Source organism: Photobacterium swingsii, assembly GCF_024346715.1.
Lineage (GTDB): Bacteria > Pseudomonadota > Gammaproteobacteria > Enterobacterales > Vibrionaceae > Photobacterium > Photobacterium swingsii.
Genome location: NZ_AP024852.1, coordinates 461372 through 518925, shown reverse-complemented (window position 1 = coordinate 518925; position 57554 = coordinate 461372). Strand labels below are relative to the sequence as shown.

The window sequence follows — 57554 nt, the reverse complement described above, 5'->3', positions numbered from 1 at the left end:
TCGCATCTTTAATCGCGGCTAAGCGAGCCTGTTGCTTAATTTCAGCTTCTTTGCTGCTTTTCAGCTCGATATTCTGAATTCGGTTAATACCATCAACCAAAGACCCATCAAGGTAGGTGTTCAGCTTCGCTAACTCATTCACCGTTACCGTCACTTGACGATTTGCACGGTAACCGATCAATTTAGGCTCTTTGTTTTTCGGGTAAGTGTATTCAGGGTGTAATGAAATGTTCGCACTCTTAATGTTTTCACGTTTCACGCCTTGTTTCTCTAGACGTGCCATGAAAGCCACCACCGCTTTATCAACCGCTTGCTTAGCCTCTTTGGCTGTTTCACGCTTCTCTGCAACTTCAACATGCAAGATAGCCATATCCGCCGTGACGGTCACTTCACCATTACCTTGAGTGACCAGGTGTGGAAATTCCACATCAGCCGCAAACGCATGGGTAGAAAGTAGTGCTGTCGCACCAAGTACAGTGGCAAGTAACGTTTTTTTCATTGAATTTCTCCTACAAGCATGAATATATCTTGGACAACAAATGTCAGGGATCCTCCTAACAAGAACGTACTCTAGCAAAGCAAATTCAATTTGCACAGTGTTTTATTGTGAAGTTACGTCAATACAAACTGACAATTAAATCACTTATTGCGGTAGAACCTGCTGAGCATGCTGAACCAAGCGTTCAGATAATTCTGTCAACACCCCACTTTCTAGCGCCCAGTGATGCCAGTATAAACGACGTATTAACGTAATATCTGGGGTCAGGTTCACAAGCTCCCCCGCTGCCAGTTCATCCATAATTTGTATCCGAGGGATCAGGCAATAAGCGAGCCCTTCAGTCGCCATTTTGACGAAAGCTTCCGAGGATCGCACTGTGTGTTTCATCAAGCTACCAACCGGTAAATTAAAGTGCTGCTGGATAAATTGCTCATGCATATCATCATGATGGTCAAACGCCACTGCAGGCGCGGCAAATAGGTTGTCGCGGGTGGTGCCATCGGAAAAATAACGCGCCTGAAACTCAGGGCTGGCCACACATAGAAAATCCACCCGTCCTAAATAATCCGCCACACAACCAGGCATCGGGGTCGCATCCATACTGATCGCCCCCACCACCTCTCCACTTCTAAGTCGATCGAGTGTTCGCGCCTCATCTTCAATCAGCAAGGTTAACTCAATCCGACGTGCTTTCAGCAGCGGGCTTAAGGCAGGGAGTAACCAAGTCGCTAAGCTATCGGCATTGGTCGCTAACGAGACAGATAAAGGCTGACTAATATCGTCTGGTGTAAGCTCAGGCAGCAGCTCTTGCTCCAGTAAACGCACACGACGATATAACCCTAATAGCTTTTGTCCTGCGGCTGTCGGCCGTGGGGGTTGCTCACGCACTAATAAGGGTTGCGCCATGAGTTTTTCGAGTTGCTTAATCCGCTGAGAGACCGCAGATTGTGTAATGCACAGGTGTTCAGCTGCGCGTTCAAAACCTCGCTGGGCAATCACGGCATCCAATGCAGCAACCCAACGGTAGTCTAACCCTCTCATTTCTTTCCCTCACCTTGGCTTTCGATCATTAGAGGAACTTATGATGTATAAGTTTTATTAGTTGTACTTAATCCCATCGCTAAGTGTACGCTGGCGCCATTCATTTTGGTAGCCAGTAAGCCGTTCTGGTGCCATATCAAAACAGAACAATAAGGTAAGTAAAAACATGAGCATTTGGGCGTTATTACAAGGGTTTGGTTTAGGGGCAAGTTTAATCATCCCAATAGGTGCACAAAATGCTTACGTTTTGAATCAAGGAATAAAGCGTAACCATCACCTCGCGACCGCCACCATTTGTAGCGTATGTGATGTGATCTTTATTAGCCTAGGCATTTTTGGCGGCGGTGCACTGCTATCCAGTAATGAAACCTTACTAACCACAGTGACTGTAGGCGGTATCTTGTTCCTATTGTTTTACGGTAGCCTGTCTTTGCGTAGCGCTCTGAAGCCACAAAATGACGAAGAGCAAGCGCAGCAAGTCACAGCCCGTGGTCGTCGAGCCGTCATCCTAGGTGCACTGGCTGTCACTGTATTGAACCCACATTTATATTTAGATACTGTGGTGATTCTAGGCTCGATTGGCGGTCAGTTTGAAGGCAGTGACCGCATCGCATTTGCGATTGGTACTATCTTTGCCTCTTTTGCTTGGTTCTACACCCTATCAATTGGTGCTGCCAAGCTAGGCCCAACATTATCAAAACCTAAAGTAAAACGCGGTATCGATCTGGCCGTTGCCGCTATGATGTTATTTATTGCTACCCATTTAGCAAACGGACTGTGGATACAATATGGCGCTTAATACCTTAGAACAGATTTACCAAACCAATATCGACTTATTCAGTCGTGCGAATGTTCCTTATCAAGCATGGCAGCATGAACCGATATTAGATTTCGACACAGACGCTCGCATTGCCAATGAGCTTGGCTGGACAGCATCACCAAGTAAAAGCCTATTTATGAAGATAAAAGGTGGGGGGTACTGTCTACTCTTAACCCACCGTGATAGCCGTCTTGATAGCAAGTTGGTCAAGCAAGTCATAGGTAAACGCGTATCTGTGTGCAGTAATGAAGAAATGATCGCAGCTATTGCATGTGTACCTGGCGCGGTTTGCCCCTTTGCACTACCTGATGAGGTGATTCTTTTAGTCGACCCTGTGGTCTATTTACATCAAGAGCTGATGTATACCCCAGGTAAACCAGACCATACCTTTGCGTTTGAAACCAAGCACCTGGATGATCTTTTGGCTATGTTACCCAATAAGGTGATTCGCTTACCCACCGATATTCCAGCGTAACCCTCCCAATATAAAAAATGGCGCTCATCGAGCGCCATTTTTAATGTTATCTATATAAGCGAAAGTAACTTTAGCCTTCTAACTTATTAAGGTGCACATCCATTTGTGGGAATGGAATACCGATATTTTCTTTATCCAGTTCTTCTTTAATTGCTTGCAGCAAATCAAAGTACACGCCCCAGTAATCTTCTGTTTTCACCCATGGGCGAACCACAAAGTTTACAGATGAATCAGCCAGAGCAACCACACCCACCGTTGTTTCAGGATCTTTCAACACACGAGGTTCAGCGGCAACAACACGCGATAACACTTCTTTGGTCTTCTTAAGATCCGCATCATAAGACACACCAATCACGTAATCGATTCGACGAGTTGCATGACGAGAATAGTTAGTAATTGGGCTACCAATAACAGAACCGTTTGGCACCACTACCATTTTGTTATCCGGTGTTTTAAGTACCGTTGAGAAAATCTGAATTGATTCAACAGAACCGGCTACGCCACCAATCTCCACGTAATCGCCAGATTTGAATGGACGGAAGCTAACAATCAATACACCCGCAGCAAAGTTAGACAGTGAGCCTTGCAGTGCAAGACCAATGGCTAAACCCGCGGCACCGATCACAGCAACCACAGAGGCGGTTTGCACGCCCAAACGGCCTAGAGCTGCAATCAATACAATAACAAATAATAGGTAACGCACTAGTGAGTGAAGGAACTCAACAACCGCATCATCCATGTTCTTCTTACGCAGCACTTTGGCTACGCCATTCGCGATGCCTTTAACGATTAAGTTACCAATGAACAAAATCAGCAAAGCAGAAACAAGGTTAACCGCATATTGAATCAGTAGGTCTTGGTTATCTGCAACCCAAGTGCCAGCATTCAATACGCCTGACGTTAGCTCGTTTTCAGTAATAGTATCGACTACCTTGTCGGCTACACTCTCGGTCATATTTACTCTCTCTCTATTAACTCGCCTATATTGGCCTATATATCCAATAGAATAATCATCAGTGACTATAACAGCGATTTTATGATTTGCGGGGCATTATCAGCCATTCTTCCCTGACAATAAAATAATTAATCTTATCGTGACAATAAACATAGCTTATCAAGCAGCAAATTTTAAACAAAAAAAAGCCCGCAAAATGCGGGCTTTTCATCAACTTAAATGCTTAAAGCAAGGCGTGACTATAAATTATAGTACGTCGATTGCGTTAAGGTCTGAGAATGCTTTCTCAAGACGAGTAACCATAGAAGATTGACCAGCACGTAGCCATACACGTGGATCGTAGAACTTCTTGTTTGGCGCAGCTTCGCCAGTTGGGTTACCGATTTGACCTTGTAGGTAATCACGGTTTGCAGCTTCGTAAGTACGGATACCGTCCCATGTAGCCCACTGTGTATCAGTATCGATGTTCATTTTGATAACACCGTAGCCGATAGACTCTTGGATTTCTGCTTCAGAAGAACCAGAACCACCGTGGAATACGAAGTTTAGTGCGTTCGGTGCGATACCGAATTTCTCAGCACAGTATGCTTGAGAATCACGTAGGATAGTTGGAGTAAGTACAACGTTACCAGCTTGGTAAACACCGTGTACGTTACCGAAAGATGCAGCGATAGTGAAACGTGGGCTGATAGCAACTAGTTTCTCGTATGCGTAAGCAACATCTTCAGGAGAAGTGTAAAGCTCAGATGCGTCCATATCAGAGTTATCAACGCCGTCTTCTTCACCACCAGTACAACCTAGTTCGATTTCTAGTGTCATACCCATCTTAGCCATACGCTCTAGGTACTTACCAGAAATTTCGATGTTCTCTTCTAGTGACTCTTCAGAAAGGTCGATCATGTGAGAAGAGAAAAGAGGCTTACCAGTTTCTGCGAAGAATGCTTCACCAGCGTCTAGTAGACCGTCGATCCATGGAAGTAGTTTCTTAGCAGCGTGGTCAGTGTGAAGAATAACTGGAACACCGTAAGCTTCAGCTACAGCGTGTACGTATTTCGCACCCGCTACAGCACCAAGAATTTGTGCACCTTGACCTTCAAGTTTAACGCCTTTACCAGCGAAGAAACCAGCACCGCCGTTAGAGAACTGAACAACAACTGGCGCTTTAACTTTAGCAGCAGCTTCAAGAACACCGTTGATTGAATCAGTGTTAACAACGTTTACTGCTGGAAGAGCAAATTTATTTTCTTTTGCTACTTCAAAAACTTTCTGTACGTCGTCGCCAGAAATAACACCAGGTTTTACAAAATCGAAGATCTTAGACATAACAATAGTCCTATTAACTTGTTGTCTTTGTGAATTTTAAATCTTTGCAAACGTTTGCTACTGGGGCAGTATTCTATAAAAACCTGACCTAATTCACAAACATTTAAATATGGGAGCACTAGGCTCCCACATTAATAATTACGCTTTAGCACGCTCTTCAAGCATAGCTACTGCAGGAAGTACTTTACCTTCAACGAATTCAAGGAACGCACCACCACCAGTAGAGATGTAAGAAACATCTGCTTTGATACCGAATTTATCGATAGCTGCTAGGGTGTCACCACCGCCTGCAACAGAGAAACCTTCTGAATCTGCGATTGCTTTAGAAATACCTGCTGTACCTGCTTCAAAGTTTTTGAATTCAAATACGCCAACAGGGCCATTCCAAAGAATTGTTTTCGCGTTGCCGATGATTTCAGCAAGAGCAGCCGTTGAGTCAGGACCAAGGTCGAAGATCATGTCGTCGTCTTGAACGTCAGCAACGTTTTTGATTTCTGCTTCTGCATTTTCATCAAATGCTTTCGCACATGCAACGTCTGTCGCTACAGGGATTGAACACTCTTTCATTAGTTTTTGAGCAGTTTCCACTAGGTCTGCTTCGTACAGTGATTTACCAACGTTGTGGCCTTCAGCTGCAATGAATGTGTTTGCGATACCGCCACCAACAACAAGTTGGTCAGCAATTTTAGATAGAGACTCAAGAACAGTCAGCTTAGTAGAAACTTTAGAACCACCAACGATAGCAACCAATGGACGCTCTGGGTTGTCCATTGCTTTGCCTAGTGCTTCAAGTTCAGCAGCTAGTAGAGGGCCTGCACATGCAACAGGAGCGTGAGTACCTACACCGTGAGTAGATGCTTGTGCACGGTGAGCAGTACCAAATGCGTCCATCACGAAGATGTCACATAGTGCTGCGTATTTTTTAGATAGCTCTTCTTCGTTCTTCTTTTCGCCTTTGTTAAAACGAACGTTTTCAAGAACAACTAGCTCACCTGTGTTTAGCTCTAGGCCATCTAGGTAATCTTTTGCTAGTTTAACGTCGCAATCTAGTGCGTCGTTTAGGTAGTTAACTACAGGCGCTAGCGAAAACTCTTCAGCGTATTCGCCTTCAGTAGGACGACCAAGGTGAGAAGTAACCATTACTTTAGCGCCAGCTTCTAGGCAACGCTTAATAGTAGGTAGAGATGCAAGAATACGAGCATCTGAAGTTACTTTACCGTCTTTTACTGGCACGTTTAGGTCAGCACGGATAAATACGCGTTTACCTGCAAGTTCCAGGTCAGTCATCTTGATTACAGACATTCTTTGTCCCTTTTCAAAGTTAGCTAAAATCTTTCAAGCTCGGCACTGTGCCCAACTCACGAATTCTTTACTTTATCTGTCTACTTTAGCCGTTAGTGCAGGCTAAAAGGCTACTCTCCCGTTGGGAGACCATCGTAGCTTTGATGCATCGCCAATGCGGTATCTAACATCCGATTGGCAAATCCCCATTCATTATCACACCACACCAGCATTTTAATTAGGTGCTGATTACTGACTCGGGTTTGTGTTCCGTCGACTATCGCGCTATGAGGATCGTGATTAAAGTCGATCGAGACCAGTGGTGCTTCGGTGTAATCTACAATATTTGCTAATGTACAACGAGTCGCGTCCAACAGTGATTGATTTACGTCATTAACTTTCACATTTGTTTTAACTGTGACGCTTAAATCCATCGCGGTCACATTTATTGTCGGTACTCGGACCGAAATAGCTTCAAATTTGTCAGAAAGTTTCGGAAATATGCGACCAATACCCAAGTGCAGTTTAGTATCAACCGGAATAATTGACTGGCTAGCTGCGCGAGTACGGCGTAAATCTGTGTGGTATGCATCAATGACCTGTTGGTCATTCATGGAGGAGTGAATCGTTGTGATCGTGCCCGACTCGATCCCGAAGGCTTCGTCCAGCACTTTAATAACAGGGACAATACAGTTAGTGGTACACGAACCATTTGACACAATACGGTCATCTGGCTTCAGCGTTTCATGGTTCACACCATAAATAATGGTATTGTCGATATCAGTTGCAGCAGGGTGTGAGAATAACACTTTCTTCGCGCCAGCTTGAAGGTGGGCTAGCCCATCTTCACGAGAGCCAAAAATCCCCGTACAGTCGAGCACAATGTCAACATCGAGGTCACGCCAAGGCAGTAAGTTAATATCACTTTGATGAAGGATACGGATAGAGTCTTGTTCGCCATTTTGATGGGCAATAAACAAGTGCTCCTGATCATGAGAGACAGGCTTAAAGAAACGACCATGGCTAGTATCATATTGTAACAAGTGGGCCATAGCTTCAGGCTCAGCCAACTCGTTAACTGCCACGATGTCTATTTGCTGGTGTTTACCGCTCTCGTACAAGGCGCGTAACACACTGCGGCCAATTCGGCCAAATCCGTTAATTGCGACTTTTAGTGTCATATCCGTGCTACATAAGAATTAAGCCGCGTAAGTGTATAACAAGCTCTGCCCAGAATCATCATAAATGTGACTCTTCTCACCATTTAGCTTTTATATGCTTAGCTCACATAAATACTGTTCGAATTGCACTCGACTTCATAACCATCAATAAAAAAGGCTTCCCGAAGGAAGCCTTTCATTAGCATAAGAGCCCTGCAATTATGCAAGTAATTCTTTCGCTGTGTTCACAACGTTTTCAGTCGTGAAACCGAACATTTTGAATAGCTCGCCTGCTGGTGCAGACTCACCAAATGTTGTCATACCGATGATCTTGCCACCGAAACCAACGTACTTGTACCAGAAGTCAGCAATACCTGCTTCTACAGCAATACGTGCAGTTACATCAGATGGCAGTACAGACTCACGGTATTCTGCATCTTGCTTGTCAAACGCGTCCGTTGCAGGCATAGATACTACGCGTACCTTCTTGCCTTCAGCGGTTAGTTCAGCCGCAGCGTTAACCGCTAGCTCAACTTCAGAACCTGTCGCAATAAGAATTAGCTCAGGCTTGCCTTCACAATCTTTCAGGATGTAGCCACCCTTCGCGATGTTCGCTACTTGCTCAGCGTCACGCTCTTGCTGTGCAAGGTTTTGACGCGAGAAGATTAGCGAAGTCGGGCCATCTTTACGCTCGATGGCTAGTTTCCAAGCCACGGCTGATTCAACTTGGTCACATGGACGCCATGTGCTCATATTTGGCGTTAGACGTAAAGAAGCGATCTGCTCAACCGGTTGGTGAGTAGGACCATCTTCGCCTAGGCCAATTGAATCATGAGTGTAAACTTGGATGTTTTGCACTTTCATTAGTGCAGCCATACGCATTGCGTTACGCGCGTATTCCATGAACATTAGGAAAGTTGCACCGTATGGTACAAAGCCACCGTGTAGCGCAATACCGTTCATGATCGCTGTCATACCGAATTCACGTACACCGTAGTGGATGTAGTTACCCGCGAAATCGTCAGCCGTTAGCGACTTAGAGCCCGACCACATAGTCAGGTTAGAAGGCGCAAGGTCAGCCGAGCCGCCCATGAATTCTGGTAGCATCGCACCAAACGCTTCTAGTGCGTTTTGTGAGGCTTTACGTGAAGCGATGTTCGCTGGGTTCGCTTGAAGATCGGCAATGATTGCTGATGCTTTTTCTTCCCACTGTGCAGGTAGCTCACCGTTTACACGACGTTTGTATTCTGCTGCTAGCTCAGGGTAAGCCGCTTCGTACGCTGCGAACTTCTCGTTCCAGCTTGCTTCTTTTGCTGCGCCTGCTTCTTTCGCATCCCACTCAGCTGCAATGTCAGCTGGGATTTCGAAAGGACCGTGGTTCCAACCAAGGAATTCACGTGCTGCTGCGATTTCTTCAGCGCCTAGTGGTGCACCGTGACAATCGTGTGAACCCGCTTTGTTTGGCGAACCAAAACCGATGATGGTTTTAGTACAGATAAGCGTTGGACGACCTGTTTCTGCTTTAGCCGCTTCAATCGCAGCGTTGATTGCGTCAGCATCGTGACCATCAACCGCAGGAATAACATGCCAGCCGTACGCTTCGAAACGCTTAGGCGTATCGTCAGAGAACCAACCTTCCACTTCACCGTCGATAGAGATGCCGTTGTCATCCCAGAACGCAATCAGCTTGCCCAGACCTAGCGTACCCGCCAGTGAACATGCTTCGTGAGAGATACCTTCCATTAGACAGCCATCGCCCATGAACACGTACGTGTTGTGGTCAACGATGTCGTGGCCTTCACGGTTGAATTGTGCAGCTAGGGCTTTCTCAGCCATTGCCATACCAACACCGTTTGTAATGCCTTGGCCTAGAGGACCAGTCGTTGTTTCAACACCCGGTGCATAACCGTATTCAGGGTGACCCGGTGTTTTAGAATGCAGTTGACGGAAGTTCTTCAGATCATCAATTGATAGATCGTAACCCGTCAGGTGAAGCAGAGAGTAAATTAGCATTGAACCGTGGCCGTTCGACAAAATGAAACGGTCGCGATCAGCCCACTCAGGGTTTTGTGGGTTGTGGTTCATGTGGCCACGCCACAGTACTTCAGCGATATCAGCCATACCCATAGGTGCGCCTGGGTGGCCTGAGTTAGCTTGTTGAACACCATCCATGCTTAGGGCACGAATTGCATTAGCTAGATCTTTACGAGAAGACATGTCTGCTCCAGAGGTTCGTAGACTGTTGTATTATGGTTATTTACCTTTCTAAGTGCCCTTTCACAGGCGCGGTAAATTAACCAGGAATCGGCGGGCGGGTATTGTCGCAAAGTATTTGCCCTCACTGCAAACGATTTCCTGAACAAAATAAGTCTGTTTTCAATAAGCTGCTACCTTGATGTCACAAAAACGCAGAGATTTCGCACAGTTAAAGTAATCGTTTGCGTCAGCAATATAAAAAAACCACAAAATAAGTATTGTTGATTTTCACTCTCGTTTGAGTATTATAGACGTCTAGACGGAAGTAGCTCTATACATACGAACGTGTATACGTATGAATAGAACGGCACCTAGCCCGCATAAAAGTGCTACTTATATTACAACTACGAATACCTACAAGTGAGAATTCTCATGGCAAAACACCTGTTTACTTCTGAGTCAGTATCTGAAGGTCATCCAGATAAAATTGCAGACCAAATTTCTGATGCAGTATTGGATGCAATTCTAGAGCAAGACCCAAAAGCACGTGTTGCTTGTGAGACTTACGTAAAAACCGGCATGGTAATGGTTGGCGGTGAAATCACGACATCAGCTTGGGTTGATATCGAAGAGATCACTCGTGAAACGGTACGTGAAATTGGCTACGTTCACTCAGACATGGGCTTTGATGCCAATTCTTGTGCTGTTCTAAACACCATCGGTAAGCAATCACCAGATATCAACCAAGGTGTTGATAAAGCAGACCCTAAAGAACAGGGCGCAGGTGACCAAGGTATTATGTTCGGTTACGCAACCAACGAAACTGACATTCTAATGCCAGCGCCAATTACTTACTCTCACCTTCTGGTTAAGAAGCAAGCTGAAGTACGTAAGAGCGGTAAACTAGACTTCCTTCGCCCAGATGCGAAATCTCAAGTTACTTTCCAATACGACCAAGGCAAAATTGTTGGTATTGATGCCGTTGTTCTTTCTACGCAGCACTGTGATTCAGTAACAACGCCAGATCTACGTGAAGCAGTAATGGAAGAAATCATCAAGCCAGTACTGCCACAAGAGTGGATCACCAAAGACACTAACTTCTTCATCAACCCAACCGGCCGCTTTGTTATCGGTGGTCCTATGGGTGACTGTGGTCTAACGGGCCGTAAAATCATCGTTGATACCTACGGCGGCGCAGCTCGTCACGGCGGTGGTGCATTCTCTGGTAAAGATCCATCAAAAGTCGACCGTAGTGCAGCATACGCAGCACGTTACGTAGCGAAAAACATCGTTGCAGCAGGCCTAGCCGATCGTTGTGAAATCCAACTTTCTTACGCTATCGGTGTTGCAGATCCAACGTCTATCATGGTTGAAACCTTCGGTACTGAAAAAGTGTCTCACGACATCATCATCGAAGCAGTTCGTCAGAACTTCGACCTACGCCCTTACGGTCTACAAGAAATGCTGAACCTACTTCAGCCTATCTACCAAAAGACAGCGGCATACGGCCACTTTGGTCGTGACGAATTCCCTTGGGAAGCAACAGATAAAGCCGCAATCCTTCGCGATTTCGCTAACATCAAATAAGTTTGCCTTGGCATTAAGCCAACCAAATCTTGATAGAAAAAAGGAAGCCTCGGCTTCCTTTTTTATTACCAACTCGAAGCAACTTTCTCCACACTCGCTCGCAGCCAACAAGAAAATACCCAGAGGTCGCCGTTATTGTCGCGTTTCCCAAAACTATTTATACTGCCCACTCCCCCAGCAATTTTAAGCACGCATGTCCTCACTTCAATCTCAAGTCATTGCTAAAGTCGAATCCTGTATTTCGCATGCTAATCAACGTTTGCAAAAGCGATTTGCAATGCCAACCGTTAGCTTTCGTCAAGGGGGAAAGATAGCAGGTAGTGCACGGTTACAGGGATGGGAAGTACGCTTTAATCCCGTATTGCTAAAAGAAAACCCGCAAGCTTTTCTCGATGAAGTGGTACCACACGAAGTCGCGCATTTGATCACCTTTAAGCTTTTTGGCCGTGTTCGGCCACATGGTAAAGAGTGGCAAACTATCATGACTCAAGTCTTCGGTATCCCAGCACGTACTACCCACAGTTTTGATGTTAGCTCGGTACAAGGAAAAACCTTTTCTTATCAGTGCCAATGTAGCCAACATCAGCTCACCGTTCGTCGCCATAATAAGGTTGCACGTGGCCAAGTCAGCTACCATTGCCGCCAGTGCCGCCAGCCTCTTACACTGTGTGCTTAAACACATCCTTCTCTAGCCTTCTCCTTCATCACACTTAGCCTGCACGCTGACTCTACCAATATTGGCTTTTCATCGTTCCTTTTGTGTAACTGGGTAAGTTATAGGTACAGCTTACTGTGATATGGTTCTAAAATAGTAAGATATTGATAAGCCTATCAAACCTATTGTGAGCCAAAACGACCCATGAAACGCGCATACTTAGCCCTACTCGGCCTACTGCTATTACCAACCACAAGCCATGCAGAAGGCAAACACCCTACTTCATTTTCTAATGCTAAAAAACAAGCCGTAAAAATCTATAAAGATCATCCTGTTAGTTTTTATTGCGGCTGTGATATCGAATGGAAAGGCAAAAAAGGGATCCCAGATCTTGATAATTGCGGCTACCAAGTGCGTAAACAACTTAAACGCGCCAGTCGTATTGAGTGGGAGCATGTCGTACCTGCGTGGCAATTTGGTCATCAACTCCAATGCTGGCAAGATGGCGGCCGAAAAAACTGCCGTAAAGACAAACGCTTTAAAGTAATGGAGTCCGATTTACATAACCTCACACCAGCGATTGGTGAAGTTAACGGTGACCGCTCCAATTACCAATTTCTACCGTGGAACGGCAATCAAGGGGCCTTCTATGGCCAATGTGATATGAAGGTCGACTTCAAAAATAAACGCGTTGATCCACCTGTCGCTGCTCGCGGGGCGATTTCACGTATCTATTTATACATGGCTCAAGAATACCGAGAATTGAACCTGTCACGCCAGCAGCGTCAATTAATGGAAGCATGGAACCGCCAATACCCAGTCGATCAATGGGAGTGTGAACGCGACCGCCGCATCAAAAAAGCACAAGGCACCAACAATCCATTTGTTTTAGAAGCCTGTAACAAGGCTAAGCTATAATTTTTCCCGCAGTAAACCGGATACCTCGCAGCGTTATCCTGAATAAAAAGGGCGATAAACACGATCGCCCTCTTGTAATTCACCTTACGCGTATCCATGTTAGTATTCTGCTTGCCAATTTATTTACTACTGAGTTATCGACCTAACCATGAGAATTCCACGTATTTACCACCCAGAGTCACTGCCATCTCAGGGAAAAGTGATGCTTTGTGATGATGCAGCCAACCACGTCGGCCGCGTAATGCGTATGCAGCCGGGTCAAGAAGTGCTGATGTTTGACGGCAGCGATGCCGAGTTCCCAGCCGTGATCACCGCCGCTAACAAAAAGAATGTTGAGGTTGAAATTCAAGCTCGTAATGAAAATAGCGTTGAATCACCGCTCGATATTCATCTTGGCCAAGTGATCTCTCGTGGTGAAAAAATGGAATTCACCATTCAAAAGTCGGTAGAACTGGGGGTTAAAACCATTACCCCACTAATTTCAGAGCGCTGTGGCGTTAAGCTAAACGCTGAGCGTTTTGAGAAGAAACTCGCTCAATGGCAAAAGATTGCAATTGCTGCCTGCGAACAATGCGGCCGTAATGTCGTCCCTGAAATTCGTCCAGTAATGAAACTCGAAGACTGGTGTGCCGAAGCGTATGACGGGTTAAAACTGAACCTGCACCCTCGTGCCACTTATTCGATCAACACCCTGCCAGAGCCTGTCACCAAAGTGAAACTACTGATTGGTCCTGAGGGCGGCTTATCGGCTGACGAAATTTCAATGACCGAGCAATACACCTTTGATGAAGTCTTGTTGGGCCCTCGCGTACTGCGTACCGAGACAACAGCAATGACAGCTATTACTGCTTTACAAGTTCGCTTCGGCGATCTGGGCTAACAAGAGGAAAACAGCAATGATCAAACTGGGTATCGTGATGGACCCTATCGAGTCTATCAACATTAAAAAAGACTCCAGCTTTGCCATGATGATGGAAGCTCAGCGCCGTGGTTGGGAAATTCATTACATGGAAATGAATGACCTATCGCTAGAACAGGGAAAAGCGGTTGCACGTACTCGTACGGTTACGCTGCAAGAAGATCCAAACGGCTGGTTTGAATTCCAAAGCGAACAAGAAATTGCGCTGTCGGATCTTGATGCCGTACTGATGCGTAAAGATCCTCCGTTCGACACAGAATACATCTACGCCACTTACATTCTTGAGCGTGCTGAAAACGAAGGGGCGTTGATCGTTAACAAACCGCAAAGCCTGCGCGATTGTAACGAAAAACTGTTCACTGCATGGTTCCCAGAACTCACACCAACCACGCTAGTGACACGTCGTGCTGACAAAATCAAAGCCTTCCACCAAGAACATGGTGATGTGATCCTAAAACCGCTTGACGGTATGGGTGGTTCATCGATCTTCCGCGTAATGAAAGGTGACCCTAACGTTTCAGTGATTATCGAAACCTTAACAGCAATGGGTGAAAACTACTGCATGGCACAGACGTTTGTGCCTGATATCAGCAACGGCGATAAGCGTATCTTAGTGGTTGATGGTGAACCTATGCCGTACTGCTTAGCGCGTATTCCAGCCAAGGGTGAAACCCGTGGTAACTTGGCCGCTGGTGGCCGTGGTGAAGCACGCCCTATCAGTGAAACCGATCGCAAGATCGCAGAAACTGTCGCGCCAATACTAAAAGAAAAAGGTCTGATCTTTGTTGGTCTGGATGTGATTGGCGATAAGCTCACTGAAATCAACGTGACCAGCCCAACCTGTATCCGTGAAATCGAAGCAGCCTTTGATATCTCAATCACAGGTAAGCTGATGGATGCAATTGAGCGTCGTATCCAGGCTTAATTAATCCCAACGCTATTTGACTCGCCCATCACGTATTACCGACCTTGTAACACTAAATAGTCAGTAATAAATAATGGGCGATTTTCTTTTCTGAGCCGCACTGCACCAAGCCATCATCGACAGTTCGCCAATTCCTCGGCATACTTACCAGTATTCTGTTTCCCTGTTTTCTGTACGCCATGAGGTACCCTAGATAATGGATCTGACAAATCATTTTTTGATTGCGATGCCGTCCTTACAAGATTCCAGCTTCAAGCGTAGTGTGGTTTATGTGTGTGAGCACAATGATGAAGGGGCGATGGGTGTTGTGGTTAATGTGCCTATCGATATTTCATTAACAAATATGCTGGAGCAGCTCGATCTTGAACGCAGTTTACCTGTGACCCAAGCGCAACGGCTAGAGCAGCCCGTCTTTAATGGTGGTCCAGTCTCGAGCGATCGTGGTTTTGTTCTACACAATCACGGTGGCGTATTCAGCTCCAGCATCCAAGTCACCCCTCACCTGAGTGTCACTACGTCAAAAGATATTCTCGCTATCCTAGGCTCTGACGACTCACCTGAAAAATTCTTAGTCGCTTTAGGCTATGCAGGCTGGGATGCAGGTCAACTTGAACAAGAATTGGTGGATAATCACTGGCTCACTATTGAGGCCGATCCCGCAATTCTTTTTGATACCCCGATTAACGAGCGCTGGCAAAAAGCCGTTGCAAAACTGGGTATCAATGCCGCCAATCTTTCCATTGATAAAGGACATGCATGAGCAACTCTCGAAGTGTATTAGCGTTTGACTACGGGACCACCAGCATAGGTGCTGCTATTGGCCAAGAGCTAACTGGTACTGCTAATCCATTAAATGCATTCAAAGCCCGCGATGGCGTTCCTAACTGGGATGACATCGAAAAGCTACTCAAAGAATGGCAACCGGATTTGGTTGTTGTCGGCCTACCGCTCGATCTCGAAGGTAATGAACTACCAACGATTACTCCGCGCGCGAAAAAGTTTGCAAACCGTCTGCACGGTCGTTTTGGCTGTAAGGTTGAACTGCACGATGAGCGCCTAACCACAGTTGAAGCCAAATCAGATTTATTCAACCAAGGCGGCTTCCGCTCACTAAGTAAGGGGAATATTGACTCCCAGTCGGCAGTGGTTATTTTAGAAAGTTGGTTCGAACGTCAATACGGCGAATAACTTTCTCATCCCCCTTCAATCTGTTTTCTAAAACGACGGCATACCTCATGCCGTCGTTTTTATTCTCATCGACATAATCTCGTTGTACCCAAAGATCTCCCTCGCCATAAAGATCAGCTTTTTATCTACTATCCAGCCAATAACTGCACATTCCCCAGCGTCGCTTTTATCGATCCATTCAGATCCGCGTCGCATAAGGGTTGATCAGCCTGTACAGCTTTTGGACTATATATACTCAAAAGCTTGTATTGCTGATCATCAAGATCGACAGGTATAAAAAAACCTCTATAGAATAGAGGTTTAAGTAAATTCTTCAGTTTATTTAGCTTTTGTCACATAGTAACCCTAGTGCTATTCGATCATGATAAGCGTAATACTAATTACCGCTAATCAAAGCTCACTGTTACTCCTTCTAAGCTACTATTACCTTTCTGGAATTTATCACCTTTTTTGATCATTAAGCGCAAATCATTCGCTGAATCAGCATGGTGTAACGCATCTTGTTCAGTAATTTTTCCATCACTGAATAGTTCAAATAAGGATTGATCAAAGGTCATCATTCCCGAGTCAGTCCCTTTCGCCATGGTGTCTTTTATTTCATGTAATTCACCACGACGGATCAGATCTGCGACCCTTGGTGTATTGATCAAAAGCTCAAAGGCGGCGTGTCGCCCGACCCCATGCGCATCGGGGATCAACTGCTGTGCCAATACACATTTCAAGTTCAACGACAGATCAAACAAAAACTGATCACGACGCTCTTTAGGCACCAAATGCAAGATACGCTCAAGTGCTTGGTTGGCATTATTAGCATGCAAGGTTGCCATACATAAGTGGCCTGTCTCGGCAAAATTCATCGCATACTCCATGGTTTCAGGCGTACGGATCTCACCAATCAAAATCATGTCAGGCGCTTGGCGCAACGAGTTCTTCAGCGCCACTTCATAACTTTCGGTATCAAGCCCAACTTCACGCTGGGTCACGATACATTTATCATGCTGGTGGACAAACTCAATCGGATCTTCCACCGTTAAAATATGCCCACTGCGTTGACTATTTCTAAAGCCAGTCATGGCGGCCATCGACGTGGATTTACCCGATCCCGTTGCCCCAACAACCAACACCAAACCACGCTTCGCCAGTGCCATCCGTTCCATATCAATGGGAAGTGATAAATCACCCAAGCGAGGAATTTGCGTTTCGATACGACGCAACACCATACCCGGTAACTCACGCTGCCAAAAAGCACTCACACGAAAACGTAATTCATTACGTACCAAGGCAAAATTGGCTTCGCGGGTGGTCTTAAATTCGTGGGTTAATTGAGAATCCAAAGCATCAGCAAACAGTGCATCCACACCCGCACGATCCAGCTTGTCACCGACGGCTTGTAGTTGACCGTCTATTTTCAACAAACACGGCGAATCCACCGTGATATAAAGATCCGAGGCTTTGTTCGCGACCATCTGGTCAAGAATGTCTTGTAAAGTCACTGCTCGCTCCTACATTCTGTTTGCTGCGCTATCAAGTACACGTCGGCCTTCTTCAGCCTCTACCATGCCTTGTGCCACCAGCATCTTGATGCTTTGATCCATGGTCTGCATCCCCGATGCTGAGCCGGTTTGGATCATGGAATACATTTGTGCGACTTTATCTTCGCGGATCAAGTTTCGGATCGCGGGAGTCGCCATCATAATTTCATGGGAGGCAACACGACCGCCACTGGTACATTTCAACAAACTTTGTGAAACCACCGCCCGCAATGACTCAGACAACATAGATCGCACCATAGATTTATCATTACCAGGGAAAACATCGATAATACGGTCAATGGTTTTCGCCGCTGAGCTGGTATGCAGTGTTCCTAATACTAAGTGGCCCGTTTCTGCCGCTGTCAGCGCCAAGCTAATGGTTTCTTGATCTCGCAGCTCACCCACCAAAATCACATCGGGATCTTCACGCAACGATGAACGCAACGCAGCCTGAAAACTGTGGGTATCGCGGTGAACTTCACGTTGGTTAATCAAGCTACGCTTGCTGTGGTGAACAAATTCAACCGGATCTTCAATCGTCAGGATATGGCGGTTATAGTTTTCATTGATGTAATCAACCAAAGCCGCAATTGTGGTCGATTTACCCGATCCCGTTGCGCCCGTTACCAACACTAAGCCACGCGGCAACTGGGCGATATCGTAAAAAATATCAGGTACTTTTAATGACTCTAGCGTTGGCACATTCATAGGGATGGTACGAAAAACCGCGGCACTGCCGCGAGACTGGTGAAACGCATTCACCCTAAAGCGACCTACATCAGGTAATTCGAACGAAAAGTCCACTTCGAGCTTTTCTTCATACTCACGACGCTGTGCATCATTCATAATGTCAAAAACTAAACGATGCACCTCGCTATGCGCTAAAGCAGGTAAACTCAGTTTACGTACATCACCGTCAACACGAATAATTGGTGGAACCCCTGCAGAAAGATGCAGATCAGAGGCATTATGCTTTACACTAAAGTCCAGTAGTTCGGTGATATCCATTAATTTTCCCCACAGAATCAATTATGAGTAGTATCAAGCAAAATATTGAACAGGTCATCACTCAGATCGCTTCAGCAGCTGAAAAATGCGGGCGAGACGCCGATTCAGTGCAACTGTTGGCGGTGAGTAAAACAAAACCTATTGCTGCTATCGATGAAGCGATAGCAGCAGGCCACTGCGCATTTGGTGAAAATTATGTGCAAGAAGGTGTCGAGAAAGTGCAGCACTTTCGTACCACGCCACATGCGGACACCTTAGTTTGGCATTTTATCGGTCCAATCCAGTCAAATAAAACCCGCCCTATTGCAGAGCACTTTGATTGGGTTCATTCCATTGATCGCGTCAAGGTTGCCCGTCGCCTTAGCGAGCAACGTCCCAGTGATAGTGCTCCACTCAATGTCTTGCTGCAGGTAAACACCAGCGGTGAAGTCAGTAAATCAGGCTTAACCTTTGATGAACTCGCGGGGGTCGCAGCTGACATTGCTAGCATGCCAAATTTAGTCTTGCGCGGATTAATGTCGATCCCCGAAAAAGCGCATGACTACGACAGTCAACTCGCTGCGTTTCAATCATTGTCCGATGCAATGACCACACTGCAAGCCGAGCACCCTCAACTCGATACCCTTTCAATGGGAATGAGTGGTGACATGGATGCAGCCATTGCCGCGGGTAGCACCATTGTTCGTATTGGTACCGCAATTTTTGGTGCTCGCGATTACCCAACTAATACTTAGTCACAAACAATCAAGCATGTGCCAATAGCACCTGCCCTAGAAAAGATGATTACTTACCCCCATAAATAAAGGGTAAGGGTTAACAGGCAAGGAGCCTTATTCAATGGAACAACGCTCAATCACCTTTATTGGTGCGGGCAATATGGCCCACTCTATTATTGCAGGGCTCGTAACCAGTGGTTACAACGCCAACCTCATCACAGCCACAGCACCGAGTGCCGAGCGTCGAGAACCACTGGCGCGCCAATATGGTATTCATACCGACCACGATAACATCCGTGCCGCAGAACATGCTGATGTCATTGTTCTGGCAGTTAAGCCACAGTTAATGGCTTCTGTATGTGAAAAGCTGCAAGGTATTAACTTCGACAACAAACTCGTGATTTCAATTGCTGCGGGTATTTCTGCACAGCGATTAAATGAGATGTTGGCTTGCGAGCTAAAGTTGGTTCGTGTCATGCCAAATACACCTTCGCTAATCGGCAAAGGAATGAGTGGCTTATACGCATCGGCAATTGTTAGCCAGCAAGATAAAGCCTTCGCAGAACAACTGATGCAAGCTGTCGGCGAAGCTTGTTGGGTCGAGCAAGAGTCTGGCATTAATGCCGTGATTGCCGCTGCGGGCAGTGCCCCTGCCTATTTCTTCTTATTCATGGAAGCCATGCAAAAAGAAGCCATTAACCAAGGTTTTGATGCTGAAACAGCACGTATGCTAGTTCAGCAGTCAGCATTGGGTGCAGCCGAAATGGTGAAGGCTAACCCAGAAACTGAACTTTCAACCCTGCGTGAACAAGTGACTTCAAAGGGCGGTACCACCGCAGAAGCACTTCGCACATTTAACGAACATCAGCTGAGTGATACAGTAGCAAAAGCAATGCGTGCTGCAGTCTCTCGCGCTGAAGAAATGGAAAAACTTTTTTAAGGTTACTATATGAATGCAATGGCTTTTTTACTAAATACGGTATTTGACCTCTACATTATGGTCGTATTACTGCGGGTATGGTTACAGTGGTCACGAGCGGATTTCTATAACCCGTTCTCACAATTTGTGATTAAAGCGACGCAACCTATCGTGGCACCGCTACGCCGTGTTATTCCATCAATCGGCTCGCTAGATTTAGCGACTTTATTGCTGGCATACGTATTAAGCGTAGTGAAATTCCTTTCACTACAAATGGTAGTGAGCGGCGGTAACATGATGTTCAGCCCTGATTTCTTATGGGTTGGCGCATTGGCCATGCTAAAAGCAGCTGGTGGGCTATTATTCTGGGTACTTCTTATCCGTGCCATCCTTAGCTGGGTGAGCCAAGGCCGTAGCCCGATTGAATACGTGATGCACCAGTTAACAGAACCACTAACAGCGCCTATTCGTCGTATCCTGCCGCAAATGGGCGGTTTGGATCTGAGTGTGCTGGTACTATTCATTGGCTTGCAGTTCGCGAACTTCCTAATGGGCGATATTATTGGTCCGGTTTGGTTCCAACTATGAGTCAAGATGCTGTTGCTCGTACTGGTGATGATCTTATTATTCGGCTGTATATTCAGCCGAAAGCCAGCCGCGATCAAATCGTGGGTTTGCATGGTGATGAACTCAAAATCGCCATTACCGCACCACCAGTCGACGGTAAAGCCAATGCTCACCTTGCTAAATACCTTGCCAAGCAATTTAAAGTGGCGAAAGGGCAAGTGAACATTGAAAAAGGCATGCAGGGGCGACATAAGCAAGTTCGCATTGAAAGCCCCAAAACCATTCCGGACAGCGTAGCACCTCTATTACATTCGTAACTGTCATCTTAACGATGATGGCTACGCATAAGGATTTGCCCGACTCCTCTATACTTAGGGGAGTCGCTGCACTACCCACCGATGTTTTCAGTAATTAACTAACACCACTCCGGTCTTATTAATTAACGACAAATAAAATATCTGTGAGTAACAAAAGGATAATGTCATGAAAAAGCTATTTTTTTTGCTGTCTGCGCTTTTGTTCAGCGCCTTACCAGCCCAAGCCGAACAACTCAAAAATATAGGCGATCTGGAAGTACACTATTCGAGTTTCCCATCGACCTTTCTCACCCCTGAAGTGGCCAGTACTTACCGTATTCAACGTAGTCGTTATTCAGCCGTCGTGAATGTCACCGTTCTAGATAAAAACCAGCAAGGGAAACCTGCGGTTACAGCAGTACTGTCTGGTACAGCTCGCAATTTGCTCGGCAATGAAAAGCGCTTATCGTTTCGCGAAATTCGCGAAGGCAAAGCCATTTATTACATCGCAGAAATTAGCCATGCCAATGAAGAAAGCTTGAAATTTAATATCGATGTCAGCCAAAACGGTACCAATGGTAGCATTAATTTTAAGCAAACTTTCTTTGTCGATTAGGGTGAGAACTAAATGATTGATATCAGGCGGTTAAGTTATTCTTAGCCGCCTTTTCTTTTCTCGCTGTCCGAACGAGTTAACAACCGACGGAACCTAGCAACGCCACCAAGCTGCGAAACCAATCTGCTGAATCAAGTGATTGAATGGGGTATGATGCGCGGCAGATACAATGACTGCACTTCAGAGGAAAAGTAATGAGCAAACTTGTACTAGCAACAGGCAACCAAGGCAAAGTAAAAGAAATGGCTACTATTCTGGCTGATTTCGGTTTTAATGTGGTTGCACAAAGTGATTACAACGTCTCTGAAGTGGCTGAAACAGGCACCACTTTTATTGAAAATGCGATCATCAAAGCGCGTCACGCCGCCAAAGAAACGGGGCTACCCGCTATCGCCGATGATTCAGGCCTTGAAGTGGATTACCTAAAAGGCGCACCCGGTATTTACTCAGCCCGTTACGCGGGTGAAAACGCAAGCGATCAGCAAAATATCGACAAGCTTCTTGACGCAATGCAAGGCGTACCTGCAGAAGAGCGTACTGCGCGTTTCCACTGTGTGCTGGTGATGATGCGTCACGAAAATGATCCAACACCTTTGGTATGCCACGGTAGCTGGGAAGGTAGCATCCTAACGGAGACCCACGGTGACAATGGTTTCGGCTACGATCCTGTGTTCTGGGTACCCGAAGATCAGTGCGCATCAGCACAACTAGAGCCGATGCGTAAGAAACAACTGTCGCATCGCGGCAAAGCACTGCAAAAACTGTTTGCTGCGCTTAAGGAAGCCTAATGCAAGTACCACCGCTTAGCCTATACGTTCATATCCCTTGGTGTGTGCAAAAGTGTCCCTACTGCGATTTCAACTCGCACGCCTTAAAAGCGGACATTCCCGAACTCGACTACATCGATGCACTACTTGATGATCTTGATATTGATTTAGCCGCTTATCAGCTTGATAGTGGTGTACGGCCGCTTCACTCAATCTTTATTGGTGGTGGCACGCCAAGCTTGATCTCACCACCGGAAATTGGCCGCTTATTAGCAGGGATCCAAGCGCGGATTCCATTTAGTGATGATATTGAAATCACCATGGAAGCCAACCCGGGCACCGTCGAGGCTGGGCGTTTTGACGCTTATCGCCAAGCGGGGGTAAACCGCATCTCTATTGGCGTGCAAAGCTTCCAAGATGAAAAACTAACACGCTTGGGCCGTATTCACGGTAGCGATGAAGCAAAAAAAGCAGCACTATTGGCAACCGATGCAGGCTTAAACAGTTTTAACCTCGATTTAATGCACGGCTTACCCGATCAATCGCTTGATGATGCAATGTCAGATCTCAAGCAAGCTATCGCTCAAAATCCACCGCATTTGTCTTGGTACCAACTGACCATTGAGCCGAACACCTTGTTCTATTCAAAGCCACCAACGCTGCCTGATGATGACAATTTGTGGGATATTTTCGAGCAAGGTCATCAATTGCTGGCTGACGCAGGCTATGTGCAGTACGAAATTTCAGGTTATAGCAAGCCAGGTTATCAATGCCGTCATAACCTTAACTATTGGCGTTTTGGTGACTACCTCGGCATTGGTTGTGGCTCGCACGGTAAAGTCAGTTTTGCTGATGGGCGTATTATTCGTACCGTCAAAGTAAAACACCCACGTGGCTATTTGAATCCAACCAAGCCCTACCTTGATCAAGCCACGGAAGTTGCACTGGAAGATCGTCCCTTTGAATTCTTCATGAACCGCTTCCGCTTATTAGAAGCCTGTCCAAAGCAAGACTTTGTCGATCGTACAGGATTGCCACTCAGCGCGATTGCACCAACCATCAACTGGGCCATCGAGCAAAACTTCTTACAGGATCAAGACGATCAATGGCAGATCACCGAGCACGGCAAGTTATTCTTAAACGACTTACTAGCCGCTTTTGTCGCTGAAGACGACGAGTAACAATCAAGCCTAGTTTTAGCGTCAAAACAAAAAACGCGAATGCTCACCACATTCGCGTTTTTTATTGTCTGTTATAACGTATTCACATTCACAAAGTCACACTACGCCAAGCCTTTAGGGCTGGGATAATCGATTGAATGTGCTGCTCTTGCTGCTGACGCTTCGCTATTTTTTGACAAAGATCCGCATTCATTTCGCTAGAAGCACTCACTGGCGAGGCTTGCGTCAAATCCGCTACCATCAATTGATGATAATCCAATAGCACCTGCTGTTGCTCCGCATTTAACGCCACTCGATGAACACCAAAATAGAGCTTACCCTCGGCATTGACAGTAAAGGCATGTTTGCCGTCATTGAGAGATAGCGCCCCTTGTTCGACGGAGACTTGGTTATGCCAAGTGGGTTCACAGGCTTGTAGCGCACTCACCCCTAACACCGCAAGCGAGATAAACGCGGCTGAGACAGTGCGAAAAAACACACCCGATATCGTGTGCTGCTGTAGTTTATTCCGTGGTTGCTTCAGTCCTGTCATCTCATCCCCTTTAAACGACAAAGGGTGATGGACAAACCTAACTCACCCTAGAAAATTGAACGGCCAATACGCTCAGCAAGTAATTCCAGTGCTGCCGTACCCGCTAATGAGTTACCGGAAGGATCCAGTTCTGGCGACCATACACAGATCGTCATTTCACCCGGCACGATAGCAACAATGCCGCCACCGACCCCAGATTTACCCGGCATCCCAACACGATAAGCAAACTCCCCTGCGCCATCGTACAAGCCACAGGTCGCAAGCAATGCATTCATTTGCTTACTCTGAGTTTGGCTGATAATGGTTTTTTTTGCGCCTAAAGGAAGTCCTTTATTTGCTAAGTAACTGAAGGTACGTGCTAAATCAACACAACTCATTCGCAGCGAACAATAGCTAAAATAGTTAGTGAGCACTGGCATCACTTCATTTTCAAAGTTGCCAAATGAACGCATTAAGTACGCAATAGAGGCATTACGATCGCTATGCTGCATTTCCGAACTGGCGACGACTTTGTCGTAGATAATATGCGGATTACAGGCAAGCTCACGCACTTGCTCTAGCATGCGATATTGTGGGGCAGACAAACGACTGTGCAGTAAATCCGACACCACGAGTGCGCCCGCATTGATAAAGGGGTTACGTGGAATACCATTTTCAAGCTCAAGCTGGATCATCGAATTAAACGCATGGCCCGACGGCTCTTTACCGACCCGTTGCCAGATCTCTTCTGGCTCATATAAGGTCATCGCCAATGTCAGGCTCAGCACCTTGGAGATCGATTGAATAGAAAAACATTCGCTACTGTCACCTGCTTGAATAATTTCACCGTCGTTATAACACACGGCAATACCCAGTTTATTCGGTGAAACTTCGGCTAAGGCAGGAATATAGTCGGCTACTTTTCCCTTACCAATTAAGGGTCTAACCTCATCCAAAATACCAGCGAGTAACTCTTCTGTTGGTTTCATTTCTTCAACTCCAAGGGCAAAAAAGCCAACACTAGGTTGGCTTTTTAAATTACGGTGGCTGTTAATTCAGTGCATTTTTACGTGATGAATTACTCAGTACGCGCGAATTTCATGTCCCACACGCCGTGACCTAAACGGTGACCACGTGCTTCAAATTTCGTTAATGGGCGATCTTCTGGACGAGGGATGTAATCACCATCAGTTGCCGTGTTTTTGTAGCCTGGGGCTGCATTCATCACTTCAACCATGTGCTCAGCATAGTTTTCCCAGTCTGTCGCCATGTGGAATACACCACCGATTTTAAGCTTCTTGCGTAGCATTTCAACGAATTCAGGTTGAACAATGCGACGTTTGTGATGACGCGCTTTGTGCCATGGGTCAGGGAAGAACAGTTGAACTGTATCTAGGCTATTGTCTGGGATCATGTAATCAAACACTTCCACGCCATCGTGACACATTACACGAAGGTTAGTCAGTTCAGCTTCACCTGCCGCCATTAGACATGCGCCAACACCAGGGCTGTGTACTTCAATACCAATAAAGTTTTTCTCTGGTGCGTTCTTCGCCATTTCAACTAGCGATGCGCCCATACCAAAACCAATTTCAAGTACAACAGGTGCTTCACGGTTGTATTCTTCAGCCCAGTTTAGGTTTTCTTTAACGAAGTCCACACCCATAGTCGGCCAGTGTTTTTCCATCGCCATTTCTTGGCCTTTGGTTAAACGACCTTCACGACGAACAAAGCTACGGATCTTACGAACCAGCTTACCGTCTTCAGTAAATTCAGTCAGCGTAACGTCGCCAGACTTCTTTGTAACTTCACTCATGGGGGGTTTCCTAAACTAGAAAAGAATAAAAACTAAGCGACGGCATTATCCAAAGTTATGAGATAAGTGCAAGTCTGATGTCGAATTCAGCACCTGCTTATACCATCAAGAACAGAAAAAAACATTAACCGCGCAGATCACGCCCGAATCAATCTCAACGAACGACACGATAACTGTCATGGCTGCCATTGCGAGAACACTGACTTTATGATGCAATCCATGCCGAATATAACGTCGCAATACACAAAACTAAACACATTAAAGAGCGTGCTATCGACGCGCCTAAGTAGAGTCCTGTGAGCAATCCTGTCAACAATGCCTTCTCCCACGCTATTTTAGCTTGGTACGATAAATTTGGCCGTAAAACCTTGCCTTGGCAATTAGAAAAAACGCCTTATAAAGTCTGGCTAAGCGAAATCATGTTGCAACAAACTCAAGTTGCAACTGTTATTCCTTACTTCGAGCGCTTCTTGGCCCGTTTTCCTACCGTGCAAGATCTGGCCGCCGCTGAACAAGATGAAGTCCTACACCTATGGACTGGGCTGGGTTATTATGCCCGAGCACGTAATCTGCACAAAGCAGCGCAATGCATAGTGAACGAACATGGCGGCGTTTTCCCAACCGATATCGATCAAGTTCAGGCCCTGCCTGGCATTGGGCGTTCAACTGCGGGGGCGGTACTCTCGCTATCACTTAAACAACATCATTCGATTTTAGATGGTAACGTCAAGCGAACCCTTTCACGTTGCTATGCCGTCGAAGGCTGGCCCGGTAAAAAGTCGGTCGAAAATGCACTGTGGGAGATTGCTGATGCCAATACCCCCACACAAGGTGTGGAACGGTATAACCAAGCTATGATGGACATGGGGGCGATGATTTGTACCCGTAGTAAGCCCAAGTGCGAATTGTGTCCGGTTAATGATATATGCCAAGCCAAAGCACAAGAGCGCCAAGCCGACTTCCCCGGCAAAAAGCCCAAGAAAGTAATGCCAGAAAAGCAGACATGGTTTGTCATTTTGCAGCATGGCGATGAAGTCTGGCTAGAACAACGCCCACAAACTGGCATTTGGGGTGGACTGTGGTGTTTCCCACAACACGATAACGATCAATTAGCCGATCTGGTTGAACAGCGCCTCGCCACTCAAGCGAATGTCGTAGCACAAGAGCAATTGACTGCTTTTCGTCACACGTTTAGCCATTACCATCTCGACATTACTCCCATGCATTTCACCTTGGATAAGCAGCCATGCCAGATCCGAGAAAATGGCCAATGGTATAATTTACGCCAGCCTGCAAAAATTGGCTTAGCCGCGCCCGTTCAACAGATTTTAGCGAGCTTGCACTATCAGCTGGTAAACGGTTAACCCTAAAAAATGAGTGGATTTGCGATAGGCATGGGAGTTCTGGCAGCTGTCGCGACACTCTGGTATAACTAGCTGCGTACGTAATAAGGTTATGACTGAAGGAGCCGCTCAATGAGCCGTACTGTATTTTGTACTCGCCTTAAAAAAGATGCGGAAGGTTTAGATTTCCAACTTTACCCAGGTGAACTTGGTAAACGCATTTTCGACAACATCTCTAAAGAAGCTTGGGCTGAATGGCAAGGTAAACAAACCATGCTGATCAATGAGAAAAAGCTTAACATGATGGATGTCGAGCACCGTAAATTACTTGAAACAGAAATGGTTAAATTCCTGTTTGAAGGCCAAGACGTGATCATTGATGGCTATATGCCACCAAGTGAATAAAACAGCGGTATCTTGATGATATAGCTATTGAGCGTCACGATTTGTCATCATTAAAATGAAAAAGACTTACTGTGGCGTTCAGAAAATGACATCATTTGTCGCTACATAAATGGTGTCATTTTTTTATCTGTCGGTGTTATGAAAAAACGTTTAGTTCTGTTATCTCTACTTGCGCTAAGTGGCTGTAGCCGTGAGTTTATTGAAAAAATATACGATGTGGATTACACCACCACCAACCGTTTTGCCAATAACCTAGCACCACTCCCAGGTCAGTTCACCAAAGATTTGGTGGCCCTCGATAAACTGATCAATTCCTTCAATGGCGAAGTCGAACGCTATTGGGGCAACGACAGCATGATCGCAAGTAAACACCACTACGTAAAATACACTGATGGCTACCAAAGCCGTGCTCACGTCGACTTTGACCGTGGTGTCGTGGTAGTGGGAACAGTCGCTAAAACCGATCCTGAAAAACACTTAAAAGCGGCTATCGTCACCACCCTTTTAACCCCCGACGATCCTGCTGGTGTCGATCTCTACTCGGATCAAAAAATCCAAGTCGGTGGTAAACCCTTTCTATTTGGCCAAGTACTGGATCAAGATAAAAAGCCAGTTGAGTGGTCATGGCGTGCCAATCGCTTTGCCGACTATTTAGTTAAAAACAAGATCAAAAAGCGCAAAGTACGCTTTCAGCAAGCCTATTACGTTGAGATCCCTATGGTGGCTAACCATGTCGACAAGCGTGGCTATAAATACGCGAGCATAGTGCGTGATGCCTCAAAGCGTTATGGAATCAATGAAGATCTGATTTACGCCATCATCAAAACGGAAAGCAGCTTTAACCCTTATGCCGTAAGCCATGCGAATGCGTACGGGTTAATGCAGGTTGTCCCAAAAACGGCTGGGGCCGATGTCTTTAAGTTAGTGAAAAAGAAATCAGGCGTGCCATCACCTGAGTATTTGTTCGACCCAGTTAAAAATATCGATACAGGTACCGCCTACTTTTACATTTTAAAAAATCGATACTTACGCGATGTCAAACACCCAACGTCGCTGCACTACAGCATGATTTCGGCTTATAACGGCGGTACGGGCGGCGTACTCAATACCTTCAATCGTAATGATCGCAAGCGGGCAATGAAAGATTTGAATAACCTGCAACCCAATCAGGTTTACTGGGCCTTGACCAACAAACACCCGAAAGCCGAAGCAAGACGCTACTTACAAAAAGTGACGACTTTCCAAAAAGAGTTTAATCAAGGCAAAATTTAACCCTCATCGGCTAACATCGCTTTCCATTCGAAAGTGACGTTAGCAAGATAAAACGGCCAAACACTTGCTTGATTTATGCGATTCTTCCACCCCTCTGGGTAAAATTCCACCAAGCAGGCCGATTTACTGTTTTATCTAAAAAAAATGGTTGACGACAAAGCTCAAAAGCCGTTTAATAGCGCTCCGTTGCCTCGATAGCTCAGTCGGTAGAGCAGAGGATTGAAAATCCTCGTGTCGGTGGTTCGATTCCGCCTCGAGGCACCATTACTTCTCTTTAGTAGTTAAAAATGGTGCAAGCAACGATAACAATTCCCCCTTAGTTCAGTCGGTAGAACGGCGGACTGTTAATCCGTATGTCGCAAGTTCAAGTCTTGCAGGGGGAGCCAAATTTAGTTATTAAGCAATAGCTTGATGACAAACAAGAATTCGTGTGCCGACTTAGCTCAGTAGGTAGAGCAACTGACTTGTAATCAGTAGGTCACCAGTTCGACTCCGGTAGTCGGCACCATTCTTTAGCAAGACTGCTTTTAGCAGATTTGCAAGAGTAACGCTTCGGCGTGACTTTTGCCTCGATAGCTCAGTCGGTAGAGCAGAGGATTGAAAATCCTCGTGTCGGTGGTTCGATTCCGCCTCGAGGCACCATACAATTCCCCCTTAGTTCAGTCGGTAGAACGGCGGACTGTTAATCCGTATGTCGCAAGTTCAAGTCTTGCAGGGGGAGCCAAATTTAGTTGTTAAGCAGTAGCTTGATGACAAACAAGAATTCGTGTGCCGACTTAGCTCAGTAGGTAGAGCAACTGACTTGTAATCAGTAGGTCACCAGTTCGACTCCGGTAGTCGGCACCATTCTTTAGCAAGACTGCTTTTAGCAGATTTGCAAAAGTAACGCTTAGGCGTAACTTTTGCCTCGATAGCTCAGTCGGTAGAGCAGAGGATTGAAAATCCTCGTGTCGGTGGTTCGATTCCGCCTCGAGGCACCATACAATTCCCCCTTAGTTCAGTCGGTAGAACGGCGGACTGTTAATCCGTATGTCGCAAGTTCAAGTCTTGCAGGGGGAGCCAAATTTAGTTGTTAAGCAGTAGCTTGATGACAAACAAGAATTCGTGTGCCGACTTAGCTCAGTAGGTAGAGCAACTGACTTGTAATCAGTAGGTCACCAGTTCGACTCCGGTAGTCGGCACCATTCTTTAGCAAGTTCTGCTTCGGCAGAGTTGCAAAAGTAACGCTTAGGCGTAACTTTTGCCTCGATAGCTCAGTCGGTAGAGCAGAGGATTGAAAATCCTCGTGTCGGTGGTTCGATTCCGCCTCGAGGCACCATACAATTCCCCCTTAGTTCAGTCGGTAGAACGGCGGACTGTTAATCCGTATGTCGCAAGTTCAAGTCTTGCAGGGGGAGCCAAATTTCTAGGGCAGCCTAGAGTGAAAAAGCCTCATCTTCGGATGAGGCTTTTTTGTATCTGTGATTTCTCAGCTTCATCTCTCCCCTCTTCCCGTTTTTTATTCGCCCCAACATCCACCATCTGTAGCTCAGAACAAAATACTATGATGGCTTTTCGCGTTAGCTATTCTTCGTCTAATGTTAACAATGTCACTCAGCAAAAGGACGATGCATGCTCACCTTGTATGGATACCCTCGTAGTCGCTCATTACGTGTTTCATGGTTGCTCGAAGAACTGGGGCTAGATTGGCAATATCATCTCGTCAACCTACAACAAGGCGAACACAAAACAACTGACTACTTGAAGCATAATATCGAAGGTAAAGTCCCCACCTTGATCGATCAAGATCTTACCCTGTGTGAATCCACTGCGATCTGTTTGTATCTCGCTGAACGTTACGGGTCACATTGGCTTCCCCACCAATCAATGCAACAACAAGCTCGCCACCATCAATGGCTCAGTTTTATCATTACTGAGCTAGAACAACCCCTGTGGAGCATAGGTAAACATCGTTACGCCCTACCCGAACCGATCCGTTTGCCCGAAATGCAAGCTGTCGCTAGCTGGGAATTTAAGAAAGCAGCCAATGTGGCCTCGCATTGGCTTCCTGAAAGCGATTATTTATTCGGCAACCTACCGACAGTCGCTGATATCATTTTGACGCAGACACTAAATTGGGCCACGGCTTTTAAGCAAAAACTCCCCGCAAATGTCGAAAAGTATCGCCTTTTTGTTTCTCAACGCCCGGCTTTAATGCGTGCACTTCACAAAGAACAACAAGCACTCCCGACATAATTTGCATTGTTTTGGGCTGTTTTATAATCAATCAGCATAAAAAAACCAAAGTTAAGCAATAGATCAAAAAAAATCGTTGACGACAAAGCCGAAAACCTTTTTAATGCGCTCCGTTGCCTCGATAGCTCAGTCGGTAGAGCAGAGGATTGAAAATCCTCGTGTCGGTGGTTCGATTCCGCCTCGAGGCACCATTACTTCTCTTTAGTAGTTAAAAATGGTGCAAGCAACGATAACAATTCCCCCTTAGTTCAGTCGGTAGAACGGCGGACTGTTAATCCGTATGTCGCAAGTTCAAGTCTTGCAGGGGGAGCCAAATTTAGTTATTAAGCAATAGCTTGATGACAAACAAGAATTCGTGTGCCGACTTAGCTCAGTAGGTAGAGCAACTGACTTGTAATCAGTAGGTCACCAGTTCGACTCCGGTAGTCGGCACCATTCTTTAGCAAGATTGCTTTTAGCAGATTTGCAAGAGTAACGCTTCGGCGTGACTTTTGCCTCGATAGCTCAGTCGGTAGAGCAGAGGATTGAAAATCCTCGTGTCGGTGGTTCGATTCCGCCTCGAGGCACCATACAATTCCCCCTTAGTTCAGTCGGTAGAACGGCGGACTGTTAATCCGTATGTCGCAAGTTCAAGTCTTGCAGGGGGAGCCAAATTTAGTTGTTAAGCAGTAGCTTGATGACAAACAAGAATTCGTGTGCCGACTTAGCTCAGTAGGTAGAGCAACTGACTTGTAATCAGTAGGTCACCAGTTCGACTCCGGTAGTCGGCACCATTCTTTAGCAAGACTGCTTTTAGCAGATTTGCAAAAGTAACGCCTCGGCGTGACTTTTGCCTCGATAGCTCAGTCGGTAGAGCAGAGGATTGAAAATCCTCGTGTCGGTGGTTCGATTCCGCCTCGAGGCACCATACAATTCCCCCTTAGTTCAGTTGGTAGAACGGCGGACTGTTAATCCGTATGTCGCAAGTTCAAGTCTTGCAGGGGGAGCCAAACAACTTTGAGTTGAAATTCAGCTTAAAGCAAAAAATTTAGTGTGCCGACTTAGCTCAGTAGGTAGAGCAACTGACTTGTAATCAGTAGGTCACCAGTTCGACTCCGGTAGTCGGCACCATTTTTTGAAAACCTCATCTTCGGATGAGGTTTTTTTTTACCAGTCAAAAATGACTCCCCTTTCGCGCTTCGTACATGTCTTTTCCATCAAATATTTGTTCAGCTAGCTATTATTGATATGATGAGCAATTACGCCATAACGTATTGAGCCATTGTGTGGTTTTCATTAACCATAACAATGACAAATAAAGGGGCTAGTGAGACTAAATGCCTCTGTGGTGATGAGTAATTCCAATAATAATTATGATGACTTAAAAAGCGAAACCAAGACGGTTAGCGCTAACATTAACTGGTTGTTCTATTTAACTCATGGCAAACATTAAACTTGCAGTAGATCGTTTGACTACTGGCTTATACGTCAAACTCCCTTTGCAATGGACCGATCACCCATTTCTGCTTAACCATTTCAAAATCAAAGATCAGCAGCAACTGCGCCTGATAAAAAACTTGAACCTCAAGTACGTCTATCTGATCCCAGAAAAGAGTGATAATCCCCCTCTTGAGCCTGATGCCAAACCTGAAGCCATTTCAGAACAAGAAAGTCAGTTTTTAGATAAGCAGGCAGAGAAACTGTGGAAAGAAAAGCAGCGTCGTATTGAGCATCTAAAAAATTACAAACTGCGTGTACAACGCTGTGAAAAAAACTTTTCACGCTCACTTGCGCAGTTACGCTCAATTGTCAGCAAAATAAAGAGCCGCCCTGTGACAGCCATCGACGAAGCCAATGACTTAGTCAGTACCATGGTGGATGCATTGATGGAGTCTGAAAACGTCGCCTTGCATTTGATGAATGACAAAAAAGAACATGAAGATATTTATTTTCATTCGCTCAATGTTGCCATTATTTCGATGATGCTTGCCAAAACAAATGGCATGTCAGCAGAAGCTATTAAGCATATTGCATTGGGTGCTCTCTTTCATGACATGGGCAAACTCAAAGTACCTACTGCGATTTTACGAAAAACAACGCCATTAACGCCGCCAGAAGAGAATTACCTGCGTTTGCATACCAAGTATAGCCTTGAGCTTGCAAACCTTGCTGATACCTTCCCAGAGGCTGCTAAACCTATCCTAGAGCAGCATCATGAGCTGATTGATGGTTCGGGTTACCCTAAAGGGCTGAAAGGCGATCAAATCACAGCCAATGCTCAATTAATCGCTTTGGTTAATGCTTATGATTCACTGTGCCACCCACAAGATGCCTCCAAAGCACGGATCCCTTACAGTGCATTGTCGTATTTATTCAAAAATAAAAAGGCCCAGTACAACAATGAATACATGGCGTTGCTGGTCAAACTGATGGGGGTATACCCACCTGGCAGTGTGGTGCAACTCTCCAACCAACAACTGGGGTTGGTGATTTCAGTCAATACCAATAGCTTACTCTTCCCGAATGTACTGCTTTACGATCCATCGGTGCCCTCCAATGAAGCCCCCATCATCGACTTAGAAGAGAGTGATTTAAAAATTGAACGTGCCATTGCGCCCGATAAATTGCCCGAACAAGTTTATGATTACTTAAACCCTAGGGTGCGGATATCGTTCTACTTTGATCCGAACGATTAATACCAATCGCTACTCGTTAAACAAAAAAACGGCTCATTGATTCTCTCAACGAGCCGTTTCATTTCAATGCCAATGCCTAGCAGTTGACTATCGTTTTACAGCGACTTACCAAGCAAACAGATCTTTAACCCAGCCCCCAGCGCCAGCTTCACAACGAGCCTTTAGCTGGCCTTTGTCGTCCCACACAGGTAGTGACTGCTCACCTTGGCAATCAAAGCCTAGCGTACCGTCAGGCTGACGGTGGTATTTCGCGGTCGACACCTTACTCGGCCATGCCAAACGCAAAGGTTCCGGTTGACGTGATTTCATATATTGGCTGTACATACGCAGCGCACCCGATGATCCCGTTAGATTGACAGGCTTATTGTCATCACGCCCCACCCAAATCGTCACGACCTCACGCCCATCAGCACCAACAAACCAACTATCGCGGTTTTTATCCGTCGTACCGGTTTTACCCGCCAATGCTGCCCAGCCAAACTGAGGTTGAAGGAAACGTGCCGTGCCTTGGCTGACCACATTCTTCATCCCATAAGTGGTTAACCAAGCCGCTTGTTGAGGGACAACCTGCCTCGCCTTCGGATAATTTTGATACAACAGGATACCTTGCAGATCCACCACCGAGCGTAGTGCGGTTAATTCAGCTCTGCGCCCACCACTGGTGATACTCTGAAACATCTGAGTCACTTCAAATGGGGTTAACGTAAACGACCCTAATAGAATCGACGGTAACTTTGGAATTTCGTTACGATCAACCCCCAGCTGCTCCATAGTCTTGATCACATCATTGAGGCCAACGGCCATACCAAGATTCACCGTAGGCACATTTAGCGACTTAGCTAACGCGTAATACAGCGGGACTTGCCCGCGGAATTTGCGGTCATAGTTACGTGGCTTCCAATTGTTGCCTTTGCTGCCCTTTAGCATGATAGGTTTATCATCTATGGTACTGGCTAAGGTAAAACGTTCTGGCTGGCGCAGTGCCGCTAAATAAACGGCGGGTTTCACTAAGGAACCAATTTGACGGCTTGCATCCAGTGCGCGGTTAAACCCAGCATAGCCGGGGCGGCTACCACCAATCATGGCACGTACTTCACCGCTGACACGATCAACCGCCACCATAGCAGTTTCAACCTTCACACCTGCTTTTTTGTTCAATTGCGGCACCATAGCACCGACCATTTTTTCCGCTTCTTGCTGCGACAATGGATCCAAGGTGCTGAAGACGCGTAAACCCACTCCAGGGGTAAACTTATCCCCAACTTTTTCTTTTAATTCACGCTGCAACTGCTGAAAATATGCAGGCTGACGTGTCGAGATCCTCGGTTTCGCTTGTACATCCAGCGAACGCGATGCTGCTAGCTCGTATTGCTTACCGTCTAAAATGCCATTGTCCATCATCAAGCGCAGCACAAGATCACGACGCTGACGAGCACGTTCAGGATTACGCCATGGATTGTAATACGACGGGCCTTTCACCAGCCCCACCAGCAAGGCCTGTTGATCGATTCTCAGCTCTTGCAGTGGACGGCCAAAGTACAAACGTGCACCTAAGGCAAAGCCGTGGACTTCTTTGCCACCATTTTGACCTAGGTAAATCTCATTTAAATAGGCCTCTAAGATCCGATCTTTGTTGTAGCGATAATCCAAGATCAATGCGATATAGGCCTCGCGCAACTTACGCCACAAGGTTTTCTCTTGGGATAGAAACAAGTTTTTAGCTAACTGCTGAGTCAAGGTGCTTCCGCCCTGTACAGTACGCCCTGCTTTTAGGTTGGCAAATAAGGCCCGCACAATCGCCAGTGGAGATACGCCATCGTGCTGATAGAAGTCACGATCTTCGGTCACCAACAAGGCATCGACTAAGACTTCTGGGATCTGTTCTCGCGGTAAGAACATCCGTTGCTCACGCCCTGTCGCCCCTATCATCCCTAGCATCTTAGGCTCGATGCGGATATAGCCTAGCTGGCGCTTAGACGCGACTTCGTGGATGCTCTTAAGGCTATTACCGTCGAAAGTCAGCATCACATGACGTTTACCTTCCATCCCGTTATCAAATTCAAACGGGCGACGGATCATTTCAATCCGTGTCGATGATGATGAATACTCACCCACACGCTGTGGCGAGCGCACTTTATGGTATTGCAGTAAGTCGAGCTCACGACGCACTTCATCAATCGTGATGGTTTGGCCCGGCTCAAGGTTTAGCACCCTGCCGTAGACAACCGCGGGTAAATTCCAGAGCTGACCGTCGAATTTATTTTGCACCACAGTATCAAGGTAGATCCCGACCATCAGCACCACAGCAAACACCACTATGGTGAGCTTAACGCCAAAGCCCAACAGCTTACGCCACCAGCTTGATTGCGCCTTACGTTTCTTGCGCGTCGTTTTTTTTCGCGGAGTACGCTTGCTAGTCGTCGCCTTTTTCGCAGGGGCTTTTTTCGCAGGCGCTTTACGTTTGGGGCCACTTCGAGGGGCTTGTGCAGCCTCACGAATCGGTAACTTCATCATGTTATTTCAACTTTGGTTTATGCCACGGGTTCGCACTCACACGCTGCTATTTATGGTGATATAAAAGAGAAAATAGCAGCCTTTCTTTTGGGTGTGCGAGTCTGTCTTGTACTTATGTATTGCAACTTGGTAGGCATCTTAGCCTAAACTTTACCGTCGCTTCACAAGTGTCGTTTCGTTTTTTTGGTCGGCTCATGGTTTGCAGGATCATCCGGCCAAGGATGTTTCGGATATCGCCCTTTCATTTCTTTTTTCACATCGTTGTATGAGCCTTGCCAAAAAGCTGCTAAGTCTTGAGTAATTTGCAACGGACGTTGCGCAGGCGACAATAACTCTAACACCACCGACACCTTGCCATTCGCTAACTGAGGCGAGTGCTTTTCACCAAACATCTCTTGTAACTTCACCGCAAGCACTGGCTGCTGACCCAACTGATAGCGGATCGGATAATGCGAGCCCGTCGGGACTTGGTAATGGGTTGGTAAGGCGATATCAAGAGCTTGAGCTTTATCCCAGCCTAATCGCGCCGTTAAAGCCTGAGCGACATCTAATTTCGCCAAGGCTTTCAATGTCTTCATGCCATCCATATAAGGCAGAAGCCAAGATTGTGCATCCGCTAACAAACTTGGCTCATCCATCGCAGGGAGTTCCAGTTCTGGTAACCACTGCGCTGCACAGCGAGCACGTACTAACAAACTTTCAGCCTTTGTATTCCAATTTAAAACACTCAACCCTTTACGGATCACGGCATTCAATAACGCTTCACTGGCTTTGGCGGTATCAGGCTCACCTTGGGATTGGCGTTTCAATATCAACTTCCCACAACACCAATGGGTTTCTGCGGTTAAACGCCCTTTCTTATCATCCCAATCCAGCCATTCACGCTCACAGAATAAATGAGGCAATAACGAATGTAAGTGATCACTGTCAGCAGACACGGCAGAAAATATACGGCTATCCCCCTGACGTGTTTTCACGACATCAACCACCACCAGCAAATCGCTATCGGCCAGTGGTTCATCCGGCGATAGCATCGCGCCTTGTCCATTCGATAATTGATAGCGACCATCTCCGCTGCGTGATAAAGCAATACGGTCAGGAAAACCCGCCGCTAACAAAGGCGCAAGCCAATCACGGCTCAGCTGCCAACGGGTCACTGTCTTACTATCAAGCTTGGCGTAATGCTGCTGTGCACGTTGCAAGTATTGCGATGCACGTGCCAGCTTACCGCTTTCTAATAAGCTCAATTGAAAGTGCAGATCTGGGTTCTGATGGCCACGCGGTGGCTCTTCCAACAATGCCACCAACATCGCAGCTGTGATCTTCGCCGTCGTATCATGCTGTTTGGCAAACGCTAATATTGCAGCATGGCGAGGGTCAGCCCCGAGTTGCTGGATCTGTATACCACGTTCGGTAAGTTGCAGCCTTTCATCAAACGCTCCGAGTTGTTGTAATAAAAGCTGCGATTGACGCAAATTAATTGTGGGTGGGGTATCGAGCCAATGAAGATCGGCGGCATCTTGGCAGCCCCATTGGGCAAGTTCCATTGCTAGTGCAGTTAAGTCAGCCCGTAAAATCTCGGGCTGAGGGGTCGCAGGTTGACGAGAGAGTGCTTCTTCACTGTACAAGCGTAAACACACCCCAGGCTCCAAGCGCCCCGCTCGTCCCGCGCGTTGTTCAGCTGACGACTGCGCGATCCTGACCTTTTCTAAGCGACTGATGCCTGTTTTGGGGTCCCAATGGGCAATGCGCTCTAAACCTGCGTCCACGACCAAGCGAACACCTTCGATGGTTAAACTGGTTTCAGCGATATTGGTAGCAAGCACAACTTTACGTTGGTCTTTTAAGGCAGGCTGAATGGCTTGCTGCTGCTGTTTAGGGTTAAGCTGACCGAAGAGTGGGCAGATAACCGTATCCATCGCTACTGAGTCAGTCAGGCGCTCTGCTAAGCGTTTAATCTCACCCGCACCAGGTAAAAACACCAACATCGACCCTGTTTCTTGTTGTAATAAACGCACAACGGCACGCTCAACACCCACCAACCAATCTCGATCATCGGTAATCGCTTGATAGCGGTATTCAACAGGAAAACAACGGCCGAGGGATTCGGTGTAACTCGCTTGCGGCAATAATTCAGTTAGCGCCTGCTCATCAAGTGTGGCCGACATCACCAGCAACTGTAAGTCATCACGCAAAGCTTCTTGTACTTCGAGCGCGAAAGCCAGCGCGGTATCAGCATGAATACTGCGCTCATGGAATTCATCAAAAATCAGTAAGCTGATACCATTCAGCTCTGGATCTTGTTGCAGCATGCGTGTCATGACCCCTTCGGTCACGATTTCTAGCCGTGTTGCCACACTGACCTTGGTTTCACCACGCACCCGTAAGCCAACCGTCTCTCCCACTTTTTCGCCTAGCTGCCCAGCTAAAAAGTTCGCAATATTGCGTGCTGCCAAACGGCGCGGCTCCAACATCACAATTTTGCCATCAACGGCGGCTTCTTTAAGCAGCATCAATGGCAAACGGGTTGATTTACCGGCCCCTGGTGGCGCTTTTAAGATCAATTGTGAATGCGTGGTCAACTGACGAAGAAGATCGGGAATAACGGCGTCGATAGGCAGCTGTGACAATGTAAAAACCTTGTGTCATGATTGAATTACGGGGCATGAGCCATCATTGTATGGCACCGACTACAGAGGTCAAATGCACAAACCAACTGAACGACTCTTTTTTGCACTCGGTATTGATCATACGCTTGTCGATCCCTTCGACTCGCCAAACAACGGCAGGAAAACGCCCTTCCACCGACTCTGTCACTTTAATCAAACGCTCCATCAGCACTGCTTTCCAACAGCCACCAGCGAAACCACCAATAACGCCTTAGATTTAGGCCGCTGCGTTCCAGAGGAAAACTTGCATGTCACCTTGGCTTTTCTGGGCAATATCACACCAGCGCAAAAAGCATTCTTACTCGCGCAAGCAAGCCAAATCACCATACCGGCTTTTTCGCTGAATTTTGATCATATCGGCTACTGGCCATCAAGCCGCATGTTGTGGCTAGGTACGCATCAGGCGTCCAACCACTTGCTAGATTTAGCACGCCAACTGCAACAAATAGCCAAAGCGGCAGGCGTCCATCAACTCGATAGGACGTATGTTCCTCACATTACCTTGCGTAAACAGGTTCCTCCTTCATCGCAAGTCATACTGGATCGTCAATACGAGCAAGGGATATTCTCTTTTCACTTTCAGCACTTTGGCCTGTATATTTCAGAACAGTTTCAAGCCAAGCAGTCTCAAACCGATCTTCAAGGATCAAACCACCCACCTCAGGTGCACTATCGCTGCTTGCATCAATGGCCATTACAAATAAAAAAGAGTAAACAGGACGCCGAATGAAATTTGCTCAACCGCTCCAATCTGCACTGCTGATCAAGCGCTACAAACGTTTTTTAGCCGATATAAAGTTGCCTGATGGTGAAATCCGTACTATCCATTGTGCCAACACTGGCGCAATGACAGGGTGTGCCGAACCGGGCAGTACTGTATGGTTTTCCACATCGGATAACCCCAAGCGAAAATACCCCAATAGTTGGGAACTGACCCACACACTGGCGGGCGATTGGATTTGTGTGAATACGGCACAAGCCAATAAGTTAGTCACCGAAGCTATAAATAAGGGTGCTATCACAGAATTACGCGGTTATTCATCACTTAAAACTGAAGTTAAGTATGGTAGTGAAAACAGCAGGATAGATATTCTCTTAGAGGATGATTCTAAACCAGCCTGCTATATTGAAGTAAAGAGCGTGACACTACTGGAAAATGGCCAAGGTTATTTCCCTGATGCTGTCACCACGCGTGGACAGAAACACCTAAGAGAATTGATGGAAGTCGCGCAGAGCGGGCAACGTGCCGTACTTTTTTTCGCTATTTTGCACTCAGGGATTGAAAATGTGGCAGCAGCACACCATATAGACCCGAACTATCATCAATTGATAAAAGAAGCAGAAAAGGCAGGCGTCGAAATCATCAGCTATAAAGCTAAGTTAAGCCAGCATGATATCGAATTGCATACTTGTATAGAATTTAGTCATCCGTAGTGAAAAATGATGCTTTCTTCACAATGGTATAAAATTGAATATATGCAGCAATTGCCACCAATACCCCTTTCTGCTATAGATACCGCCCAAAATTAACCAGTGACGGTTATTAGGTATATTAGGAGATGCTATATGCCAGAGAGCAACGTTAAAAAATCGCTAGGCATCCTGGCTATTGCTGGGGTTGAGCCATACCAGGAAAAAGCTGGTGAAGAATACATGGGTGAAGCGCAACTAAAGCACTTCACAGTCATTCTTGAAGCGTGGCGTAACCAACTTCGAGAAGAAGTTGATCGTACTGTGAACCATATGCAGGATGAAGCGGCTAACTTCCCGGATCCTGTTGACCGCGCAGCTCAAGAAGAAGAATTCAGCCTTGAACTTCGTAACCGTGACCGCGAACGTAAACTGATCAAAAAGATCGAGAAAACGCTTCAACGTATCGAAGATGATGATTTTGGTTTCTGTGATTCTTGCGGCATCGAGATTGGTATCCGCCGTCTTGAAGCTCGCCCAACAGCTGATCTTTGTATCGACTGTAAGACACTGGCAGAGATCAAAGAAAAACAGATGGCTGGCTAATACGTAACGTATTTCAATCACTGTGAAGAGGGAGCATTAGCTCCCTCTTTCATTTATAACCACTCAAACATTCAATACCGCTTATATCAATCTGAATAAGTATGTGATTGATTTTCTTTGCTTCTTCTTATCTCTGTATGAAGCTGCAAGGAAAATGATCAGATAGTTGTTCATTTAGATATAACTACTTTGGTAATACCAAGCAACGCATGATAAGTACAACACTAGGCTATGTAGGACGCTTTGCGCCCTCGCCATCAGGACCTTTGCATTTTGGCTCGCTCGTCGCTGCCCTTGGCAGCTATTTACAAGCAAAATCTCAGCAAGGGAAATGGTTAGTACGCGTGGAGGATCTTGATCCACCACGTGAAATGCCAGGTGCTGCTGATGATATTCTCCGTACCTTGGAAGCTTACGGCTTATACTGGGATGGTGGCATCATGTACCAAAGCCAGCGCCATGAAGCTTATCAAGCCCAGATTGACCAGTGGTTAAGCGAACATCACGCTTATTACTGTCAATGTACGCGTAAACAAATTAAGGCCGCTGGTGGTTTTTACCCTGGCACCTGTAGAGATTTGCAGTTATCAGCTCAAGGCTGTGCTGTTCGTTTAAAAGTCGATCAGCCTATTACCGAGTTCGATGATTTATTACATGGCCGTATCGAGATCCCACTCTCGCTGGCGCAAGAAGACTTTATTATCCACCGTCGCGATGGGCTCTTTGCTTACAACCTCGCGGTGGTGCTTGATGATATTGAGCAAGGTGTCACTGAAATTGTTCGCGGTGCCGATTTAATTGAACCGACAGGCCGTCAAATTGGCTTGTACCGTCAATTAAATCAGCCAGAAGTGCGCTATTTGCATTTACCACTGGCCGTTACCGAGAATGGCAACAAGCTGTCGAAACAAAATCATGCGCCCGCCATTGATAAACAACAGCCCAAGCCAACGTTACTGGCTGCGATGCGATTTTTAGCCATGACGCCCCCCGCAGAACTCAGCCAAGCAAGCCTAGCTGAAATTCTCGATTGGGGTGTCCAGAACTGGCAACATAATGCGTTGCCAAAATCGACCGCTATCACACTAGCATTCAAAAATGATGAGCTGTGATATATGATATGCGGCTGTTTGTTGAATCCGATGCACGAAAATGGGGTGTATTATCTTTAATCGAGTCGCCAGCTTTTGCCGTAAGGTATTGAATATTGAGAACAGTACTCGCACTACCGAGGACCTAACCTTGCAAATTATTCCACGCCAAGAGCACGGCATTTCACGTCGAGACATCAGCGAAAATGCGCTGAAAGTACTTTATCGCTTAAATAAGGCAGGCTTTGACGCTTATCTTGTTGGCGGTGGTGTACGTGATATTCTACTTGGCAAGCAACCCAAAGATTTCGATATCGCGACCAATGCGACACCTGAAGAGATCAAAGAGCTATTCCGTAACTGCCGCCTAATTGGTCGCCGTTTCCGCTTGGCACACATTCTCTTTGGCCGTGATGTTATTGAAGTGGCGACTTTCCGTGGCCACCACTCAGATGCAAAACCCGCCCCACAAACAGGCAATAAAAAGCAACAACCCGTTTCTGCTCAAAACCAGGAAGGGATGTTACTGCGCGATAATGTGTACGGTTCAATCGATGAAGATGCCGAGCGTCGTGACTTCACGGTCAATGCGCTTTACTACAACATTGATGATTACTCGATCAGCGATTACACCAAGGGTGTACAAGATCTTGAAGACCGTATCATTCGCTTAATTGGCGATCCTGAAACACGCTACCGTGAAGACCCAGTACGTATGCTACGTGCAGCACGCTTCGCAGCGAAATTGGATATGACCATTGAAGAGCGCACGGCAGCACCCATTAAAGAGCTGTCGACATTATTGCGTGATATTCCTGCGGCTCGTCTGTTTGAAGAAAGCTTGAAGCTTCTGCAATCAGGCCAAGGTTACGCAACTTACGAAATTCTGCGTGAATACAATCTATTCCAGCAACTGTTTCCTATCCAAAGTGAACATTTCACAGAAGATCGAAGCAGCGATACCGAGAAAATGATTGCATTCATCTTGAAGGCCACCGACAAGCGTATTGCTAAAGATATGCGTGTAAACCCAGCCTTCATGTATGCCGCTATGCTGTGGTATCCAATGACAACGCGCGCCGAAGAGATTGCCATCACCAGTGGCCTATCGTATTACGATGCCTTCATGGTAGCGGCGAACGACATCTTGGATGAGCAGGTAAAAACCATTGCGATTCCACGCCGTCACACGACGACAGTACGTGATATTTGGCAGCAGCAGCTTCGCTTTACGCGTCGCACTGGCAAGCGCGCATTCAAAGCCATGGAACATCCAAAATTCCGTGCGGCTTACGATTTCCTTGAGATGCGTAGCAACTTTGAAGGCGATGACGTGCGTGAATTGGCACAGTGGTGGAATGACTTCCAACACAGTGACAACATCAACCGTAATAAGATGGTGCAGCAAATTAACGATGGTAGCGGCAGCCGCCGTCCACGCCGCCGTAAGCCTCAGCAGCGTCGTCGTAAACCACAAGCTAAATCATCATGATCCGAGCTTACATTGCGATCGGCAGCAACCTCAGTGAGCCTGTTGCCCAAGCAAAAAGTGCGATTGAAATCTTAAAGCAGCAACCTGATATTCAGGTTGTTGCTACTTCATCGCTATACAGCAGCACCCCGATGGGGCCACAAAATCAACCCGATTACATCAATGCGGTTGTTGCTGTCGATACCACTTTATCACCATTAGCGCTACTCGATCGCACCCAAGCTATTGAGTTAGAGCATGGCCGTGTGCGCAAAGAAGAACGTTGGGGACCAAGAACCTTGGATCTTGACATCATCTTGTACGGTGATCTTATCCATCACTGTGAACGATTAACCGTTCCACACTATGGAATGAAAGTGCGTGAATTCGTACTTTATCCACTAGCTGAAATAGCCCCTGATTTGGTACTACCGGATTACACAGTATTACAGACTTTACTGAGTGACGTAGACCGTAATGGTTTGGCCATTTGGGCAGACTAACCCTCAGGGGAAAGAGGGAGAGATAATGAAAAAGGTAACAATTAACGACCTGATGAAATGGAAGCAAGAAGGTCGTAAGTTTGCATCTGTCACTGCGTATGATGCAAGTTTTGCTCAACTGTTTGAGCAACAAGAAATGCCTGTCATGCTTGTTGGTGACTCATTAGGCATGGTATTACAAGGCAAGCCCGATACGCTACCTGTCAGCGTTGCTGATATTGCTTACCACACTCGCTGTGTACGCGCTGGTAGCCCAAACTCACTGCTAATGGCTGATATGCCATTTATGAGTTATAGCACCCCAGAACAAGCTTGTGAGAGTGCAGCAGAGCTAATGCGTGCTGGCGCTAACATGGTCAAACTGGAAGGTGGCGCTTGGCTTGCCGAAACCGTCACGAAATTAACGGAACGCGCCGTTCCCGTTTGTGCTCACCTAGGTCTGACGCCACAGTCAGTCAACATTTTTGGTGGTTACAAAGTGCAAGGACGTGACTCCGACCACGCTGAGCAGATGGTAAAAGATGCTATTCTGCTGAAAAATGCGGGTGCTCAGATCATCTTACTTGAATGCGTACCAGCAAGCCTTGCCGAGCGTATAACCAAAGCGGTTGAAGTACCGGTTATTGGTATTGGTGCAGGTAACGTAACGGATGGTCAAATCTTGGTAATGCACGACATGTTCGGCATTTCCGCTAATTACATTCCGCGTTTCTCAAAGAACTATCTAACAGAAACCGGTGAAATGCGTGCAGCTGTAACCCGCTATATTGAAGAGGTTGCAGCAGGAACTTTCCCAGGTTCTGAGCATACTTTTGAGTAAGGAATAACAATGCAGACATTCGATGAGATTAGTCCAATTAGAGAGCAAGTACGTACATGGCGTCGTGAAGGGCGTCGTATTGCATTTGTTCCCACTATGGGCAATCTGCATGAAGGCCACCTGACTCTAGTTCGCAAAGCACGTGAACATGCTGATGTGGTTGTGGTAAGCATTTTTGTTAACCCAATGCAATTTGATAAAGCAGACGACCTTAACAACTACCCACGCACCTTAGATGAGGATCTCACTAAGCTGAATGGTGAAGGGGTTGATCTGGTTTTCACACCAACACCGGATGTTATGTACCCACAAGGCTTGGATCGCCAAACGTCTGTGGATGTACCTGGATTATCACAAATGCTTGAGGGCGCACTACGCCCAGGTCACTTCCGTGGCGTGTCAACCGTAGTGACTAAGCTCTTTAACATCGTACAACCTGACGTTGCTTGCTTTGGTGAAAAAGATTACCAACAGCTCGCATTGATCCGCCAAATGGTTGAAGACATGGCAATGGATATCGAAATCATTGGCGTGGCAACGGTACGTGAAATGGATGGCTTAGCCATGAGTTCTCGTAATGGTTACCTAACCGTTGACGAACGTCAGCGTGCGCCAGTCTTGGCTCGTACTATGCGTTGGATCAGCAGCCAAATGCGTGGCGGCCGCACCGATTACTCAGAGCTAGTCGTTGATGCGAATGATCAACTTCGTGCAGCAGGTCTTCAGCCTGATGAAAGCTATATCCGTGATGCAGCAACATTGCAGCCTGTTGGTGAAGATACCAAACAAGCGGTTATCTTGATGTCTGCACACTTAGGTAAAGCACGCCTGATCGATAACCAAGTGGTTGAGTTAACGCCAGCACCTGCTGCAACAGCACCAGAAGCCGCTGAATAACAGTTACTCAAGCCGTTAAAAAGCCCGCTTATCCTTGCCTTTACGAAGGTGGATAAGCGGGCTTTTTTATTGTGCGCTCTAAAGCGACAAACGCTCAACTAAGATCGCAGACCAATCCCGCGCGAAATTAGGTAGTATGCAAAACTGTATAAGCCAAGAATGAAAACGGCTAATACGGTAAATGAAGTACCTATACCCACATCAGAAACACCCAAAAAGCCGTAACGGAAGGCATTAACCATATAAACAATAGGGTTTAATTTTGATACCCCCTGCCAGAATTCAGGTAACAAGCTAATCGAATAAAACACCCCACCGAGATAGGTTAATGGCGTGAGGATAAAAGTCGGAATAATACTAATGTCATCAAAGGTACGGGCATACACCGCATTGATCAATCCGCCTAATGAAAACACGATTGAGGTCAACAATACGGTTGCGATAATCACCCCTAAATGCGCAATTTGCAGGTCCACAAAAAACAGAGAAACCATGGTAACAATGAAGCCAACCCCTAGCCCACGCAAGACACCGCCACCGACATACCCAGCAATAATGATGTAATTTGGTACGGGAGCAACGAGTAACTCTTCAATGTTATGCTGGAATTTAGCACTAAAAAACGACGAGGCAACATTCGAATACGAGTTGGTGATCACCGACATCATGATCAAGCCTGGCACTATGTATTCCATGTAACTAAAGCCATTCATTTCACCGATACGGCTGCCTATCAGGCTACCAAAAATGATGAAATACAACGTCATAGTGATTGCGGGTGGCACTAAGGTTTGTACCCAGATACGCGCAAAACGGTTAACTTCTTTACTGATCAAGCTTTTAAAAGCGATCCAATATTGGTATCTCATGATTGCGCTCCTTGAGTTTCACTTTGCGCCACGAGCGTGACAAAGAGCTCTTCTAAACGGTTGGCTTTATTGCGCATCGAAAGCACATCGATACCCTGCGCTGTTAGTTGAGTGAAGATACTGTTTAACCCCATTCCTTTTTGGATATCAATTTCTAAGGTATGGTTATCTGGCATTCGCCATTTGACCTCGCCCAATTCCGGCTTATTACCATTCAAGTTGACATCAAGGATAAAGGTTTCCACCTCAAGCTTACTCAGTAAGTCTTTCATGCTGGTATTTTCGACCAACTCACCATGATTAATAATGCCGATATTACGACACAGCATTTCCGCTTCTTCTAAATAGTGCGTCGTCAGAATAATCGTCACCCCTTCTTCATTGATCTTGCGAAGAAATGCCCACATAGAACGACGTAATTCAATATCGACCCCTGCGGTCGGCTCATCAAGGATCAATAACTTAGGTTCATGCACTAACGCACGCGCGATCATCAAACGACGCTTCATACCACCAGATAGGTTACGCGCACGTTCATGCCGCTTCTCCCATAGATCCAGTTGGGTTAAGTATTTTTTGGTGCGCTCTTTGGCGACATCACGCTCAACACCGTAGTAGCCAGCCTGATTAATAATGATCTGCTCAACCGTTTCAAACTGATTAAAGTTGAACTCTTGCGGCACTAAACCAAGGTGATTTTTTGCTTCCACCACCTCACGATCTAAATCATAGCCAAAGACTTTTACTTCCCCTGATGTCTTATTCACCAGGGAACTAATGATGCCTATCGTTGTCGATTTACCTGCACCATTGGGACCAAGCAAGGCAAAGAAATCGCCAGCTTCAACATTAAGGCTCATATTTTTCAATGCCTTAACGCCACCCTTGTAAGTTTTGTTTACATTTTTTATTTCTAAAGCGTTCATCTAATGCGCTCTTTGTGTTAAAAAATTACAACATTTGCTCGTCGAAGCAGCTGATAAAATTATAAATAAAAACTAACGGCTTTAGCTAACTACTCCGATTTGCTAACAGTCAAGTACGTGTATAGTAGGGAATGTATCAAAGAAGGCACAGTCATGGCAGATATTAAGCAATTATTCGCAAACAACCTCTCTTGGTCTGAAAATATCAAGGATGAAACTCCAGAATTTTTTACCCACTTAGCAAAAGCACAACACCCAGAATACCTTTGGATTGGCTGTTCTGATAGCCGTGTTCCTGCTGAGCGCCTTACCGGCCTCGATTCCGGTGAGCTGTTCGTTCACCGTAATGTGGCTAACCAAGTTATCCATACCGACTTAAATTGTCTTTCGGTAGTGCAATATGCAGTCGACGTACTGAAAGTCCGCCATATCATTATATGTGGCCACTACGGTTGTGGTGGTGTCACTGCTGCTATTGAGAACCCACAACTGGGCTTAATCAATAACTGGCTCCTACACATTCGTGATCTGTATTTAAAGCACCGCTCTGATATCGGCGCTTTGCCGCGAGAAGAACGTGACAATAAATTATGTGAGATCAACGTGGCTTCTCAGGTGTACAACCTTGGCAACTCCACCATTATGCAGCAAGCATGGGAGCGCGGCCAAAAAGTGAAGATCCACGGTTGGATCTACGGCATTAACAACGGTGTTCTCCGTGATTTAGGTATGACATCTACCAGCCGTGAATCATTAGAGGTCAACTACCAAGCGGCGATGTCCTCTATCCTGCCTGGGGTCGATCTGTAAACCACATAAAAATGGCACCACAGAAACAAAAAAAGCGACCTCAGGTCGCTTTTTTCACACTCGCTATCGGTTATTAACCTTCTAGCGGGATCACTTTACCGATGTACGGTAAGTGACGGTATTTTTGTGCATAATCAATACCCACGCCTACCACGAACTCATCTGGGATGGTAAAACCAAACCAATCTACGTTCACATGCACTTCACGGCGCTCTGGCTTGTCTAGCAGGGTACAAATACGGATCGAGTTAGGCTCGCGGATAGATAGGATTTCGCAAACTTTGCTTAAAGTGTTACCCGTATCGATAATATCTTCAACCAGTAAAACATCTTTACCTTTAATATCATCGTCTAAGTCTTTTAGGATGCGAACATCACGCGTACTTTCCATCGCATTGCCGTAACTAGAAGCAGTCATGAAATCAACTTCGTGTGGCAGCTCGATAGCACGTGCTAAATCAGCCATAAAAACAAATGAGCCACGTAGTAAGCCTACCATAACCAAATTGTCTGAATCTTTGTAGTGCTCGGTAATTTGCTTTCCTAGCTCTTTAACACGCGCCTGAACATCCTGCTCAGAAATCATCACTTCAACTGTATGCTTCATCTTTCTCTCCATCAGTACGACTGCAAGCAAAGCCGCCTGTAGGTAACCATCACAAAGGAGCGCATTGTACCACTCCTTCGACGCAAACGTTATTTTATCAATAGTGTCAATTATACGACACACTTAAGCCAAAACTCGTTTGAACCCGATTAGTTGCTCCTGTACAGTTATTGAACAATACAAATAAATATATTTTATAAATACTTAGGCTAGGGATTTAAGCTAATATGGATACAATTACTAAAAAAACGCGTACGCGTCTGTCGCCAGAAAAACGTAAACAACAGCTGCTCGATTATGCTCTAGATGTCTTCGCACGACGTGGTATTGGTCGTGCTGGTCATGCCGATATCGCAGAGATGGCTAACGTTTCTGTCGCGACCGTTTTTAATTACTTTCCAACCCGTGAAGCGCTAGTTGAAGAAGTGCTCTCACAAGTCGAAAACCAGTTTAATCAACTTCTGAACCAATGCTTAGGCGAGCCAAATAAGACCTTATCTGCGCGTCTAACCTGCATTTCACATAATCTTATCGATGCCGTTATTGATCAAAAAGATTGGATTAAAGTCTGGTTCGAATGGAGTACCTCTGTTCGTGACGATATTTGGCCACACTTCATTACAGGTAATAAGCAGAGCTTGAAGCAAATCACTGATATGTTTGCAGACGCTATCGAAAATGGTGAAATCACCGCAGAACGCGATCCTAAAGAATTGGGCGGCCTGTTGCATGGTATCTGCTATGTGCTTTATCTGCATACCAACCTGCACCCTGATCAAGCACAAATGCGCGAACAAGCAGATCAATACCTCAAAAATATTTACCACCAGGCATAACCAAGCGAATGGTAAATGACTACGAGCCTCATCCTATGTCTCGTATTAACATGCAAAAAGCCGATACTTAATCGTATCGGCTTCTTTTATATCTACACACATTAAAAGCGGTCAAGCTTTACGCTGTTGCTGCAAACAATACCGGCTCATGAGGCTCGACCATCACAGAGACTCTTTCCCCAACTTGCAGCAATAGATTTGAATTCACCACCAAACGGTGACCTTGCAGGTCCACCGTATAACGGCAACTATCCCCCATAAACTGCTGTTCAACGATCACGCTTTCACCACCTTCATCAGGCTTCACCTTCAGATTTTGCGGGCGTAATAGCCACTCAACGTTGCTTTCGTTGCAGTATGGATGGCTGGCCGCTAATGCCACCTCACCTAAAGGAGTCGCAAGACACCCCTGTTGTACTTTTGCTGGTAAATACGAACTGCTGCCTAAGAACTCGGCCACAAAACGACTACTCGGACGGTAATAAAGCTCAGTCGAGGTGCCAAACTGCTCAATCACACCGTTATTCATCACCGCCATACGATCCGCAAACGCAAAGGCTTCTTCACGACTATGAGTAACAAAGATCGCTGTTACCCCCTGCTTTTTAAAAATACGACGAATGTCTTTGATCAGGCCATGACGAACCTGTGTATCAATATTTGAAAACGGTTCATCCAACAAAATTAAATCCGGCTCACACGCCAATGCACGTGCAATTGCTACACGCTGCTGCTGGCCGCCAGAAAGCTGGTGTGGGTAACGCGCATCAAGCCCAGTTAAATGCACTAACTCCAGCATTTCACTGATCTTGTTTTCTGTGCGAGATTTATCCCAATCACGTAACCCAAAAGCAATGTTCTCTGCTACCGTCAAATGCGGAAATAACGCATAGTCTTGAAAAATCATCCCAATATTGCGTTTCTCAGGGGGGAGCCAAGTCGTGCTATCAGCAACCGTTCGCCCTTGAATATGCATGGTACCGCTATCCAAAGGCAACAAACCAGCAATCGCTTTTAGTAGTGTCGTTTTTCCACAACCACTCGCCCCTAGCAGGCATACAATCTCGTTTTGCTCTACTGGCAAGGATAAATTCTTCAAGACAGCCTGACCGTTGTAACGGCATGTCAGGTCTTGAACAGATAATGCATAACTCATCAGTGTTTTTGCTCCAAAGAACGGTTAACCATCACCAATGGGACCAAGCCAACTACCACCAATAAAATTGCCGGCAATGCCGCTAATTCAAGCTGCTCATCAGATGCAAAGTTAAAGACATAAGTGGCTAAAGTTTCGAAATTAAATGGGCGTAACAGTAAGGCGGCATTAAGCTCTTTCATCGATTCAATGAACACCAATAGCCCAGCAATCAAACAACCTCGACGAATAAGGGGTAAGTGCACACGGCGCAGCATAGCTGTTGAAGCAAAACCCATGGTTTTCGAGGCCATATCTAACGAAGGTGGAATTTTCGCTAGGCTACTTTCAACACTACCAATGGCAACAGCAGCAAACCGCACCACAAAAGCAAAAATAATCGCGACCATAGTGCCTGAGAATATGAGTCCTGGGCGGCCCAGCCCCCAATCACGGGCTAAATCGTTCACCATATGATCAGCTGATGTCAGTGGGATCATAACCCCAATCGCAAGAACCGTACCTGGTACGGCATACCCCAATGATGATAAACGCAATGGAATCGCTGTTTTTGAGCGGCCATCCAAGCGGCAGTAAAAGTTAACCACTAAGGCGACACAGACTGCGATCACCGCAGCCACAATCGACACAAATAAACTGTTAATGCTGTATTGTTGAAACTCCGTCGTCCAACTTTCCGCAAAGTAGTGAAATGCATAATAGCCAAGCTGAAGAATAGGAAAAATAAAGGCTAAACTCACCAATCCCCAACACCACATCATCGCCAGCCACTTTTTGGTACCGGTTAAGGTATAGCGAACATCATCACCATGTTCAAACTGCTGCTGGAACAGCTTTTGTTTACGACGGCTAAAGCGCTCAGCACTGATCAATAAAAAAATCACGACCAGCATAATGGCTGAAATCTTGGCTGCTGCATTTAAGTTGGAATATCCCAGCCAAGTGTCATACACCGCCGTGGTTAACGTATTCACCGCAAAGTAACTCACGGTCCCAAAATCACCCAAGGTTTCCATCGCGACCAACGACATGCCGACTGCTATCGAAGGGCGTGCTAACGGCAGTGAAATGCGACGAAAGCTTTCCCATGGCGAGCAACGTAGTAAGCGAGCGGACTGCAACAAGCTAACACTTTGCTCCATAAAGGCTGCACGAGCTAACAAATAAATATAAGGATAAAGCACTAAGGCAAGCACAAAACATGCTCCACCTAAGCTACGGATATCAGGAAACCAATAATCGTGAACAGACTGCCAGCCAAAGGAATCACGGAGGAAAATTTGAATAGGGCCAGCATAGTCAAACCAGTCGGTATAGATATAACCAACAATATAACCGGGCATGGCCAATGGCAGCACTAATAACCACTGCAACACCTTTTCCCCAGGTATACGGCACATTGCCATGATCCATGCCGAAGGCAGACCAAACAACAATGCCAGCAATAGCGTCCCTACCACCAGCCAAAAAGTATTAGCAGTGTAAGTCCCCATTACAGTATTTAGCAGGTGCGCAAACACATCGTCGCTTTCACCCATAGCGGTCACGAAGATCGCCAAAATAGGCAAAACCAGCAGCAGGGAAAGCCCCCAACTGCTGGTTCGCCAGAATATAAATTTATCTTTCATTGCCAACTACTTAGCACATCTCAATCAGACTGTTTAATTTACTAACGTATGATTCCTCATTCGTCTATGTAGCACGCTATCATAGCTGATTAGAAATAAACTTGGCGCAAAACAAAAATGGGGCCTTACGCCCCATTTATTGCATTGCAATTACAGATCAAACTTCACTTCATCAAGCAGTTTGATCGCTGCATTGTGGTATTCCGCCACTTTCTCTAATGAAAGTTTATCTGCATCGAAGTCACCCCATGATGCCACAAGCTCAGAACGCTTAACGCCTTCTTTTACTGGGTATTCGTAGTTCACTTCTGCATACATTTGCTGTGCTTTATCAGCCGTTAAGAATTCCATCAGCTTCTGTGCACTTTCTTTGTTTGGTGCATACTTCGCCATTGCCATACCACTCACGTTAACGTGTGTACCATTGGCTTTTTGACCTGGGAAGTTGATGTATACCGCTTCAGCCCACGACTTTTGTTTTTCATCGTTTACCATTTTACCTAGGTAGTAGCTGTTACCAATCGCGATATCACATAGACCTTCCTTAACCGCTTTCACTTGTGCACGGTCATTACCTTGTGGCTTACGAGCAAGGTTCGCTTTTACACCTTCTAGCCATTCTTTGGCTTCAGCTTCACCGTGGTGAGCGATCATTGAAGAGACTAAAGAAACATTGTAAGGGTGCTTACCTGAACGAGTACAAATTTTGCCTTTCCACTCAGGATCTGCAAGGTTCGCGTAATCAAAATCAGCAGGTAAACGACCAACACGATCACGAGATGAATACACGTTACGAGCACGCAATGTTAGCGCAAACCACTCATCGTCGTTATCACGGTATTGAGCAGGCACGTTACTTTCAATTACTTTGCTATCAACCGGTTGAACAAGATCTTTGTTCACCAACTCTACGAGACGACTAATGTCTGTTGTTAAGATAACGTCTGCAGGGCTGTATTCACCTTCTTGTTGCAGCTTTTCTGATAAGCCTTTCTTTGCAAACTTAACGTTAACTTTAATGCCCGTTTCTTTCGTAAATTCATTGAACATAGGCTCAACAAGGAAAGGTTGACGGTAAGAATATACATTCACTTCTTCAGCAGCAGTTGCCACTTGTGGTGCTGCCAAAGCACAGAAAATTGCCGAAGCTAACAGCTTTTTCATTCATTCATCCCTTTAACGCAAAGTAAAATGATAACAGTTATCAATGCGATTAATTATACTGCAACACTTCGGCAACACAACTCGGCTGAAACAATTAAACACAAAAAAAACGCTGCCTAATGGGCAGCGCTTTAAAAGATGTGAACTGAATATATGTTATTGGTTTCCTAGTTAGCCCACATTTTAGTCGTCTATTATTTAACGCTAACAAATTCTGGGTAAGCATCGACGCCACAATCATGGGTGTCCATACCTTCCAGCTCTTCTTCTTCGGTAACACGAATTCCCATCGTGGCTTTTAGTACTGCCCATACCGCTAAGCTCGCACCAAACACCCAACCAAAGATAACCACAGCACCTAACAACTGTGCACCAAATGTGGCATCGATATTATTAAAAGGCACCACCATCAAGCCAAAGAAGCCACACACACCGTGAACGGAAATTGCTCCTACTGGATCATCAATTTTAATTTTATCTAAGCCAATAATACTAAAGACAACCAATGCGCCAGCCGCAACACCAATGGCTACCGCTGCCAACGGCGATGGTGATAATGGGTCAGCAGTAATCGCCACTAGCCCAGCTAATGCGCCGTTAAGTACCATGGTTAAATCCGCTTTGCCCCACGTCGTTTTACACACAGCCAGTGCAGCAATAGCCCCCGCAGCTGCCGCAGCATTGGTATTTAAGAAGATTTGCCCTACCGCAGTCGCATTTTCAAAATCCGATACCATAAGTTGCGAGCCGCCATTAAAACCGAACCAACCAAACCATAAGATGAAAGTTCCCAAAGTCGCTAATGGCATGTTTGAACCAGGAATTGGGTAGACCTCACCGTTTTTACCGTACTTACCTTTACGCGCTCCGAGTAAGATAACCCCCGCAAGTGCTGCTGCCGCACCTGCCATGTGAACAATGCCTGAACCCGCAAAGTCACTGAAACCCGCTTCCGATAAGAAGCCGCCACCCCAAGTCCAATAACCTTCCATTGGGTAAATAAAGGCCGTCAAAATGATTGAGAAAATGAGGAACGACCATAATTTCATACGCTCAGCCACAGCACCCGATACCACTGACATCGCAGTTGCCACGAATACCACTTGGAAGAAGAAGTCGGATTCTAATGAGTGATCCGCGCCTTCTGCTTGACTGCCGATCAGCATCCCAATAGAAGGCAACCAGCCTCCTTCACCGTTATCGACATACATGATGTTATAACCAACAATTAAGTACATGGTACATGCGATAGCATACAAGCAAATATTCTTGGTTAAGATTTCTGTGGTATTTTTAGAGCGAACCAACCCCGCTTCTAACATGGCAAAACCTGCTGCCATCCACATCACTAATGCCCCTGACATTAGAAAGAAAAAAGTATCGAGCGCATAACGCAACTCAGTTACTGTGGTTGATAATTCCATGGTTCTATCCCCTAATCACCGTTAACCTAATTATTTAAAGCGCTTCAATATCTGTTTCACCGGTACGAATACGCACAGCATGATTTAAATCGTAAACAAAAATTTTGCCGTCACCGATTTTGCCGGTTTGCGCTGCATTGGCTATCGCTTCAACAATTGCATCCAAGTTTTCAGCCTGTGTCGCTATCTCCAGCTTCACTTTTGGCAAGAAATCCACTTGATACTCTGCGCCACGGTACAGCTCGGTGTGCCCTTTTTGGCGACCAAAGCCTTTCACTTCCGATACGGTCATTCCCTCAACCCCGACATCGGCGAGTGCTTCACGGACATCATCGAGCTTAAATGGCTTAATAATCGCATTAATTAGTTTCATTGCTTGCTCCTTAAACATTGAATGCTGCTGCGTACATACAAAGATAAACAATCAACGTGCCAACTTTTTTAATGCTTATCTATCAACAAGTTAATTAACGCAAAACCGTAACCATAAAAAAAGCCGCACCAAAAAGGTGCGGCTTTTTCACTAAAACTATGCAGCTCGCTAAGTTCGGTTTTTATTGCTCAAAAACGGGTCACAAATGCTCGCCATGCATCCAGTACCAAAGTGAAGTCTTCAAAACCACATAATGACATGCTCTCTTCATCGTACAGGTGAAGATCTTCTTCATACTCATCATCGTCTTCTGAAAACAAGAAGTTAGCTTGAATCAAAGCTTCATTATCTTGTAAGCTCAACGTTAGCTCATCACCAATCAGACGCCATTCTTGGGTACTATTCTTTAATGCACCAATTTGTGCCAATATCGAATCCATCTTGGCAAAATCTTTGCCTATCTCTTCAATCAACCAACGTCCAAGGGCTTCATGACCCATGGAAAATACCGCATGATAGCTACCATCTAAGGTATTTTTTTTAAATTCGTAATCCATAGCTATCCTCTTTTTTAACCATGCGTACAATATGGCTTCTTGCTACCTATCAGGTTCACACCTTGATCGGTGCTGCCGATGGCACATTTTCAGGAAATCAGACAAGAATGCAACTCAATGCCACTATTGCTCGACAAATTGTTGAGCGCACCATGAAGATCATTCGCTATTCCGTGAATGTAATGGATGAACAAGGCCGCATTATTGGCTCTGGCGATCCAGCCCGTATCAATCAACGCCATGAAGGCGCCATCTTGGCGATCAACGACAACCGTGTTGTTGAAATTGATCAAGCGACCGCCAATCAACTCAAAGGCGTGAAACCTGGGATCAACCTACCGATCTTGTTTCACCATAAAGTGATCGGCGTCATCGGTATTTCTGGTATTCCCGATGAAGTGAAGAAATACGCTGAGTTAGTCAAAATGACGGCTGAACTTATCGTTGAACAGGCTGCACTAATGGCACAAATTCAGTGGGATAAGCGCCACCGTGAAGAGTTAGTGTTACAGCTCATCAAAGGGAGCGAGCTCAACGAAAGTCAACTTACCGCGATGGCTGAGCGCCTTAACCTCGATTTAGCGCAGCCACGCATTGCAGCAATAGTCAAAGTATTCCCGACGAAAGGGCTGCAACTGTCACTTGAACATTTACAACAAGTTGTCCACTTACTGGAGCACCCTGAGCGCGATAATTTAGTTGGGATAGTGTCCGTGTCACTCAACGAAGTCGTGGTACTCAAGCCAATCACACTAGACAGCGATGATTGGTCAAAACAAGCTGAATTACAGCGAGCCAAAAAATTGATGAAGCGGGTTGCACAAGATCATGATTTTACCATCAAGATAGCGTTAGGCGGGTATTTCCCTACCCTGCAAGGACTGGCTAAGTCTTACCTCACAGCACAGGCAACTATGGATGCGGATATTGCCGATAACAATATTTTGTTTTATCAGGATTACATGCTGCCTGTACTACTCAGTGGGTTAAAAAATGATCCTTGGCGACACGAACAGCTGTGTGCACCACTACAAAAGTTGCAAGCCAATGACCCTCGTGGTGTGCTACTAAAAACATTAAAGACATTTTTTGTCCAAAATTGTGATTTAGCTCAAACCTGCCAACAACTCCATATTCATCGTAATACGCTGAGATATCGGCTAGAAAAAATAGAACAAGAAACATCATTAAATATCAATAACATACAAGATAAAACCCGCCTGTACCTTGCAGTGTTAAATCATAGCTAAAAACCTCCATTTTGTGCAAACGCACAAAATGCGAGGTTTTTACTGCTAGATAATTTGGTCGCCTGCCTAAAGCTAATTCCATACAGACTGATTAGAGTAGCCTCCAACAAAACCTCCCTATGTTTATTAAAATTTGCGATAGGCATGTACCTCATCGCCCTTGTACGGACGC

The 57554-nt window shown here is 46.0% G+C and carries 55 protein-coding genes and 20 tRNA genes (1 of these 75 cut by a window edge); 52 read left to right on the top strand and 23 right to left on the bottom strand.

Annotation, left to right across the window (positions count from 1 at the left end):
* Nucleotides 1–499 carry the 5' portion of an oxidative stress defense protein gene (locus OCU77_RS02550; protein WP_107303063.1) on the bottom strand. 206 nt of this gene lie to the left of the window's left edge, so only the first 499 of its 705 coding nucleotides appear in the window; it begins with the start codon at nt 497–499; the stop codon falls past the left edge of the window.
* A 144-nt stretch (nt 500–643) separates the two neighbouring features.
* On the bottom strand, nt 644–1540 hold the full coding sequence (locus OCU77_RS02545) for a LysR family transcriptional regulator ArgP (RefSeq protein WP_048900561.1): 897 nt from the start codon (nt 1538–1540) through the stop codon (nt 644–646).
* 166 nt (nt 1541–1706) lie between these two features.
* On the opposite strand from OCU77_RS02545, the gene OCU77_RS02540 reads away from it, so the two are divergent.
* Both OCU77_RS02540 and OCU77_RS02535 read left to right on the top strand, forming a co-directional pair.
* Complete coding sequence (locus tag OCU77_RS02540; protein ID WP_048900560.1) at nt 1707–2339, top strand: LysE/ArgO family amino acid transporter; 633 nt, start codon at nt 1707–1709, stop codon at nt 2337–2339.
* Nucleotides 2329–2835, top strand: coding sequence for a YbaK/EbsC family protein (locus tag OCU77_RS02535; protein WP_048900559.1), 507 nt, complete (start codon nt 2329–2331; stop codon nt 2833–2835). Before OCU77_RS02540 ends, OCU77_RS02535 begins: the two co-directional genes overlap by 11 nt.
* Nucleotides 2836–2905: 70 nt before the next feature.
* On the opposite strand, the gene mscS is transcribed toward OCU77_RS02535, so the two are convergent.
* The 5 genes from mscS to tkt form a co-directional block, all read right to left on the bottom strand.
* Nucleotides 2906–3790: a small-conductance mechanosensitive channel MscS gene (mscS, locus tag OCU77_RS02530; protein WP_048900558.1), complete on the bottom strand. Its 885-nt coding sequence runs from the start codon at nt 3788–3790 to the stop codon at nt 2906–2908.
* A gap of 246 nt (nt 3791–4036) precedes the next feature.
* Nucleotides 4037–5113 carry a class II fructose-bisphosphate aldolase gene (fbaA, locus tag OCU77_RS02525; protein WP_048900557.1) on the bottom strand — a complete coding sequence of 359 codons (1077 nt, stop codon included), beginning with the start codon at nt 5111–5113 and terminating at the stop codon, nt 4037–4039.
* Nucleotides 5114–5251: 138 nt separating this feature from the next.
* The gene (locus OCU77_RS02520; RefSeq protein ID WP_107303064.1) at nt 5252–6415 is read right to left on the bottom strand and encodes a phosphoglycerate kinase; all 1164 of its coding nucleotides are present in this window, start codon (nt 6413–6415) and stop codon (nt 5252–5254) included.
* Between the two features lie 110 nt (nt 6416–6525).
* Nucleotides 6526–7575, bottom strand: a complete 1050-nt coding sequence (gene epd / locus OCU77_RS02515; protein WP_107303065.1) for an erythrose-4-phosphate dehydrogenase — start codon at nt 7573–7575, stop codon at nt 6526–6528.
* A 198-nt stretch (nt 7576–7773) separates the two neighbouring features.
* The gene (gene tkt / locus OCU77_RS02510; RefSeq protein ID WP_107303066.1) at nt 7774–9771 is read right to left on the bottom strand and encodes a transketolase; all 1998 of its coding nucleotides are present in this window, start codon (nt 9769–9771) and stop codon (nt 7774–7776) included.
* Nucleotides 9772–10182: 411 nt separating this feature from the next.
* Between tkt and metK the strand changes: the two genes are divergently transcribed.
* The 7 genes from metK (at nt 10183) to ruvX (ending at nt 15942) form a co-directional block, all read left to right on the top strand.
* Complete coding sequence (metK, locus tag OCU77_RS02505) at nt 10183–11337, top strand: methionine adenosyltransferase (RefSeq protein WP_048901020.1); 1155 nt, start codon at nt 10183–10185, stop codon at nt 11335–11337.
* Nucleotides 11338–11530: 193 nt separating this feature from the next.
* Nucleotides 11531–12013 (top strand): SprT family zinc-dependent metalloprotease, encoded by a 483-nt coding sequence (locus tag OCU77_RS02500; RefSeq protein WP_048901019.1) that lies wholly within the window; start codon nt 11531–11533, stop codon nt 12011–12013.
* A 183-nt stretch (nt 12014–12196) separates the two neighbouring features.
* Nucleotides 12197–12910 carry an endonuclease gene (locus OCU77_RS02495; RefSeq protein ID WP_107303067.1) on the top strand — a complete coding sequence of 238 codons (714 nt, stop codon included), beginning with the start codon at nt 12197–12199 and terminating at the stop codon, nt 12908–12910.
* 148 nt (nt 12911–13058) lie between these two features.
* A complete protein-coding gene (gene rsmE, locus OCU77_RS02490) occupies nt 13059–13790 on the top strand; it encodes a 16S rRNA (uracil(1498)-N(3))-methyltransferase (RefSeq protein ID WP_048901018.1) in 732 nt (243 codons plus the stop codon).
* 16 nt (nt 13791–13806) lie between these two features.
* Nucleotides 13807–14754 (top strand): glutathione synthase, encoded by a 948-nt coding sequence (gene gshB, locus OCU77_RS02485; RefSeq protein WP_048901017.1) that lies wholly within the window; start codon nt 13807–13809, stop codon nt 14752–14754.
* 196 nt (nt 14755–14950) lie between these two features.
* Entirely contained in the window at nt 14951–15514 is a 564-nt protein-coding gene (locus OCU77_RS02480) for a YqgE/AlgH family protein (RefSeq protein WP_048901016.1), read from the top strand.
* The gene (gene ruvX, locus OCU77_RS02475) at nt 15511–15942 is read left to right on the top strand and encodes a Holliday junction resolvase RuvX (RefSeq protein ID WP_048901015.1); all 432 of its coding nucleotides are present in this window, start codon (nt 15511–15513) and stop codon (nt 15940–15942) included. The genes OCU77_RS02480 and ruvX overlap by 4 nt, the downstream gene beginning before the upstream one ends.
* A 386-nt stretch (nt 15943–16328) precedes the next feature.
* Here the strand turns inward: ruvX and OCU77_RS02470 are convergent, their stop codons facing one another.
* On the bottom strand, nt 16329–17435 hold the full coding sequence (locus tag OCU77_RS02470) for a PilT/PilU family type 4a pilus ATPase (protein WP_048901014.1): 1107 nt from the start codon (nt 17433–17435) through the stop codon (nt 16329–16331).
* A 9-nt stretch (nt 17436–17444) separates the two neighbouring features.
* A complete protein-coding gene (locus OCU77_RS02465; protein ID WP_048901013.1) occupies nt 17445–18482 on the bottom strand; it encodes a type IV pilus twitching motility protein PilT in 1038 nt (345 codons plus the stop codon).
* 23 nt (nt 18483–18505) lie between these two features.
* On the opposite strand from OCU77_RS02465, the gene OCU77_RS02460 reads away from it, so the two are divergent.
* The 7 genes from OCU77_RS02460 (at nt 18506) to hemW (ending at nt 23544) form a co-directional block, all read left to right on the top strand.
* A complete protein-coding gene (locus tag OCU77_RS02460; RefSeq protein WP_048901012.1) occupies nt 18506–19216 on the top strand; it encodes a YggS family pyridoxal phosphate-dependent enzyme in 711 nt (236 codons plus the stop codon).
* 103 nt (nt 19217–19319) lie between these two features.
* The gene (gene proC, locus OCU77_RS02455; RefSeq protein ID WP_048901011.1) at nt 19320–20138 is read left to right on the top strand and encodes a pyrroline-5-carboxylate reductase; all 819 of its coding nucleotides are present in this window, start codon (nt 19320–19322) and stop codon (nt 20136–20138) included.
* A 9-nt stretch (nt 20139–20147) separates the two neighbouring features.
* Entirely contained in the window at nt 20148–20705 is a 558-nt protein-coding gene (locus tag OCU77_RS02450; protein WP_107303068.1) for a YggT family protein, read from the top strand.
* Nucleotides 20702–21001, top strand: coding sequence for a DUF167 family protein YggU (gene yggU / locus OCU77_RS02445; RefSeq protein WP_048901010.1), 300 nt, complete (start codon nt 20702–20704; stop codon nt 20999–21001). The genes OCU77_RS02450 and yggU overlap by 4 nt, the downstream gene beginning before the upstream one ends.
* A gap of 166 nt (nt 21002–21167) precedes the next feature.
* Nucleotides 21168–21596 carry a DUF4426 domain-containing protein gene (locus OCU77_RS02440; protein ID WP_048901009.1) on the top strand — a complete coding sequence of 143 codons (429 nt, stop codon included), beginning with the start codon at nt 21168–21170 and terminating at the stop codon, nt 21594–21596.
* 194 nt (nt 21597–21790) lie between these two features.
* Nucleotides 21791–22384 carry an XTP/dITP diphosphatase gene (locus tag OCU77_RS02435; protein ID WP_048901008.1) on the top strand — a complete coding sequence of 198 codons (594 nt, stop codon included), beginning with the start codon at nt 21791–21793 and terminating at the stop codon, nt 22382–22384.
* Nucleotides 22384–23544 (top strand): radical SAM family heme chaperone HemW, encoded by a 1161-nt coding sequence (gene hemW / locus OCU77_RS02430; protein ID WP_048901007.1) that lies wholly within the window; start codon nt 22384–22386, stop codon nt 23542–23544. The genes OCU77_RS02435 and hemW overlap by 1 nt, the downstream gene beginning before the upstream one ends.
* Nucleotides 23545–23632: 88 nt before the next feature.
* Here the strand turns inward: hemW and OCU77_RS02425 are convergent, their stop codons facing one another.
* The 3 genes from OCU77_RS02425 to trmB all read right to left on the bottom strand — a co-directional run bounded on the left by OCU77_RS02425 (nt 23633) and on the right by trmB (nt 25871).
* Nucleotides 23633–24076, bottom strand: a complete 444-nt coding sequence (locus OCU77_RS02425; RefSeq protein WP_053111906.1) for a hypothetical protein — start codon at nt 24074–24076, stop codon at nt 23633–23635.
* A 47-nt stretch (nt 24077–24123) separates the two neighbouring features.
* Nucleotides 24124–25044: a glutaminase B gene (glsB, locus tag OCU77_RS02420; RefSeq protein WP_048901006.1), complete on the bottom strand. Its 921-nt coding sequence runs from the start codon at nt 25042–25044 to the stop codon at nt 24124–24126.
* A gap of 89 nt (nt 25045–25133) precedes the next feature.
* Nucleotides 25134–25871, bottom strand: coding sequence for a tRNA (guanosine(46)-N7)-methyltransferase TrmB (trmB, locus tag OCU77_RS02415; RefSeq protein ID WP_048901005.1), 738 nt, complete (start codon nt 25869–25871; stop codon nt 25134–25136).
* A gap of 296 nt (nt 25872–26167) precedes the next feature.
* On the opposite strand from trmB, the gene mutY reads away from it, so the two are divergent.
* From mutY to OCU77_RS02290, 25 genes are all read left to right on the top strand, one after another.
* Nucleotides 26168–27235 (top strand): A/G-specific adenine glycosylase, encoded by a 1068-nt coding sequence (gene mutY, locus OCU77_RS02410; protein ID WP_107303069.1) that lies wholly within the window; start codon nt 26168–26170, stop codon nt 27233–27235.
* 111 nt (nt 27236–27346) lie between these two features.
* The gene (locus OCU77_RS02405) at nt 27347–27619 is read left to right on the top strand and encodes an oxidative damage protection protein (protein WP_048901004.1); all 273 of its coding nucleotides are present in this window, start codon (nt 27347–27349) and stop codon (nt 27617–27619) included.
* 138 nt (nt 27620–27757) lie between these two features.
* On the top strand, nt 27758–28891 hold the full coding sequence (gene mltC, locus OCU77_RS02400; protein WP_048901003.1) for a membrane-bound lytic murein transglycosylase MltC: 1134 nt from the start codon (nt 27758–27760) through the stop codon (nt 28889–28891).
* Nucleotides 28892–29079: 188 nt separating this feature from the next.
* Nucleotides 29080–29155: transfer RNA gene (locus tag OCU77_RS02395), tRNA-Phe, on the top strand.
* A gap of 46 nt (nt 29156–29201) precedes the next feature.
* Nucleotides 29202–29277 (top strand) — tRNA-Asn (locus OCU77_RS02390).
* A 46-nt stretch (nt 29278–29323) separates the two neighbouring features.
* Nucleotides 29324–29399 (top strand) — tRNA-Thr (locus OCU77_RS02385).
* Nucleotides 29400–29457: 58 nt separating this feature from the next.
* Nucleotides 29458–29533: transfer RNA gene (locus OCU77_RS02380), tRNA-Phe, on the top strand.
* A gap of 6 nt (nt 29534–29539) precedes the next feature.
* Nucleotides 29540–29615, top strand: a tRNA-Asn gene (locus OCU77_RS02375).
* Between the two features lie 46 nt (nt 29616–29661).
* A tRNA-Thr gene (locus OCU77_RS02370) sits at nt 29662–29737 on the top strand.
* A 58-nt stretch (nt 29738–29795) separates the two neighbouring features.
* A tRNA-Phe gene (locus OCU77_RS02365) sits at nt 29796–29871 on the top strand.
* Between the two features lie 6 nt (nt 29872–29877).
* Nucleotides 29878–29953: transfer RNA gene (locus OCU77_RS02360), tRNA-Asn, on the top strand.
* Between the two features lie 46 nt (nt 29954–29999).
* Nucleotides 30000–30075: transfer RNA gene (locus OCU77_RS02355), tRNA-Thr, on the top strand.
* A gap of 58 nt (nt 30076–30133) precedes the next feature.
* Nucleotides 30134–30209: transfer RNA gene (locus OCU77_RS02350), tRNA-Phe, on the top strand.
* A gap of 6 nt (nt 30210–30215) precedes the next feature.
* Nucleotides 30216–30291: transfer RNA gene (locus tag OCU77_RS02345), tRNA-Asn, on the top strand.
* Between the two features lie 211 nt (nt 30292–30502).
* Nucleotides 30503–31126 carry a glutathione S-transferase family protein gene (locus tag OCU77_RS02340; protein WP_107303190.1) on the top strand — a complete coding sequence of 208 codons (624 nt, stop codon included), beginning with the start codon at nt 30503–30505 and terminating at the stop codon, nt 31124–31126.
* A 115-nt stretch (nt 31127–31241) separates the two neighbouring features.
* Nucleotides 31242–31317 (top strand) — tRNA-Phe (locus OCU77_RS02335).
* 46 nt (nt 31318–31363) lie between these two features.
* Nucleotides 31364–31439 (top strand) — tRNA-Asn (locus OCU77_RS02330).
* 46 nt (nt 31440–31485) lie between these two features.
* Nucleotides 31486–31561: transfer RNA gene (locus OCU77_RS02325), tRNA-Thr, on the top strand.
* A 58-nt stretch (nt 31562–31619) separates the two neighbouring features.
* Nucleotides 31620–31695 (top strand) — tRNA-Phe (locus OCU77_RS02320).
* A 6-nt stretch (nt 31696–31701) separates the two neighbouring features.
* Nucleotides 31702–31777 (top strand) — tRNA-Asn (locus tag OCU77_RS02315).
* 46 nt (nt 31778–31823) lie between these two features.
* Nucleotides 31824–31899: transfer RNA gene (locus OCU77_RS02310), tRNA-Thr, on the top strand.
* 58 nt (nt 31900–31957) lie between these two features.
* Nucleotides 31958–32033 (top strand) — tRNA-Phe (locus tag OCU77_RS02305).
* A gap of 6 nt (nt 32034–32039) precedes the next feature.
* Nucleotides 32040–32115: transfer RNA gene (locus OCU77_RS02300), tRNA-Asn, on the top strand.
* A gap of 45 nt (nt 32116–32160) precedes the next feature.
* Nucleotides 32161–32236 (top strand) — tRNA-Thr (locus tag OCU77_RS02295).
* 308 nt (nt 32237–32544) lie between these two features.
* Nucleotides 32545–33801 (top strand): HD-GYP domain-containing protein, encoded by a 1257-nt coding sequence (locus OCU77_RS02290; protein ID WP_048899274.1) that lies wholly within the window; start codon nt 32545–32547, stop codon nt 33799–33801.
* A 105-nt stretch (nt 33802–33906) separates the two neighbouring features.
* Here OCU77_RS02290 and mrcB read toward each other — a convergent pair whose 3' ends face one another.
* Both mrcB and hrpB read right to left on the bottom strand, forming a co-directional pair.
* The gene (gene mrcB, locus OCU77_RS02285) at nt 33907–36315 is read right to left on the bottom strand and encodes a penicillin-binding protein 1B (protein ID WP_048899273.1); all 2409 of its coding nucleotides are present in this window, start codon (nt 36313–36315) and stop codon (nt 33907–33909) included.
* Between the two features lie 161 nt (nt 36316–36476).
* A complete protein-coding gene (hrpB, locus tag OCU77_RS02280; RefSeq protein ID WP_048899272.1) occupies nt 36477–38945 on the bottom strand; it encodes an ATP-dependent helicase HrpB in 2469 nt (822 codons plus the stop codon).
* 73 nt (nt 38946–39018) lie between these two features.
* Here hrpB and thpR point away from each other — a divergent pair, with 73 nt between their 5' ends.
* The 8 genes from thpR (at nt 39019) to panC (ending at nt 45782) form a co-directional block, all read left to right on the top strand.
* A complete protein-coding gene (gene thpR, locus OCU77_RS02275) occupies nt 39019–39714 on the top strand; it encodes an RNA 2',3'-cyclic phosphodiesterase (protein ID WP_048899271.1) in 696 nt (231 codons plus the stop codon).
* Nucleotides 39711–40418: a DNA/RNA nuclease SfsA gene (sfsA, locus tag OCU77_RS02270; protein ID WP_048899270.1), complete on the top strand. Its 708-nt coding sequence runs from the start codon at nt 39711–39713 to the stop codon at nt 40416–40418. Before thpR ends, sfsA begins: the two co-directional genes overlap by 4 nt.
* Nucleotides 40419–40550: 132 nt before the next feature.
* The gene (dksA, locus tag OCU77_RS02265; RefSeq protein ID WP_048899269.1) at nt 40551–41000 is read left to right on the top strand and encodes an RNA polymerase-binding protein DksA; all 450 of its coding nucleotides are present in this window, start codon (nt 40551–40553) and stop codon (nt 40998–41000) included.
* 209 nt (nt 41001–41209) lie between these two features.
* Complete coding sequence (gene gluQRS, locus OCU77_RS02260) at nt 41210–42112, top strand: tRNA glutamyl-Q(34) synthetase GluQRS (protein WP_048899268.1); 903 nt, start codon at nt 41210–41212, stop codon at nt 42110–42112.
* 88 nt (nt 42113–42200) lie between these two features.
* Nucleotides 42201–43583 (top strand): polynucleotide adenylyltransferase PcnB, encoded by a 1383-nt coding sequence (pcnB, locus tag OCU77_RS02255; protein ID WP_048899286.1) that lies wholly within the window; start codon nt 42201–42203, stop codon nt 43581–43583.
* Nucleotides 43580–44065: a 2-amino-4-hydroxy-6-hydroxymethyldihydropteridine diphosphokinase gene (folK, locus tag OCU77_RS02250; protein WP_048899267.1), complete on the top strand. Its 486-nt coding sequence runs from the start codon at nt 43580–43582 to the stop codon at nt 44063–44065. The genes pcnB and folK overlap by 4 nt, the downstream gene beginning before the upstream one ends.
* Nucleotides 44066–44090: 25 nt before the next feature.
* A complete protein-coding gene (gene panB, locus OCU77_RS02245) occupies nt 44091–44885 on the top strand; it encodes a 3-methyl-2-oxobutanoate hydroxymethyltransferase (protein WP_048899266.1) in 795 nt (264 codons plus the stop codon).
* Between the two features lie 9 nt (nt 44886–44894).
* Complete coding sequence (panC, locus tag OCU77_RS02240) at nt 44895–45782, top strand: pantoate--beta-alanine ligase (RefSeq protein WP_107302986.1); 888 nt, start codon at nt 44895–44897, stop codon at nt 45780–45782.
* 98 nt (nt 45783–45880) lie between these two features.
* On the opposite strand, the gene OCU77_RS02235 is transcribed toward panC, so the two are convergent.
* A complete protein-coding gene (locus tag OCU77_RS02235) occupies nt 45881–46651 on the bottom strand; it encodes an ABC transporter permease (RefSeq protein WP_048899265.1) in 771 nt (256 codons plus the stop codon).
* Entirely contained in the window at nt 46648–47577 is a 930-nt protein-coding gene (locus tag OCU77_RS02230; RefSeq protein WP_048899264.1) for an ABC transporter ATP-binding protein, read from the bottom strand. Before OCU77_RS02230 ends, OCU77_RS02235 begins: the two co-directional genes overlap by 4 nt.
* Before the next feature lie 153 nt (nt 47578–47730).
* On the opposite strand from OCU77_RS02230, the gene can reads away from it, so the two are divergent.
* The gene (can, locus tag OCU77_RS02225; protein ID WP_048899263.1) at nt 47731–48387 is read left to right on the top strand and encodes a carbonate dehydratase; all 657 of its coding nucleotides are present in this window, start codon (nt 47731–47733) and stop codon (nt 48385–48387) included.
* A 73-nt stretch (nt 48388–48460) separates the two neighbouring features.
* On the opposite strand, the gene hpt is transcribed toward can, so the two are convergent.
* A complete protein-coding gene (gene hpt, locus OCU77_RS02220) occupies nt 48461–48994 on the bottom strand; it encodes a hypoxanthine phosphoribosyltransferase (protein WP_048899262.1) in 534 nt (177 codons plus the stop codon).
* A 227-nt stretch (nt 48995–49221) separates the two neighbouring features.
* On the opposite strand from hpt, the gene OCU77_RS02215 reads away from it, so the two are divergent.
* Nucleotides 49222–49830, top strand: a complete 609-nt coding sequence (locus OCU77_RS02215) for a TetR/AcrR family transcriptional regulator (RefSeq protein WP_048899261.1) — start codon at nt 49222–49224, stop codon at nt 49828–49830.
* Between the two features lie 118 nt (nt 49831–49948).
* Here OCU77_RS02215 and OCU77_RS02210 read toward each other — a convergent pair whose 3' ends face one another.
* From OCU77_RS02210 to OCU77_RS02185, 6 genes are all read right to left on the bottom strand, one after another.
* The gene (locus OCU77_RS02210; protein WP_048899260.1) at nt 49949–50986 is read right to left on the bottom strand and encodes an ABC transporter ATP-binding protein; all 1038 of its coding nucleotides are present in this window, start codon (nt 50984–50986) and stop codon (nt 49949–49951) included.
* On the bottom strand, nt 50986–52614 hold the full coding sequence (locus OCU77_RS02205; RefSeq protein WP_048899259.1) for an ABC transporter permease: 1629 nt from the start codon (nt 52612–52614) through the stop codon (nt 50986–50988). Before OCU77_RS02205 ends, OCU77_RS02210 begins: the two co-directional genes overlap by 1 nt.
* Nucleotides 52615–52764: 150 nt before the next feature.
* A complete protein-coding gene (locus tag OCU77_RS02200; protein ID WP_048899258.1) occupies nt 52765–53778 on the bottom strand; it encodes a Fe(3+) ABC transporter substrate-binding protein in 1014 nt (337 codons plus the stop codon).
* 194 nt (nt 53779–53972) lie between these two features.
* Nucleotides 53973–55202: an ammonium transporter gene (locus tag OCU77_RS02195; protein ID WP_048899257.1), complete on the bottom strand. Its 1230-nt coding sequence runs from the start codon at nt 55200–55202 to the stop codon at nt 53973–53975.
* Nucleotides 55203–55236: 34 nt separating this feature from the next.
* The gene (locus OCU77_RS02190; protein WP_048899256.1) at nt 55237–55575 is read right to left on the bottom strand and encodes a P-II family nitrogen regulator; all 339 of its coding nucleotides are present in this window, start codon (nt 55573–55575) and stop codon (nt 55237–55239) included.
* Nucleotides 55576–55763: 188 nt separating this feature from the next.
* Complete coding sequence (locus OCU77_RS02185) at nt 55764–56132, bottom strand: YacL family protein (protein WP_107302987.1); 369 nt, start codon at nt 56130–56132, stop codon at nt 55764–55766.
* A gap of 107 nt (nt 56133–56239) precedes the next feature.
* Here OCU77_RS02185 and OCU77_RS02180 point away from each other — a divergent pair, with 107 nt between their 5' ends.
* Nucleotides 56240–57382 (top strand): sugar diacid recognition domain-containing protein, encoded by a 1143-nt coding sequence (locus OCU77_RS02180; RefSeq protein WP_048899255.1) that lies wholly within the window; start codon nt 56240–56242, stop codon nt 57380–57382.
* Nucleotides 57383–57554 lie beyond the last annotated feature (172 nt).

Coding starts and splice junctions, on each gene's coding strand:
- OCU77_RS02545 (WP_048900561.1), bottom strand. CDS start 1,540: ATGAGAGGGTTAGACTACCGTTGGGTTGCTGCATTGGATGCCGTGATT.
- OCU77_RS02540 (WP_048900560.1), top strand. CDS start 1,707: ATGAGCATTTGGGCGTTATTACAAGGGTTTGGTTTAGGGGCAAGTTTA.
- OCU77_RS02535 (WP_048900559.1), top strand. CDS start 2,329: ATGGCGCTTAATACCTTAGAACAGATTTACCAAACCAATATCGACTTA.
- mscS (WP_048900558.1), bottom strand. CDS start 3,790: ATGACCGAGAGTGTAGCCGACAAGGTAGTCGATACTATTACTGAAAAC.
- fbaA (WP_048900557.1), bottom strand. CDS start 5,113: ATGTCTAAGATCTTCGATTTTGTAAAACCTGGTGTTATTTCTGGCGAC.
- OCU77_RS02520 (WP_107303064.1), bottom strand. CDS start 6,415: ATGTCTGTAATCAAGATGACTGACCTGGAACTTGCAGGTAAACGCGTA.
- epd (WP_107303065.1), bottom strand. CDS start 7,575: ATGACACTAAAAGTCGCAATTAACGGATTTGGCCGAATTGGCCGCAGT.
- tkt (WP_107303066.1), bottom strand. CDS start 9,771: ATGTCTTCTCGTAAAGATCTAGCTAATGCAATTCGTGCCCTAAGCATG.
- metK (WP_048901020.1), top strand. CDS start 10,183: ATGGCAAAACACCTGTTTACTTCTGAGTCAGTATCTGAAGGTCATCCA.
- OCU77_RS02500 (WP_048901019.1), top strand. CDS start 11,531: ATGTCCTCACTTCAATCTCAAGTCATTGCTAAAGTCGAATCCTGTATT.
- OCU77_RS02495 (WP_107303067.1), top strand. CDS start 12,197: ATGAAACGCGCATACTTAGCCCTACTCGGCCTACTGCTATTACCAACC.
- rsmE (WP_048901018.1), top strand. CDS start 13,059: ATGAGAATTCCACGTATTTACCACCCAGAGTCACTGCCATCTCAGGGA.
- gshB (WP_048901017.1), top strand. CDS start 13,807: ATGATCAAACTGGGTATCGTGATGGACCCTATCGAGTCTATCAACATT.
- OCU77_RS02480 (WP_048901016.1), top strand. CDS start 14,951: ATGGATCTGACAAATCATTTTTTGATTGCGATGCCGTCCTTACAAGAT.
- ruvX (WP_048901015.1), top strand. CDS start 15,511: ATGAGCAACTCTCGAAGTGTATTAGCGTTTGACTACGGGACCACCAGC.
- OCU77_RS02465 (WP_048901013.1), bottom strand. CDS start 18,482: ATGGATATCACCGAACTACTGGACTTTAGTGTAAAGCATAATGCCTCT.
- OCU77_RS02460 (WP_048901012.1), top strand. CDS start 18,506: ATGAGTAGTATCAAGCAAAATATTGAACAGGTCATCACTCAGATCGCT.
- proC (WP_048901011.1), top strand. CDS start 19,320: ATGGAACAACGCTCAATCACCTTTATTGGTGCGGGCAATATGGCCCAC.
- OCU77_RS02450 (WP_107303068.1), top strand. CDS start 20,148: ATGAATGCAATGGCTTTTTTACTAAATACGGTATTTGACCTCTACATT.
- yggU (WP_048901010.1), top strand. CDS start 20,702: ATGAGTCAAGATGCTGTTGCTCGTACTGGTGATGATCTTATTATTCGG.
- OCU77_RS02440 (WP_048901009.1), top strand. CDS start 21,168: ATGAAAAAGCTATTTTTTTTGCTGTCTGCGCTTTTGTTCAGCGCCTTA.
- OCU77_RS02435 (WP_048901008.1), top strand. CDS start 21,791: ATGAGCAAACTTGTACTAGCAACAGGCAACCAAGGCAAAGTAAAAGAA.
- hemW (WP_048901007.1), top strand. CDS start 22,384: ATGCAAGTACCACCGCTTAGCCTATACGTTCATATCCCTTGGTGTGTG.
- OCU77_RS02425 (WP_053111906.1), bottom strand. CDS start 24,076: ATGACAGGACTGAAGCAACCACGGAATAAACTACAGCAGCACACGATA.
- glsB (WP_048901006.1), bottom strand. CDS start 25,044: ATGAAACCAACAGAAGAGTTACTCGCTGGTATTTTGGATGAGGTTAGA.
- trmB (WP_048901005.1), bottom strand. CDS start 25,871: ATGAGTGAAGTTACAAAGAAGTCTGGCGACGTTACGCTGACTGAATTT.
- OCU77_RS02405 (WP_048901004.1), top strand. CDS start 27,347: ATGAGCCGTACTGTATTTTGTACTCGCCTTAAAAAAGATGCGGAAGGT.
- mltC (WP_048901003.1), top strand. CDS start 27,758: ATGAAAAAACGTTTAGTTCTGTTATCTCTACTTGCGCTAAGTGGCTGT.
- OCU77_RS02340 (WP_107303190.1), top strand. CDS start 30,503: ATGCTCACCTTGTATGGATACCCTCGTAGTCGCTCATTACGTGTTTCA.
- OCU77_RS02290 (WP_048899274.1), top strand. CDS start 32,545: ATGGCAAACATTAAACTTGCAGTAGATCGTTTGACTACTGGCTTATAC.
- mrcB (WP_048899273.1), bottom strand. CDS start 36,315: ATGATGAAGTTACCGATTCGTGAGGCTGCACAAGCCCCTCGAAGTGGC.
- thpR (WP_048899271.1), top strand. CDS start 39,019: ATGCACAAACCAACTGAACGACTCTTTTTTGCACTCGGTATTGATCAT.
- sfsA (WP_048899270.1), top strand. CDS start 39,711: ATGAAATTTGCTCAACCGCTCCAATCTGCACTGCTGATCAAGCGCTAC.
- dksA (WP_048899269.1), top strand. CDS start 40,551: ATGCCAGAGAGCAACGTTAAAAAATCGCTAGGCATCCTGGCTATTGCT.
- gluQRS (WP_048899268.1), top strand. CDS start 41,210: ATGATAAGTACAACACTAGGCTATGTAGGACGCTTTGCGCCCTCGCCA.
- folK (WP_048899267.1), top strand. CDS start 43,580: ATGATCCGAGCTTACATTGCGATCGGCAGCAACCTCAGTGAGCCTGTT.
- panB (WP_048899266.1), top strand. CDS start 44,091: ATGAAAAAGGTAACAATTAACGACCTGATGAAATGGAAGCAAGAAGGT.
- panC (WP_107302986.1), top strand. CDS start 44,895: ATGCAGACATTCGATGAGATTAGTCCAATTAGAGAGCAAGTACGTACA.
- OCU77_RS02235 (WP_048899265.1), bottom strand. CDS start 46,651: ATGAGATACCAATATTGGATCGCTTTTAAAAGCTTGATCAGTAAAGAA.
- OCU77_RS02230 (WP_048899264.1), bottom strand. CDS start 47,577: ATGAACGCTTTAGAAATAAAAAATGTAAACAAAACTTACAAGGGTGGC.
- can (WP_048899263.1), top strand. CDS start 47,731: ATGGCAGATATTAAGCAATTATTCGCAAACAACCTCTCTTGGTCTGAA.
- hpt (WP_048899262.1), bottom strand. CDS start 48,994: ATGAAGCATACAGTTGAAGTGATGATTTCTGAGCAGGATGTTCAGGCG.
- OCU77_RS02215 (WP_048899261.1), top strand. CDS start 49,222: ATGGATACAATTACTAAAAAAACGCGTACGCGTCTGTCGCCAGAAAAA.
- OCU77_RS02210 (WP_048899260.1), bottom strand. CDS start 50,986: ATGAGTTATGCATTATCTGTTCAAGACCTGACATGCCGTTACAACGGT.
- OCU77_RS02205 (WP_048899259.1), bottom strand. CDS start 52,614: ATGAAAGATAAATTTATATTCTGGCGAACCAGCAGTTGGGGGCTTTCC.
- OCU77_RS02200 (WP_048899258.1), bottom strand. CDS start 53,778: ATGAAAAAGCTGTTAGCTTCGGCAATTTTCTGTGCTTTGGCAGCACCA.
- OCU77_RS02195 (WP_048899257.1), bottom strand. CDS start 55,202: ATGGAATTATCAACCACAGTAACTGAGTTGCGTTATGCGCTCGATACT.
- OCU77_RS02190 (WP_048899256.1), bottom strand. CDS start 55,575: ATGAAACTAATTAATGCGATTATTAAGCCATTTAAGCTCGATGATGTC.
- OCU77_RS02185 (WP_107302987.1), bottom strand. CDS start 56,132: ATGGATTACGAATTTAAAAAAAATACCTTAGATGGTAGCTATCATGCG.
- OCU77_RS02180 (WP_048899255.1), top strand. CDS start 56,240: ATGCAACTCAATGCCACTATTGCTCGACAAATTGTTGAGCGCACCATG.